This window comes from Sphingomonas sp. S1-29, from assembly GCF_026167545.1.
GTDB lineage: Bacteria > Pseudomonadota > Alphaproteobacteria > Sphingomonadales > Sphingomonadaceae > Sphingomonas.
This window is the reverse complement of sequence record NZ_CP110678.1, coordinates 932,704-990,374: the sequence shown is the minus strand read 5'-3', so window position 1 is coordinate 990,374 and position 57,671 is coordinate 932,704. Positions and strand designations below refer to the sequence as shown.

Annotated in this window: 44 protein-coding genes (1 of these 44 running past the window's edge); 38 read left to right on the top strand and 6 right to left on the bottom strand. The window is 65.4% G+C overall.

What is annotated here, in order from left to right; all coding sequences use genetic code 11:
- The 3 genes in view from OKW76_RS04575 to OKW76_RS04565 are tightly spaced (at most 44 nt apart) and all read left to right on the top strand, a layout consistent with a single transcriptional unit that may run on beyond the window.
- Window positions 1-2,142, top strand: the 3' portion of a protein-coding gene (locus OKW76_RS04575) for a TonB-dependent receptor plug domain-containing protein (RefSeq protein WP_265551539.1). The gene continues 999 nt to the left of window position 1, outside the view; 2,142 of the gene's 3,141 nt are visible here — the last part of the coding sequence; its start codon lies off the left edge, out of view; it ends in the stop codon at window positions 2,140-2,142.
- Window positions 2,143-2,168: 26 nt separating this feature from the next.
- Window positions 2,169-3,773 carry an amidohydrolase gene (locus OKW76_RS04570; protein WP_265552769.1) on the top strand — a complete coding sequence of 535 codons (1,605 nt, stop codon included), beginning with the start codon at window positions 2,169-2,171 and terminating at the stop codon, window positions 3,771-3,773.
- Window positions 3,774-3,817: 44 nt separating this feature from the next.
- A complete protein-coding gene (locus tag OKW76_RS04565; protein WP_265551537.1) occupies window positions 3,818-4,138 on the top strand; it encodes a hypothetical protein in 321 nt (106 codons plus the stop codon).
- Between the two features lie 135 nt (window positions 4,139-4,273).
- On the opposite strand, the gene OKW76_RS04560 is transcribed toward OKW76_RS04565, so the two are convergent.
- Window positions 4,274-4,516: a hypothetical protein gene (locus OKW76_RS04560; protein WP_265551535.1), complete on the bottom strand. Its 243-nt coding sequence runs from the start codon at window positions 4,514-4,516 to the stop codon at window positions 4,274-4,276.
- 329 nt (window positions 4,517-4,845) lie between these two features.
- Here OKW76_RS04560 and OKW76_RS04555 point away from each other — a divergent pair, with 329 nt between their 5' ends.
- From OKW76_RS04555 to OKW76_RS04435, 25 genes are all read left to right on the top strand, one after another.
- Complete coding sequence (locus OKW76_RS04555) at window positions 4,846-5,013, top strand: hypothetical protein (protein WP_265551534.1); 168 nt, start codon at window positions 4,846-4,848, stop codon at window positions 5,011-5,013.
- A 248-nt stretch (window positions 5,014-5,261) separates the two neighbouring features.
- On the top strand, window positions 5,262-5,855 hold the full coding sequence (locus tag OKW76_RS04550; RefSeq protein WP_265551532.1) for a DUF4255 domain-containing protein: 594 nt from the start codon (window positions 5,262-5,264) through the stop codon (window positions 5,853-5,855).
- Window positions 5,852-6,514, top strand: a complete 663-nt coding sequence (locus OKW76_RS04545; RefSeq protein ID WP_265551530.1) for a hypothetical protein — start codon at window positions 5,852-5,854, stop codon at window positions 6,512-6,514. Before OKW76_RS04550 ends, OKW76_RS04545 begins: the two co-directional genes overlap by 4 nt.
- 40 nt (window positions 6,515-6,554) lie before the next feature.
- Complete coding sequence (locus tag OKW76_RS04540; RefSeq protein ID WP_265551528.1) at window positions 6,555-8,186, top strand: phage tail sheath family protein; 1,632 nt, start codon at window positions 6,555-6,557, stop codon at window positions 8,184-8,186.
- 16 nt (window positions 8,187-8,202) lie between these two features.
- A complete protein-coding gene (locus OKW76_RS04535) occupies window positions 8,203-8,658 on the top strand; it encodes a phage tail protein (RefSeq protein WP_265551526.1) in 456 nt (151 codons plus the stop codon).
- 1 nt (window position 8,659) lies between these two features.
- Window positions 8,660-10,213 (top strand): phage tail sheath subtilisin-like domain-containing protein, encoded by a 1,554-nt coding sequence (locus OKW76_RS04530; protein ID WP_265551523.1) that lies wholly within the window; start codon window positions 8,660-8,662, stop codon window positions 10,211-10,213.
- A 43-nt stretch (window positions 10,214-10,256) separates the two neighbouring features.
- Window positions 10,257-11,099, top strand: a complete 843-nt coding sequence (locus tag OKW76_RS04525) for a hypothetical protein (RefSeq protein ID WP_265551521.1) — start codon at window positions 10,257-10,259, stop codon at window positions 11,097-11,099.
- Window positions 11,099-11,596 (top strand): phage tail protein, encoded by a 498-nt coding sequence (locus OKW76_RS04520; RefSeq protein WP_265551520.1) that lies wholly within the window; start codon window positions 11,099-11,101, stop codon window positions 11,594-11,596. The genes OKW76_RS04525 and OKW76_RS04520 overlap by 1 nt, the downstream gene beginning before the upstream one ends.
- Complete coding sequence (locus OKW76_RS04515; RefSeq protein WP_265551518.1) at window positions 11,596-11,784, top strand: hypothetical protein; 189 nt, start codon at window positions 11,596-11,598, stop codon at window positions 11,782-11,784. Before OKW76_RS04520 ends, OKW76_RS04515 begins: the two co-directional genes overlap by 1 nt.
- Entirely contained in the window at window positions 11,784-12,482 is a 699-nt protein-coding gene (locus OKW76_RS04510; RefSeq protein WP_265551516.1) for a LysM peptidoglycan-binding domain-containing protein, read from the top strand. The genes OKW76_RS04515 and OKW76_RS04510 overlap by 1 nt, the downstream gene beginning before the upstream one ends.
- Window positions 12,479-13,615: a phage late control D family protein gene (locus OKW76_RS04505; protein ID WP_265551514.1), complete on the top strand. Its 1,137-nt coding sequence runs from the start codon at window positions 12,479-12,481 to the stop codon at window positions 13,613-13,615. The genes OKW76_RS04510 and OKW76_RS04505 overlap by 4 nt, the downstream gene beginning before the upstream one ends.
- Entirely contained in the window at window positions 13,612-14,217 is a 606-nt protein-coding gene (locus tag OKW76_RS04500) for a phage baseplate assembly protein V (protein ID WP_265551512.1), read from the top strand. The genes OKW76_RS04505 and OKW76_RS04500 overlap by 4 nt, the downstream gene beginning before the upstream one ends.
- 46 nt (window positions 14,218-14,263) lie before the next feature.
- Window positions 14,264-14,608: a PAAR domain-containing protein gene (locus OKW76_RS04495; RefSeq protein WP_265551510.1), complete on the top strand. Its 345-nt coding sequence runs from the start codon at window positions 14,264-14,266 to the stop codon at window positions 14,606-14,608.
- A 4-nt stretch (window positions 14,609-14,612) separates the two neighbouring features.
- Window positions 14,613-15,023 (top strand): GPW/gp25 family protein, encoded by a 411-nt coding sequence (locus tag OKW76_RS04490; protein WP_265551508.1) that lies wholly within the window; start codon window positions 14,613-14,615, stop codon window positions 15,021-15,023.
- Window positions 15,020-16,966 (top strand): hypothetical protein, encoded by a 1,947-nt coding sequence (locus tag OKW76_RS04485; protein ID WP_265551506.1) that lies wholly within the window; start codon window positions 15,020-15,022, stop codon window positions 16,964-16,966. Before OKW76_RS04490 ends, OKW76_RS04485 begins: the two co-directional genes overlap by 4 nt.
- The gene (locus OKW76_RS04480) at window positions 16,963-18,978 is read left to right on the top strand and encodes a putative baseplate assembly protein (RefSeq protein WP_265551504.1); all 2,016 of its coding nucleotides are present in this window, start codon (window positions 16,963-16,965) and stop codon (window positions 18,976-18,978) included. Before OKW76_RS04485 ends, OKW76_RS04480 begins: the two co-directional genes overlap by 4 nt.
- A complete protein-coding gene (locus tag OKW76_RS04475) occupies window positions 18,975-21,005 on the top strand; it encodes a phage tail protein (RefSeq protein ID WP_265551502.1) in 2,031 nt (676 codons plus the stop codon). The genes OKW76_RS04480 and OKW76_RS04475 overlap by 4 nt, the downstream gene beginning before the upstream one ends.
- 68 nt (window positions 21,006-21,073) lie before the next feature.
- Window positions 21,074-22,438: a hypothetical protein gene (locus OKW76_RS04470; protein WP_265551501.1), complete on the top strand. Its 1,365-nt coding sequence runs from the start codon at window positions 21,074-21,076 to the stop codon at window positions 22,436-22,438.
- Window positions 22,439-22,447: 9 nt separating this feature from the next.
- Window positions 22,448-24,268, top strand: a complete 1,821-nt coding sequence (locus tag OKW76_RS04465) for a hypothetical protein (RefSeq protein ID WP_265551499.1) — start codon at window positions 22,448-22,450, stop codon at window positions 24,266-24,268.
- On the top strand, window positions 24,265-25,440 hold the full coding sequence (locus tag OKW76_RS04460) for a hypothetical protein (RefSeq protein ID WP_265551497.1): 1,176 nt from the start codon (window positions 24,265-24,267) through the stop codon (window positions 25,438-25,440). Before OKW76_RS04465 ends, OKW76_RS04460 begins: the two co-directional genes overlap by 4 nt.
- Window positions 25,437-25,988, top strand: a complete 552-nt coding sequence (locus OKW76_RS04455) for a hypothetical protein (RefSeq protein WP_265551495.1) — start codon at window positions 25,437-25,439, stop codon at window positions 25,986-25,988. Before OKW76_RS04460 ends, OKW76_RS04455 begins: the two co-directional genes overlap by 4 nt.
- The gene (locus tag OKW76_RS04450) at window positions 25,985-27,985 is read left to right on the top strand and encodes a hypothetical protein (RefSeq protein WP_265551493.1); all 2,001 of its coding nucleotides are present in this window, start codon (window positions 25,985-25,987) and stop codon (window positions 27,983-27,985) included. The genes OKW76_RS04455 and OKW76_RS04450 overlap by 4 nt, the downstream gene beginning before the upstream one ends.
- A complete protein-coding gene (locus OKW76_RS04445) occupies window positions 27,978-30,107 on the top strand; it encodes an ATP-binding protein (RefSeq protein WP_265551491.1) in 2,130 nt (709 codons plus the stop codon). The genes OKW76_RS04450 and OKW76_RS04445 overlap by 8 nt, the downstream gene beginning before the upstream one ends.
- Window positions 30,064-34,134: a DNA/RNA non-specific endonuclease gene (locus OKW76_RS04440; protein ID WP_265551489.1), complete on the top strand. Its 4,071-nt coding sequence runs from the start codon at window positions 30,064-30,066 to the stop codon at window positions 34,132-34,134. Before OKW76_RS04445 ends, OKW76_RS04440 begins: the two co-directional genes overlap by 44 nt.
- A gap of 11 nt (window positions 34,135-34,145) precedes the next feature.
- Window positions 34,146-34,538 carry a hypothetical protein gene (locus tag OKW76_RS04435; RefSeq protein WP_265551487.1) on the top strand — a complete coding sequence of 131 codons (393 nt, stop codon included), beginning with the start codon at window positions 34,146-34,148 and terminating at the stop codon, window positions 34,536-34,538.
- Between the two features lie 15 nt (window positions 34,539-34,553).
- Here OKW76_RS04435 and OKW76_RS04430 read toward each other — a convergent pair whose 3' ends face one another.
- A complete protein-coding gene (locus OKW76_RS04430; RefSeq protein ID WP_265551486.1) occupies window positions 34,554-35,597 on the bottom strand; it encodes a sigma 54-interacting transcriptional regulator in 1,044 nt (347 codons plus the stop codon).
- A gap of 1,401 nt (window positions 35,598-36,998) precedes the next feature.
- Between OKW76_RS04430 and OKW76_RS04425 the strand changes: the two genes are divergently transcribed.
- The 6 genes from OKW76_RS04425 (at window position 36,999) to fucP (ending at window position 42,750) form a co-directional block, all read left to right on the top strand.
- Window positions 36,999-37,907 (top strand): amidohydrolase family protein, encoded by a 909-nt coding sequence (locus OKW76_RS04425; RefSeq protein ID WP_265552767.1) that lies wholly within the window; start codon window positions 36,999-37,001, stop codon window positions 37,905-37,907.
- 342 nt (window positions 37,908-38,249) lie between these two features.
- On the top strand, window positions 38,250-38,651 hold the full coding sequence (locus OKW76_RS04420; RefSeq protein ID WP_265551484.1) for an L-rhamnose mutarotase: 402 nt from the start codon (window positions 38,250-38,252) through the stop codon (window positions 38,649-38,651).
- Window positions 38,642-39,385, top strand: coding sequence for an SDR family oxidoreductase (locus OKW76_RS04415; RefSeq protein ID WP_265551483.1), 744 nt, complete (start codon window positions 38,642-38,644; stop codon window positions 39,383-39,385). Before OKW76_RS04420 ends, OKW76_RS04415 begins: the two co-directional genes overlap by 10 nt.
- Entirely contained in the window at window positions 39,382-40,665 is a 1,284-nt protein-coding gene (locus tag OKW76_RS04410) for an L-fuconate dehydratase (RefSeq protein WP_265551481.1), read from the top strand. The genes OKW76_RS04415 and OKW76_RS04410 overlap by 4 nt, the downstream gene beginning before the upstream one ends.
- Window positions 40,662-41,438 carry an SDR family oxidoreductase gene (locus OKW76_RS04405; RefSeq protein ID WP_265551478.1) on the top strand — a complete coding sequence of 259 codons (777 nt, stop codon included), beginning with the start codon at window positions 40,662-40,664 and terminating at the stop codon, window positions 41,436-41,438. The genes OKW76_RS04410 and OKW76_RS04405 overlap by 4 nt, the downstream gene beginning before the upstream one ends.
- An 85-nt stretch (window positions 41,439-41,523) precedes the next feature.
- On the top strand, window positions 41,524-42,750 hold the full coding sequence (fucP, locus tag OKW76_RS04400) for an L-fucose:H+ symporter permease (protein WP_416221843.1): 1,227 nt from the start codon (window positions 41,524-41,526) through the stop codon (window positions 42,748-42,750).
- Window positions 42,751-42,776: 26 nt separating this feature from the next.
- Here fucP and OKW76_RS04395 read toward each other — a convergent pair whose 3' ends face one another.
- Together OKW76_RS04395 and OKW76_RS04390 are read right to left on the bottom strand one after the other, a co-directional pair.
- Entirely contained in the window at window positions 42,777-44,378 is a 1,602-nt protein-coding gene (locus OKW76_RS04395) for an alpha-L-fucosidase (RefSeq protein WP_265551476.1), read from the bottom strand.
- Complete coding sequence (locus tag OKW76_RS04390) at window positions 44,375-45,868, bottom strand: tryptophan halogenase family protein (RefSeq protein WP_265551475.1); 1,494 nt, start codon at window positions 45,866-45,868, stop codon at window positions 44,375-44,377. Before OKW76_RS04390 ends, OKW76_RS04395 begins: the two co-directional genes overlap by 4 nt.
- 169 nt (window positions 45,869-46,037) lie before the next feature.
- Between OKW76_RS04390 and OKW76_RS04385 the strand changes: the two genes are divergently transcribed.
- Window positions 46,038-48,974, top strand: a complete 2,937-nt coding sequence (locus OKW76_RS04385; protein WP_265551473.1) for a TonB-dependent receptor — start codon at window positions 46,038-46,040, stop codon at window positions 48,972-48,974.
- A gap of 103 nt (window positions 48,975-49,077) precedes the next feature.
- Window positions 49,078-49,887, top strand: coding sequence for an IclR family transcriptional regulator (locus tag OKW76_RS04380; protein WP_265551470.1), 810 nt, complete (start codon window positions 49,078-49,080; stop codon window positions 49,885-49,887).
- A gap of 5 nt (window positions 49,888-49,892) precedes the next feature.
- On the opposite strand, the gene OKW76_RS04375 is transcribed toward OKW76_RS04380, so the two are convergent.
- Complete coding sequence (locus OKW76_RS04375; RefSeq protein WP_265551469.1) at window positions 49,893-52,088, bottom strand: WD40/YVTN/BNR-like repeat-containing protein; 2,196 nt, start codon at window positions 52,086-52,088, stop codon at window positions 49,893-49,895.
- A gap of 127 nt (window positions 52,089-52,215) precedes the next feature.
- Between OKW76_RS04375 and OKW76_RS04370 the strand changes: the two genes are divergently transcribed.
- Together OKW76_RS04370 and OKW76_RS04365 are read left to right on the top strand one after the other, a co-directional pair.
- The gene (locus tag OKW76_RS04370; protein ID WP_265551467.1) at window positions 52,216-53,856 is read left to right on the top strand and encodes a DUF5597 domain-containing protein; all 1,641 of its coding nucleotides are present in this window, start codon (window positions 52,216-52,218) and stop codon (window positions 53,854-53,856) included.
- Window positions 53,853-56,747 carry a TIM-barrel domain-containing protein gene (locus OKW76_RS04365; protein WP_265551465.1) on the top strand — a complete coding sequence of 965 codons (2,895 nt, stop codon included), beginning with the start codon at window positions 53,853-53,855 and terminating at the stop codon, window positions 56,745-56,747. Before OKW76_RS04370 ends, OKW76_RS04365 begins: the two co-directional genes overlap by 4 nt.
- A 137-nt stretch (window positions 56,748-56,884) precedes the next feature.
- Here the strand turns inward: OKW76_RS04365 and OKW76_RS04360 are convergent, their stop codons facing one another.
- Window positions 56,885-57,619, bottom strand: coding sequence for a FadR/GntR family transcriptional regulator (locus tag OKW76_RS04360; protein ID WP_265551462.1), 735 nt, complete (start codon window positions 57,617-57,619; stop codon window positions 56,885-56,887).
- Between the last annotated feature and the right edge of the window lie 52 nt (window positions 57,620-57,671).

Below are 57,671 nucleotides of genomic sequence, written 5' to 3'. Positions count from 1 at the left end.
GGCATCGGCACGTCGCAGTTCACCCCGGGCGGGCTCATCAGCACCGGGCCGTTTCGCGGCACCTATTTCGGAACGATCGGCGCCGGTGGTGCAAGCCTGAACCAGCTGCAGTTCGGCCCGACCAACGGCCAGTGGATGGTCGGTGGCGATTACGAGATCACCCGCCAGGGGCATCTGGGAAGCAACACGCTGATCCCCGACGAGGACCGGTCGAGCATCTTCGGGCGCGTCGAATATGAGGTGATGCCCGAGGCGACTCTGTTCCTGACGGGCAGCTTCGCGCATTACGAGGGCACCAGCTTATATCAGCAGACGCCGACCACCGGGGTGACGCTGCAAGTGGCGCCGAGCGCGGCGAATGGCGGGTTGATCAACGCCTATCTGCCCACCGCCTTCGTCAACCAGGTGAATGCCTACAACGCGACCCCGGGCAATACGCGGGTCAACACCGTCGCGATCGGGACAAGCAATGCCGGCATCCCGGCGCAGGGCAGCAACAACACCCGCGACGTCTTCCGCGTCGTCGGCGGGGTCGAGGGCGAGTTCAACGCGATCGGGCGCGAATGGCGCTGGGACGCCTATGTCCAGCGCGGCGTCGCCAAGGTCGACGAGCAGCTGACCAACACCTGGAACGTGGCGAAACTGGCGCTGGCGACCGATGCGGTGCGCGCGCCGGCGGGCAATGCCGCGGGGATCGCAGCGGGGACGATCGTGTGCCGATCGACGCTGACCAATGCGGGCAATGGCTGCGTGCCGATCAACCGCGTCGGGGTGGGCGGCGTGACGCAGGGCGCGCTCGATTACATCTTCAACGACGGCAACCAGCCGCTGCGCGAACAGACGCTGACGCAGACGGTGTCGGCGCTCAACTTCTCGACCAAGCGGCTGTTCGACAATTGGCAGGGGCCGGTGTCGATCGCGTTCGGCGCCGAGGCGCGGCGCGAATCGGTGACGGGCACCGTCGATCCGCAGTTCAATTCGGGCTGGATCTACGGCAACTACCTCGTCACCGAGGGCCAATATTCGGTCTATGAGGGCTATCTCGAAACGGTGTTCCCGCTGTTCGAGGGTGCCGATTTGAACGGCGCCTACCGGCTGACCAACTATTCGACCTCGGGAAGCGTCAGCACCTGGAAGGTGGGGCTGAGCTGGCAGCCGATCGACGATTTCCGGCTGCGCGGCACCGTTTCGCGCGACATTCGGGCGCCCAACCTGGGCGAATTGTTCGCGCCGGGCACCGCGCGGACCAACACCGTCAACGTGCCGCTGGCGGGCGGCGGCTTCCGCGCCGACCAGTTTTTGGAGCAGACGGTGGGCAATGCCGATCTCGCCCCCGAAGTCGCCAAGACCTATGGCGCGGGGATCATCTTCACCCCGACCTTCCTGCCGGGGTTCGCCGCATCGGTCGATTACTATAATATCGACCTGAGCGGCGCGATCAGCAACTATACCGCGCAAACGACGGTGAACCTTTGCTACGAGCAGGCGACCGCGCAGGCGTGCGAGAACATCACCACCAGCGCGGGCGCAGGCGTGACGACGGCGGGGGCGGCGATCACCGGCATCCGGCTGATCCCGTTCAACTTCGTCGGCATCCAGTCCGAAGGGCTCGATTTCGAAGCGAGCTATCGCCGTCCGCTGGGCGATGGGCAGCTGACGCTGCGCGCGCTGGCGACGCATTATCTGAGCCTCTACACCGACAATGGCGTCGATTTTCCGACCCAGGCGGCGGGCCAGAATAGCGGCAATACCCCCGATTGGACCTATCGCCTGACCGCCGCCTACGACCAGGGCGGAGTCGGGCTGCAACTAACCGGCCGCGGGCTGTCGGGCGGGGTGTACGACAACAGCTTCATCGAGTGCCAGACGAGTTGCCCGCCCTCGACGGTGCAGAACCGCACGATCAACGACAACCAGATCGAAGGCGCCTTCTACCTCGATTTCGCCGCGAACTATGGCTTCGAGGTGCAGGGGGCCAAGCTGCAGGCGTTTCTGTCGGTGCGCAACCTGCTCGATACCGATCCGGTGCTGGTGGGCAACGGCCCGACGGGCAACAACACGCCGGCGTATCCGCAGACCAACCGCAATCTCTACGACTTTCTCGGCCGCGTATACCGGCTGGGAATCCGCTTCTCATATTGATGCCGAACCCTGGGAGAGCATGGATGATGTCACCGATTTCACGTCTGATCGCGGCTGCGCTGGTGCCCGCGCTGACCGTCACACCGATCGCCGCGCAGGCGCAGATCGCCGCAGCCCCTGCCAATGACGCGCTCAAGGCCGAGGCGGCGGCGGGGGTCGAGGCGCAGGCCAAGCTGGTGCAGGAGATGGTCGATTCGGTCTTCAGCTTCGCTGAGCCCGGCTTTCAGGAATTCCAGACGATGGAATATCTGACCGGCATTCTCGCCAAGAACGGCTTCACGATCACCAAGGGGGTGGCGGGGATCCCCACCGCCTGGACGGCGACCTGGGGCAGCGGCGGGCCGTTGATCGCGCTGGGGAGCGACGTCGACGGCTTGCTGGGGTTGAGCCAAATGCCGGGGTCGCCGACGCTGAAACCCATCGTCGCGGGCGCGCCGGGGCATGGCGAGGGGCATAATTCGGGGATGCCGCTGGTGATCGCCGCGGCGATCGCCGCCAAGCAGGTGATGCAGAAGCACAAGATCCCCGGCCGGCTGATGCTGTGGCCCGGCGTCGCCGAGGAATTGCTCGCGACCAAGGCCTATTATGTCCGCGACGGGCTGTTCAAGGATGTCGATGCCTGCATCTTCACCCATGTCAGCAGCGATTTCGGCACCGGCTGGGGCAATATGGGCAACAACGCGCTCGTCTCGGCCGAATATAGCTTCAAGGGCAAGACCGCGCATTCGGCGGGCCAGCCCTGGGAGGGGCGCAGCGCGCTCGACGCGGTCGAGCTGATGGACATCGCGTGGAACATGCGGCGCGAGCATCTGCCGGTGACGCAGCGTTCGCACTACGTCATCACCGAAGGCGGCGGCCAGCCCAACATCGTCCCCGACAAGGCGACGGTCTGGTATTATTTCCGCGACCAGGACTTTGCCAGCGTCCGCAAGCTCTACGAAACCGGGACCGAGATTTCGAAGGCGGCGGCGATGGGGACGGGCACGACGGTCGAGCACCGGTTGCTCGGCTATGCCGCGCCCAATTTCGGCAACAAGCCGCTCGCCGAGGCAGCCTGGGCGAACATCAAGGCGGTGGGGATGCCGAGCTGGTCGGCCGACGACCAGGCGTTCGCCAAGGCGGTGCAGACCACCAACGGCCGCACCCCCAAGCCGCTGTCGACCGAGGTGCTGCCGCTATCGACCCCCGACACGCGCGAACGATCGCTGGGTGGTGGCTCCGACGATATCGGCGACATCATGTGGACGGTGCCGACGATCACGGTGCGCTTTCCGTCGAACATCCCCAGCCTGATCGGGCACAACGTGCTGTCGGCGATCGCGATGGCGACGCCGATCGCGCATAAGGGCGCGGTGTCGGGCGCCAAGGCGGTGTCGATGACGGTGATCGACCTGATGACCTCGCCGCAGCTGGTGTCCGAGGCCAAGACCTTCTTCACCGACGTCCAGCTGAAGGACCAGAAATACGACCCCGTCGTGACCGCCGCCGACAAGCCCGCGATCCATCTGAACCAGGCGGTGATGGAGCGGATGCGCCCAGCGCTGAAGCCCTATTATTACGACCCCAAGAAGCACAAATCCTATCTCGACCAGCTGGGGGTCAGCTATCCGGGCGGGGCCGGGGGGCAATAGGGTCTATTTGCAAGCGCCACACGCTGGTCCGCACCAAGCTCAAGTTGGAAGCCGGTTCGCCGATCGCGCTGCATTGGGCGATCACATCGGTCAAAAAGGGCGGGATCGTGTCGGTGGCCGGGGTATATGGCCCTACGGGGAACACGGTGCCGATCGGCAATGTCGTCAACAAGGGGCTGACGATCCGCGCCAACCAGGCATCGGTCCGCCGCCTGCTGCCACGGCTGATCGAACATGTCCGCGCCGGCCGGATCAACCCCAAGGCTATGATCACCCACCGCGTGCCGCTCGCCGACGCCTATCACATTCTCGCCGCTACGCTCGACGGCTGCATCAAGCCCGTATTGGTGCCCAATGGCGGATAATCAGAAGCAGCGCAGGATGCTTGCGGCCAAGACCGAGAGCGCCGCGCTCGTCGACACCGCGAGCATCGTCGGCTGGGCGGTCGATGCCGATGATCGCAACGACCCGACCTACCCGATGCGCGACCAGTCGCAGGATCACGGCCTGAACGCCGCCGGGCGCCGCCGCCGGTCCAGCATCCCGACGTCGAGATCCTGCAGTCGACCGAACATATCCGCCAGCCCGCGGCAGTCGGCACCTCGACCCCGCCTGCCGGCGTCGGGGGCGCGATCCGCCGCGTCGCGTTCCGCTACAGCGAATCGAATTGGATGCACTGGCTGCTGCTGCTCGGCGCCGACCGGATCGATGTAATCAAAGGGATCGTTGAGGATATGGCGCATGCGCGCATCCCCAACATCCCCGCCGAAATCGGCATCCGCGCCGAATGGCAGCACAACAAGCCGGCCTTGCCAAGAAGGTGGCGGTGCTAACCGCGGTATCGGCCGCGGTGGTCTTTTGGATGAAGTCGGGAAAGACACGACGTTCGACAGTTCCAAACCAGGTGGATCTGATCGAAACCCCATAGACTGTACCGCTGGTGCTTCGCTGTCATAATCGGCAGAGCGGCGACCGCCACTTGGGGCCTTGATGAATATCCGGAATAGGCGACAGCAGGATTCCCGCAGCGGAAGGTAAGCACGCCGCGACCGAAGAGCTTGGCCATATCGAAATGCTCGCTACCGCGGCCGCGCTCGATCTGCACCGCAGCTATGGCGCACGCGGCGATAAGGTGCCGCTGCGTGCCTCGGCCAAGAAAGCGGTGCCGGTTATCCAGCAACATGTGGCCGCGGCGCAGAAGATGCAGCGCGGCGGGCACGCCGGCCATCGCGGCATGTAGAGGGCGGCTCGTCGGGGGCGGGCGCCTGGGCACCTGTACCTTCGAGCAACCTGATAACCCCCTCGTTGTCGACAATCATGGTGGTATCGGCCGGCCGAGCGCGAGGGAATTGTCCTATATGCCCGGATGAATTTGTCCCACTTTTGCCCCTCGCGGCGAGGGCTCTGAGGCCAATCCGCTGGAATCGCTGAGATCGGCGAAACGGCACGCGGCTTGCGTTGTTCCCCGGCGAAAGGGGGCAGCGGTCCATGGCCGATTTCGGGGTGATCAGCGACGTTTCGGCGACCCTTGTCGATGCCCTGATCGACGCGCTCAGCACCTTGCCCACTTCCCCAGTCGCCGAGCTCCATAACCTCCAGGGAACAATCACCACCGCGCCGCCTAAGCTTGCGATCTGCCTGTACGAAGTCAACGAAGACGCCACCTCGCGCAACCAGCCGATGCACCGCAGTCCGCTGCCCGCCGGGCTTCGGGTGGCCAAGCCGCCAATGGCGCTGACGCTGAAATATCTGCTGACCCCGTTCGCGAACACCCCCGAGGATGAACAACGCATCCTTGGCCGGGCGATGCAGGCATTGTACGAGGACGCGATCTTCTCGGGGCCCGATCTGCGCGGCAGTGCTGCGCCGACGGGGCTGGTCGGTTCTGCGGATATCCTCACCGTCACGCTCGATCCGCTGACGCTCGAGGAACGTTCGCGGATATTCCATTCGATCCAGCAGCCCTACCGGCTCTCGCTCAGCTACCAGGTCCGCGTCGCCAACATCCATCCGCGCGAGGATCGCCGCGTCGAGCTCGCGCGCAGCCGCAGCTTCGATCCTGCGATTCCGGCAGGCGCATGACCCAATGGCGGGTCATCGAAGCCGAACGCCGCACCGATCATTGCCCGATCGCGCTCGAGCTGCGCGACGAATTCACCGGCGGCGCGCTGATCGGCGACGCGCAGGTCGCGCTCGACATCGAACAGGCGCCGACCGTCTGGGCGCCGAGCGATCGAAAACCCGTCCGCACCTCGAGCGGGCTGTTCGTCTTTACCGGACTCGGCCGTTCCGTCGACCCCGTGGTGATGCCGAGCTTCCGCGTGCGCGTTCGCATCACCGCCACCTATTACCGGCCGCGATACCGGACGACCGCCGACGGGCTCGAATTCGATGTTTTGACCTACAACGACGCCATGCCCCCCGCATCGCTGCCGCTGATGCCCGAAATGGTGCTGATGCTGCCGACCTCCTCCTATCCGTTCGGCGGCTATGTCCGGGTGCTGCGCGGGCGCATCCTCGATCCGCTCGGCGATCCGGTCGCGGATGCGTTGATTGATGCAGACGGGGTCGAGCGGGTGATGAGCGATGCCAGGGGCGGCTTCTGCCTGCCGCTGCGGTGGCAGGCGCCGGGGGCATTCGTCGCGGTGACCGTCGATCATCCGCGCCGCGGCCTGAGCGCCGTCGCTGCCTTCAGCCTGCCCGCCGACCTGATTGGGAACCACGACATCACCGTCACTTGAACCCAGGATCGTGCCCCGCGCACATCGAGAGGAGCCAGACATGCCAGAATATCTTGCCCCCGGCGTCTATGTGGAAGAAATTCCAAGCGGCCCCGTTTCCATCCAGGGGGTGGGCACCAGCACCGCTGGCATGGTCGGCCTCACCGAACGGGGGCCGCTGCAGCCCCGGATGGTGACGGGCTGGGGGGACTACCAAGCGTGGTTCGGTGGCCTGATCGATCCCGGCGTGTCGTTCCTCCCCTGGTCGGCCAAGGGCTTTTTCGACAATGGCGGCCAGCGGCTGTTCGTCGCCCGTTCGGTGCGCAGCGATGCGGTCAGCGCAGCGCTCGACCACGCCACCGCGGCGGCACCGCAAACACTGCTCGTGCAGGCGATGGGCCCCGGCGCATGGGGCAACAACATCTTCCTGCGTATCCAACCAGGCGACAATTTCGACCCAATGAACCCGCCTGCGCGGCCGCCGATCACCGTGACGGTGCTCTATTACGAAACGCTGCCACCGCTGCCCTTGGTCGATCCGTTCGCCGCGAGCGAGATCGCCAATCCCGATCGGCGCGTGCCCGACGTGGTCGAGCAATATGAAAATGTCGGTTGGCATCCTGACAGCGCCGATTTCTTCGTCCCCTTCATCAACGCGCGATCGAAGCTGATCGATATCGACTGGGGCGATCCGACCCAGCCGCCGGCGCGACCCGACGACCTCGCCTTCGCGCAGCTCGCCGACGTGTCCGGTGAAGACGGCGTCGCGTCGCCCGCCGCCGCCGATCTGCTCGGCGACAGCTCGGTGCCGCCGGGTACCCGCACCGGGCTGGCGGGGCTGGGCGATATCGACGAGATCGCGATCCTGGCCGTTCCCGATCATGCCAACGGCACGCTGTTTCCCGACGTCGCCGATCGCGACACGCTACGCGACGAGCTGATAAGCCAGTGCGAATTGCTTAAGGATCGCTTCGCGGTGGTCAGCGTCGAGGCCGGGCAGGGCGATGTGGCGGCATTGCGGCCACCGCGCGACAGCTCCTATGCCGCGTTCTACGCGCCGTGGATCCGGGTATTCGATCCGCGCACCAGCGACACGATCCTGGTCCCGCCGGCGGGACATATCGCGGGCATTTATGCCCGTACCGATGTCGAGCGCGGGGTGCACAAGGCGCCTGCCAATGAAGTGGTGCGCGGGATGATCACCACCGACATCAACGCCAGTCGCAAGCCGCTGGAATTCACCTTCGGCAAGCGCGAGCAGGACATTGCCAACCCGCGCAGCGTCAACGTGATCAGAGACTTCCGTGCCGACCGGCGGGGCATTCGCGTCTATGGCGGCCGCACCATGTCGTCCGACGCGACCTGGCGCTACGTCAACGTCCGGCGGCTGCTGCTTTATATCGAGGAATCGATCGACGAGGGCACGCAATGGGTGGTGTTCGAGCCCAATGACGAGCCGCTCTGGTCGCGTGTGCGGCAGAGCGTGGGCAACTTCCTCGACCTGACTTGGCGCTCTGGCGCGCTGCAGGGCTCCAGGCGCGACGAAGCCTATTTCGTCCGATGCGACCGCACGACGATGACCCAGGCCGATATCGATGTGGGACGGCTCATCTGCAACATCGGGGTCGCGCCGGTGAAGCCTGCCGAGTTCGTCATCTTCCGCATCCAGCTGAACACCACCACAACATCCTGATGAAGGAGACCGGCTCATGCCTGCCGTCATTCGCCCAAACCCTTATCCTTCGTATAATTTCCTCGTCACCGTGAACGCCATCTCGAACAACGGCCTGGCCGCTGCCGGATCGTTCACCGAGGTGAGCGGGCTCGAGATCGAGGTGGCACCGATCGAGTATCGCACCGGCTCCGAAGGCACGACGACGCGCAAGTCGGCGGGGCTGAGGAAATACACGAACCTGACGCTGAAGCGCGGAATCACCGGCGACCTTGTCTTCTGGAACTGGATCCTCGCGGGAATCCAGGGGACGATCCAGCGCGCCGACGGCTCGATCGTCATGCTCGACGAGAATCGCACGGAGGTGATGCGCTACAATTTCGTGCGCGGATGGCCCTGCAAATATACCGGGCCGGGCCTCAACGCCGCGAACAACGAAATCGCGATGGAAACCCTCGAGATTTGCCACGAGGGTCTGGAAATCGACGTCTAGGATGGCGACACGTCCACTCCCTGACGGCGGCCTGCCGCGCGTGACGTTCGAGGCCGGACCCGCGCCCGTGCTCTCGCCGCTGCGCACCGATATCGCCATCTTCATCGGCCCGGCGCGCTGGGGCCCGGTGGGGGTGGCGACGCGGATCGACTGCTGGCGCGCCTATGAGGCGGTGTTCGGGGGGCTGTGGGCGGAGGCGGACACGCCGTACGCAATCCAGGGCTATTTCGATAATGGCGGGCTGATCGCCTATGTGCTGCGCGTCGCGCCGGGGGCGTTGCCCGCGACCGGGACATGGCTGGCGGTAGAAACCCCGGGTGCGTTCGCGCCCGAGGCTTTGGGCAGGACGCGGCTCACCATCGTCGCGGCAACGCCGGGCCGCTGGGCCAACGAGCTGAGCGTGCGGCCGACGTACCGGCGCGGCGATGATGACGCGCCGCTGTTCGATTTCGACATATTGCTCGCCGGCCGGATCCGCGAACGGCTGTTCGCGGTGCCCGCCGCGACCCTTGAGGCGGAAGTCGCCGCGCGGTCGGCGACGATCCGGATCGTGCCCGAAGTGGCGGCGCCGATCATCGGCGCGCAACTCGGCGTTGGACCGCTGAGCCGCCGCTGGGCGGAGGTGCCGCTGGCAGGCGGGACCGAGGGCGATGCGCCCACACGGACGCAGTATTGCACCGCGCTCGACGACGCGATGGCTGAGCAGGAGCCGGCGATGACCGTCCTGCCCGATCTTCATCGCCAGTTCGATGCCGAAGGCGCGGCGGCGGTCCTACTCGCAGCCTCGCGCCTGTCCGACGCGAAGCTTGACCGGCTGGTCATCGCCGACGCCCCAGAAACAATCGAGAACGCCGTCGACGCGACGCGGTGGATCGAGCGCTTCGCCGGCGATCCCGCGGTGCACCGGGCGCTGGCTACCTATCACCCCTGGATCCGGGTCAACGATCCGCTCGGCACCAGCAACGCGCCGTTGCGCACCATTCCCCCGTCGGGCCATGTCGCCGGCGTCGCGAGCAGCATCGATCGCGCCAAAGGCCCCTATGTCACCCCCGCAAACATGGCGTTGGAGGGGCCGGTCGATCTGTCGCGGCGGCCTGGCGATGTCGAGCAAGGCGCGATGAACCTGCTCGGGGTCAACGCGCTGCGCTGCCAATCGGGGCGTGGGATCGTGGTGTGGGGCGGGCGGATGCTGCGCACCGACGACGCGTCGCCGCGCTTCGTCGCGCATCGCCGCCTGATCGCGCGGCTGACGCGGGCGCTGCGCCGCGTCTGGGAACCGATGGTGTTCGAGCCCAATGACGACATGCTGCGCTACGCGATCGCGCGATCGGCGACGACCTTGCTCGCCGAGGCCTTCCACGCCGGTGTGCTCAAGGGAACGCGGCCCGACGAGGCATTTCGCGTCGACATCGGCGAGTCGCTGAACGACGCCGCGGCGCGCGAGGCGGGGCGTGTGATCTGCGAGATCTCGATCGCCCCCGCCGTACCGATGGAATTCATCCACTTCCGCGTCGGGATCAACGCCGAGGGCAATGTCGAGATGATCGAGCAATGAGCGCGCGTGCAACCCGCCCCCGAACCGCAAGAGGAGCATGGTGATGCCCGGGATCGAGACCGAAGACGAACTGAAGCAGAAGATCGCCGAAACGCAGGCGGAGCTGGACAAGGCGAAAGCCGATCTGGCCGCGCTTCAGGCTGCGACCAAGGCCGACGATGCGTTCGTAAAGCTGTGGAAGGCGTACGAGAAGGCGCAATTCGAGCTCGAAGCCACCGACGATGCGCTGCGCGAGAACCAGGCCGAGGAGCAGACGAGGCTTGCCGCCAAGCTGAAGGACAAGGCCGCCGAGGTCGATGCCGCCGTTGCCGCCGCCGAGAAGGAAGTCACCGATCGCCAGACGGCGCTGGATGAATCCAAGGTCGCGGTCGCGGCACAGCAAGCTGCGGTCGATACGGCGAAGAAGGCGCAGGACGCGACCAAGGCAGGTGTCACGCTGCTCAACGATGCGGTGAAGCTGATCCAGGCCAAGCACAAGACCGCCGATGCCTTGCGGCTTCAGGCCGTCGCGGCGCGCAAGGCAGGCAACGTCGCGCTCGCGTATTATCTGATCAAGACAAGGACCCCTGCGGTGCTCGACAATCCGCCTCTGGTCCTCGAATCGAACGACTATTTGCAGGCGATCAAGGATGCGGCGGCCGCCGATGCGGTCGCGGTCAAGAACATCGCCAGCGCCGAGGCCTTGCTGAAGCTTAAGAAGGAAGCGCAGATCGAGGCCGAGAAGAAACTGGGGGCGGCGGTGAGGGATCTTCCCGCCACGATCGAAGAGGTGCTCGCCGAGATCAAGGTTCCAGCGCCCACGCCGACCCCGGTACCCACGCCGGCGCCGACCCCCGCACCGGCACCCGGACCCGCACCCGCACTCGAAGTGGGGACCCCAGGATAATGGACGACGTCCAGAACGCCTTCCGTTTCCTCGTGCTGCTCGACCCGTTCGACGTGTTCATCCCGCGCGAGCTCGCCGCGCTGGCGCTTGAGCGCGCGCCCGGCGCCTTCCAGCGCTGCAGCGGGCTGGGAGCGACGCTGGATGTGACCAGCTACGCCGAGGGCGGGCGGAATGACTATCTCCACCAATTGCCCGTGCGGCACGAGTGGGGGCGGATATCGCTGTCGCGCGGAATCGCGCGCGATCCGGTGTTGTTCGCCTGGTACGAGGCGGGGCTGTTCGGGTCGCTGGGCGCGCGGCGCGACGGCGCGATCGTCATGCTGGCGCGCAACAGCATGGTCCCGACGATGGTGTGGACCTTCACCGCGGGGCTGGCGGCGAGCTGGTCGGGACCGGAATTCGATGCGGAGCAGGACGGGCTGGCGATCGAGCGGCTCGAAATCGCGCATGAGGGGCTGAAATGCGTGCCCGGTGCCGGGCTGGCGGGGGTCGTCTGATGATCCGCATCGACCAGCTCACGGTGAACGTCACCATCGAGGGTGAGGCCGAGGCCGCCGAGCGCGGATTCGCCCGGCTGTTCGACAAATATTCGGCGCTGCGGGCGGGCAAGATCGCGCGCGAGGCCGAACGTTCGGACATGATGGCGCGCGACCGCGAAGTCGCGCCGATGGCGGGACGGCGCTGATGGACCTCAACCCGCCCAATCTCCCGTTCCTCGCCGTCGGCGGCAAGTTCGAATCGGCGCTGCTGCGGATCGTGGTTCCCAATATCCCGAACCCCAAGGATCGCGACATTCCGCTGCGCTTCAATCCGACCAGCTATCAGCTGCAAAAGGCCAACGAATTTTCGCAGATCGCGATTCCGGGGCTCGAGACTCCGCCGATCCAATATATCCGTGGTGGCGCCGAAACGCTGAGCTTCGATGCGTTGCTCGACACCTCGGACACGCAGAAGAATGTGCGCGATGAATATGTCGATCGCATCGCCAATCTGATGCGGATCAATTCGGAGCTGCACGCGCCGCCGATCGTCCAGTTCATCTGGGAATCCGAGATTTTTCAGGGCGTGGTTGCCAATCTGAGCGTCAACTATGTGCTGTTCACGTCGCAGGGTATTCCCATTCGGGCCGAGGCGAGCCTGTCGCTCACTGCCTATCGCCCGGTCGAGGTGCAGATTGCTGAGCGACCGCGCAACTCGCCCGATGTCGAGAAGAGCCGCACCGTGCGACGCGGCGATCGGCTCGATCAGATCGCCGATGGCGTGTATCAAGACCCGGCACGCTGGCGCGACATCGCCAGGCGCAACGGCATCACCGATCCGCGCCGGCTCGATCCTGGCCAGGTGCTGCTGCTCCCGCGCATCGTCAGCGGGCGGCGGACATGAGCTTCTTCCCCGGCACGATCGAAGGCCTGCCGCCCACCGGCTATTATGCCCCGGACTTCCTTGTCGAGGTCGAAGGTCAGCCGCTCGATCCGGATACCAAGGGCGACGTGCTGTCGCTCAAGATCGTCATGGACCTCGAGAACATGACCAGTGCGGAGATCCAGCTTAACAACTGGGACGACAAGAAGATCTGGTTCAAATATTCGGATCAGTCGGGCCTTTATGTGGGGCGCCGGGTGCATGTTCAGCTCGGCTATGCCGGGCGGTTGATGTCGATGCTGCGCGGGCGGATCAACAGCCTTGCGCCCGAATTCGCCAGTTCGGGTTCCTCGACGCTGAGCATCGGCGTGCTCGACAACATGCAGTTGCTCAAGGACCGGCGGCCGAGGGAGGACGAAACGCGTCAATTCCTCCACATGACCGACGGCGACATCGCCCGCGAGATCGCCAGGCGCAACACGCTCGAGCCCGACATCGACGCAGGGGGCGTTACCCATGAGGAAGTTATTCAGGGCGAGCTGGACGATGCCCAGTTCCTGCTCCAGCGGGCCCGCCGGATCGACTATGACTGCTATATCTTCGTCGATGCTGCCAGCGGCCAGGCTACCTTGCGGTTCGGCGCACCGCGCGACGAACGCAACGCCGGGCGAATGCGCGAACATAGGTTCGCATGGGGTGAATCGCTCAAGAGCTTCACCCCTACGCTGACCATGTCGAACCAAGTCGCCAAGGTCACCGTACGCGGCTGGAACGAGGATACGATGGAGGTGGTGAGCTACACCGCCTCCGCCGGCGACCTCGAGGGCGCGTCGGGCGGGACCGGGCCGGGCAACGCACAGGAAGCGGTTGGCGGGCGCGAAGACGTCGTGATCGGCGCGGCGGTGCGCACGCAGGAAGAGGCCGAGATGCTGGCCAAGTCGCTGCTGCGCCGGCGCGCGTATGAATTCATCACCGGCAAGGGCTCGATCATCGGTCTTCCGGACCTGCGCCCCGGCGACAATATGACCATCTCCGAGCTCGGCGACCGGTTCAGCGGGACCTATTACGTCACCAAGGTCGAGCACTTGCTCGATTCGGGCGGCTATTCGACGAGCTTTGAGGTTCGCAAATCCTATGATGGAGGCGCGGGATGAATGCGCCAGCCAGCGATTGTCGGTTCGGCGAAGCGGTCGAATCCTATTTCGGCCTCTATACCGCCATCGTCGATAACGACCAGGACCCCGAGGGCCGTGGCCGGGTAACGCTGCGCCTGCCCTGGATCGGGAAAACCTTCACCACCCAATGGGTGAAGGTCGCGCAGATCTACGCGGGCAACGGCTATGGCGCATATTGGATCCCCGAGCCGAAGGACCAGGTCATCGTCGCCTTCCTGCGCGGCCAGCTGCGCCATCCCATCGTCATCGGGTCGCTCTACAGCAGCAACGTGATCCCGCATGCGGCGCGGAAGTCGGGCAAGGACCCCAAATATTTCCGCACCAAGGGCGGCCACATGCTGCTGATGGAAGACGGCACCGGCAAGAAGATTGAGCTCATCGACTCCACCGGCAAAAATTCGGTGCTGATCGACAGCACCGCCAACACCATCACTGTGAAGGCCCAGGCCGACGTCAAAGTCTCGGGAGGGGCGAATGTGTCGGTCGAGGCAACCGGCAACCTCACGCTCAAGGGCGCGGCGATCAAGATCGAGGCTACCGGCGCGGTGACCGTGTCAGGCGCGACCATCAATTTGAACTGAGGAGGGCAGCGTGGGGCAACCGGCGGCAAAGCAGGGCGATCAAGCGGTGGGTATTTGCACCCATGTCGTCATCGTCCCCGGGACGCCCCCCGTTCCGACGCCGCTGCCGCATGCATTCAGCGGGATATTGGACACCAGCCTATCGGCCGACGTCATGATCCAGGGGATGCCGGCGGCGATGCTCGGCAGCGTCGCGACCAACACCCCCGCGCACATACCGACCCCGCCGGGTACCTCTTTCGCGCCACCGCCTACCAACAAGGGCAGTGTCGCCGCGGCTAGCGCGACGGTGTTGATCAACAAAAAGGGTGCGGCGCGGGTCGGCGACACCGTGACGGCCTGTGGCGGCAGCGCGACCATCGTCGGCGCCTCTACGGTGCTGGTGGGGTAGCGCGATGGCGATCCTAGACGACATCATCGGCATTGGCTGGCGCTTCCCGATCGTTCCCGACGCGGTGGGGCGTCTCGGCTATGGCAGCGGCGGCGAGAATGTCGAACAGTCGCTGAAGATCCTGCTCCTCACGAATTTGCGCGAGCGGGTCATGCGCGCCGGCTTCGGCACCGATGCGCGCGAGCAGATATTCGCCCCCGGCAGCGAGACCGCGCTGCGCTTGCTCGAACGCAGCATCGGCAACGCCATCCGCGACCACGAGCCGCGCGTCACCGTGCTCAACCTGCGTGCCGAAGCCGATCCGCGCGATCCCACCCATGTGCTGGTCGAGATCGACTATGAAATACGCGCTACCTATGTGCGCGGCAATCTCGTGTTTCCGCTCTACCTCTCGGGCGGGGGGGGCGGGGCATGACGTTGCCCGCACTCAGCCTCGACGACCTGACCTATGAGGATTTGCGTGCGCTGGCGATGCGTAACATCCCCGCCGCATCGGGGGGGCGCTGGACCCACCATGCGCCGGTCGATGCCGGGGTTACCTTGCTCGAATTGTTCGCCTTCCTGCTCGAACAGCAATTGTTCGTGCTTGATCAAGTGCCAGACTCGATGGTCGGCGCGTTGCTCGCGCTGCTCGGGCAGAAACCGGAACCGACCAAGGCCGCGCATACGGTGTTGGTGCGCGATTTCGGCGGGGTGGGGGGCTTTGTCGCGCTGGAGGCGGGGGAAGCGTTCCGGCCGGTCAGCAACGCGCTTCTCGACTTGGTCTTCACGTTAAAGGAATCCGCGCTGCTGCCGCCTGTCACCGCATTGAAGGTGGCGATCGATGGCGTCGATGCGAGCGCCGCGCTGGCGCAGCGGCGGACCGTACCGTTGCTGGCGAACCTTGGCGGGGCGGGGTGGATCGACGTCGATATCCAGCTCAACGAGGCGTTCAGGACGGAGCATGTCGGCAAGACGCTCGCGCTTGCGCTCGTTCTGGATGGGACGGGCGTCGCGCCCGAATGGGCGGAAGCGGCGGTGGAGGTGCCGGCGCCTGGCCCCTTTACCCTGCGCTGGAAGGATGATGGGGCCGGCGGTACGTTGGCGATTGCGGATGGCACTGGTGGTGTTCGCCGCTCAGGGCTCATCCGCTTCGCCGTTCCCGCGGCCCTTGCCGGGCGCGATCGGCTTCGACTGACGCTGGGCGCCAACCGCGTCGGCCATGCCGAGCCGCCGCGGCTTGCCGGGGTGCACTTGGGTGCTGCGATTGCGCATCATCGCTGGCATCGCAGCGTCGCTACTGCGGACCCGCTTTGGCCGATGCTCAAGGCTGCGATCGACGCCTGGTTACCGATCTCGGGCCAGACGCTCGCCCTGCCGCCCGAATTGGCGCCGGTCTTCGAGGATTCGATCGCCTTGCGGCTAACCGACCGCGATGGCGTGTGGCAAGACTGGGCCCCGGTCGCCGACCTCACCGCGCTGTCGCCCGAGGACCGCAAGTTCACCTTCGATCGTACCGCCGGCCGTCTCGCCTTCGGTGATGGCTATGCCGGACGCGTCCCGGCGCCCGCTGGCGATATCGAACTGGCCGTTGATCTGGGCGGCGGTCCTATCGGCAATCACCCCTCGGGGATGGCATGGCGCGGACTGGCCGAAGATCGAGCCGATGTCCGGCTGCGCTCGGCGGTCGATGCGATCGATGGCGCCGATGCCGAGAGCCTCGTCGATGCGCAGGCCCGCGTCGCCTCCTCGCTTGCCGAGCGCCACCGCGCGGTGACCGCCGGGGATTATGTTGCCTTGGTCGAAAGCACCCCCGGCCTGGCTTCGCATCGCGCGCACGTGGTTGAGGGATGGGATCCTCATTTTCCATGCCGGTACGTTTCGGACAGCGTCACCGTCTTCGTGGTGCCGAGAACCGGGTCGGCAGTCCTGTCGCCCAAGGCCGATGATGGTGCGCTGGCGGTGATCCGCGCGCGGCTGAATGCGGCGCGGATGCTGACGACGCGGGTTTTCGTCGTGCGTCCGGCCTTTCGGCCGGTGGAGTTGACCATCTCGCTGAGCGCGACAGCCGGAGATACCGGGGGCTTCGAAGCACGGCTGAAGCCGATCTTCGCTGCGTATCTTCACCCGGCGCAGGGCGGTCCCGATCGCACCGGCTGGCCGTTTGGTCGTGCGCTGCGGCCCTCCGAGATGGTTCGCGTCGCGCAGGCGGCGGTGGAGGAGGAGGCGGTGATCGAGCAGGTCTCGATCCGCCTGGCCGACCGTTCGCCCGGCGGCGACGCCTGTATCGATGCCACGATAGACGCGCACGATCTGGTCTATCTGAGCAAGCTGCGCGTGAAGGCCACGGCGCCCAACAGCGCGGGGGCGACCCTGTGACCCGGCCCTGGTGGGACCAGCCGGGCGCCGAGGCGCAGATGGATCGGGGAACGCCGATCCTGTTGCCGGGTGGCGGTGGGACGATGCTCGAGCAAATGCGCGAACGGATTCGCGGGTTCACCCCCGAGTGGCGCGACCTGAGCGAAGAAGATGCCGGCGTCGCTTTGGTGCGGCTGTTCGGTACCCAGCTTACGCCGATCGTCGAGCGTGCCGGGCGGCTGCCGCAGAAGGCGCTGATCGAATATCTGCGCGTCGCCGGGATCGGGCTGGCGCCACCGCGGCCTGCGCGCGCCTTCGTCCAGTTCGAGCCCAGGCCGCAAAATGACGCGCCTGTCCTGATCCCTGACGGCTTTCGCCTCTCGAGCCCGCGGGCCGATGGCGGCAGCGGCGGGGTAAATTGGGAAACCGAAGATGTGCTGAGCGTGGGCAATATCGTTCTCAACGAAATCCTCGCCTTCGACGGGACGATCGGGCGCGCGGCGAAGGCGGGTGAGCGCTTGGCCCCGTTCGGCGAGCGGCCAGTGCTCGGCGCTGCGCTCTATCTCGGATTTGCGGTGACCGGCACGCCCGGCGGTTCGATCGCACTGCTGTTCGAGCCCGAAACGATGGGCGTACCCGCGCCGGTCAGCGAAGGCGGCGCGCCGCCGCCAACAATACCCCGACCGGTGTTGCGCTGGGAGGCGCTCACTGCGCGCGGCTTCGTCACCGCCGCCGAGACCCGCGACGACAGCGACCGGCTGACGCGGACCGGGCTGACGATCCTCAAGCTGCCCGCAGGATGGCAGGCGGGCCGGCCACCCGGCGGCGCCGATGGTCCGCCGCTCCATTGGCTTCGGTTGCGTTTCGCGAGCGGCGCCATGCGCAGCCCATCAAGGCTGGCGGGCATCTATCCGCACGTAGTGATGGCGGTGGCGCGCGAGACTCACCGCGAGGAATATCCGGTGCGCGAGGCCGATGGGCGCGCGGTGATCGCGCGGCTGAGCCGTACGCCGGTGCTTACCGGTTCGGTGGTGCTCGAAGTGGACGAGGGTGCGGTGGGCGCGAACCTGTTCGATATCGCCGCACCCTCCGCATCGGGTGGCTTCCGACGTTGGAGGGAAGTGCCGACGCTGGCCGGACAGCGGCCCGATGCTCGTGTCTTTACCTTGGATGGAGCGACGGGGACGATCCGCTTCGGCGACCAGCGCGAGGGAATGTCGCCGCCGCAGGGCAACCGCAACATCGCGGTGCGCGCCTATGCGACCAGCCTGGGCAGTGCCGGCAATGTCGGCGCGGGCGGGATTGGCACGATCGTCTCGCAGCTTGCCGGCATCCAAGGCGTTTCGAACCCGCTGCCCGCATCGGGTGGCGCGGATGCCGAGTTTGCCGACGCGGCGATCGCGCGCGGCCCGGCGATGGTCAAAGCGCGGGGCCGCGCGGTGACCGCCGGCGACGTCGCGTTGCTGGCAGCCGAGGCCGAAGGCGCCGACATCGTCCGCGCTTATGCCTTGCCCTGCGTCGATCCGGCCTTTCCCGGCGCGGTGCGACCCGGGACGATCGGGGTGTTCGTCATCGCGCGGCGGCATCGCAAGGATATTTCCTCGGGACCGCCAGCGGCGACGAGCGTAACGCTCGGCGCGGTCGCGGCGCATCTGGCAGGCACGGCCGGGCCGTTGGGCGCACGCGTGGTGGCGGCCAATCCGCGCTTCCATGAGGTGATTGTCGAGGCGATCGTTACCGTCGCGGCCGGGCGCGATGCGGCGGCTGCGGTCCATGCCGCGAGCGAAGCGCTCGACCGCTATCTCAATCCGGAGCGCGACGGCGAGTGGGCGATCGGCACGGTGCTGCGGCATAGCCGCATCGTCCATGTCGTGCTCGGTGCCAGCCCCGACATCGTCTCGGTTTCGTTCCTGTCGCTCACCGTCGATGGCGCGGGCAATCCTGCCTGCGCCGACGTCCCCCTGTCGCGCTTCGGGCTGCCGTGGCCCGGGCGCCACCGGTTGTTGGCCGAAGCCGAGGAGAGCGGGTCATGACCTGCATCCCCAGCGATCCCCGGTTCCGGCTGCTCGATCGCTTCGTCGGTTGGGACGCAAAGGGATGGGACGGGCTTGCGGGCGCGGACGAGTGCGAGGGGCTTCGGCTGGCGGGCGGCGGCGTCGGGCTGATCTCCGAGTTGCTCGACCCCTTCATCCCGCCGCCGCGCCTCGCATCGGGCTGTGGTCGCTGCGACTGGGTGCTGGCGACGCGCCCCGCGCCCGACAGCCGTATCCTCACCCTCGGTGGATGCGGCAATGTCTGGCGGCCTCTCTGGCCGCGCAACTGCATGCCGCTGACGCTCGGTCATGTGGATGCAGTCGCGGTGGACCGGCACCGGCTCGCCATCGCGGGCGAAGGCCGAATCTGGGTACTTCACCTCGAGGGTGGGCAAGTGATCGGCGAGGTCGAGGCAGGGCAGGTCTGCGATCTCGCCTTCGGGCCCGACGGGACATTGTTCGCGGCGACCGAAGGCGGCACCGCGATAGCGGCGTTTACGCAGAGTGGCTGGCCCCTCGGGCATTGGCCAAAGCCGTTGCCCGGGGGCGAGATCGAACGGATGGCGTTCGACCGTGCCGGATTGCTCTGGCTGGTGGTCCGGCATGATGACGAGCGCAAGCTGTTCGTCCAGGTCGCCCGGCGCGACGCCGCATTCGAGGAGGCGCCCGCCGCGCGGCTCGCGTCGGCATTCATCCGTACCGCGCTGATCCGCAGCGACGCGCACGGCTTCTGCCTCACGCGCGGCACCGCCGATTCCGACGCTGCCGAGCTCTGCTTCGACTGGTATGGCCGCGCGATCGAGGCGGCCTGCATTGCTGGCGGCGGCGCGGCGCACTTCGTCCTTCAGGGCCAGTATCTCACCGCCGCGCTTGACAGCGGCATCCCGCGCTGCGGTTGGCACCGCATCCGGGTCGACGCGATTGTCCCCGATAATTGCGCGCTCGCGATCGCCGTGGCGACGAGTGAAACGCCTGATCCGGCGGCGCAGGGCGTGAATCGTGGGGTCTGGGCTGCTCTCCCCGACGCTGGTTTGCCGCATCCCGACGACTGGCAGGAGCTGGAGGCGGGGGTCACCGACGCGCTGATCCAGCAGCCCGCCGGTCGCTACCTCTTCGTCCGGGTGCGGTTGCAGGGTGACGGCAGCGCGACGCCGCGCGTGCGCCGCATCCATCTCGACTTCCCGCGGGCGACCAGCGCCGATTTGTTGCCCGCCGTCTATCTGGACGATGCCGCGGGCGGGGAATTCACCCAGCGCTTCCTCGGCCTGTTCGACGCGAGCCTCGATACCGTCGCCGAGACGGTCCGCCGCTTTCCCGCGCTGCTGCACAGCGCGGCTGCGCCGCCGGAGGTGCTGCCGTGGATCGCGCGCTTCCTTTCGGTCTCGCTCGATGGAAGTTGGACCATCGAGGCGCGGCGGCGCGTGCTGGCGGGAGCGCCCGAGCTGTTCCGCAAGCGCGGCACCCTGCTGGGCCTCGAACGTGCGATCGAGCTCGCCTATGATGCCGCGCCGACGATCGTCGAGCATGGTTGGGAGCGCGCCTGGGGCGGTGTCGCATCTGCCAGCGGAACGCCAGCGCCCACCGCCGCCAGGCTCGGCGCGACCCGGTTGTTCGGCCGGTCGTCGGCCCGGTTCGCGCTCGACCGTTCGGCGCTGGGGAAGACCCCGTTGATGAGCTTCGGCGATCCGGGCGAGGATCCGCACCGTGCCGGGCAGTTCCGCTTCAGCGTCAGCGTGCCCCCGGCGAGCGGGCTTGATCGCATCTCGCTGCTACGCCTGATCGAAGGCCAGAAACCTGCCCACACCCTCGCCAATGTCCAGATCGGTGGCGAGCGCAACTTCGTGCTCGGCACGGGGGTGCGGCTCGGCATCGACACGATGCTGCGGATGCCCGCGCCGATGGCGCTTGGCGATCCCGCGCTGCGCTTGCGCCGAGGCGTCATCCTTGCGGGCCGACCCCGCCTGGGCGCGCTGCTTGGCCGAACTGCTTTGTCCTCATCCAATGCTGCCTGGAGTAACGTCCGATGAAGATGCGAGCCGAAAAGGGTTGCGCCGATCCGCATTGCGCCTGTGCGCGCCTGCCCGAGCTGGTGCGGATGAACTATTTCCAGGGCCAGTTGATCAGCGACCGCGATATGCGCACCGAGCAGGAGTATTTCCGCGCGAAGCTGCGGCACGCCAATCGCTGCCTCCACGGCCATGGCGTGCTGTGCGGGCTGGAGGTCCGGGCCGTGCCGCCGCCCCCGAACTGCCGTCCGGTCGACGAGGATCAGCGCGAGAAGTTACAGGCGAGAATCGCGGAATATGAACGGCGCGTCGCCGAGTTGAAGGCGCGGGCGACGGAAGTGGGCGCCGACGTCAAGGCGATCGAGGTCGAGATTGGCGACCTGCTGAATGAGCGCGAGCGGCTGCGGCGTGAGCTGGAGACTTTGGGCGGGTATCCGCTGCCCGCCGACGAACCTGGCGAGCGGCCCGGTCATGTGGTCGAACTCACCTGCGGCGCAGCGATCGACTGCGACGGCAACGACATCATCGTCCGGCACCCGGTAAAGGTCGATCTGGACGATTTGCTAAAGTGCGGCTCGCATCACGACGATGGGGAGGAAGACCTGGACGCCGACCGCTTCGTCTATCTCAGCATCTGCTACCGCGAATGCGGGCGCGAGCCGACCCGGCCGTTTGAGCTCGACGAATGCGCGACCAGCATCCGCTGCCACGACGCGCGCGTCGCCGAGAGCTGGCGGCTCGATGCTTCGTGGCGGCGGCCGCCCACGGACGATCGCTGCGATTTCTGCTGCACCAGCTGCGCCGAGGCTTGCCTGTTGCTCGCGCGGATTCGCGTCGAGCGCGACAAGCCGGTTGGTGCTGTGGATATCGATCACGCGGTCCGTCGCCGCTTCGGCTTGTACGAGCCGACGGTGATCGCGGGGATCAACTGGCGGCATGGCTTCGAATATAGCTACGACACCGCGCATGCCCTGCTGGGTAGCAAGGACAAAAATGCCGGGCTCGAAATCCGCTTCTCCCGCCCCGTCCGCCGGAGTTCGCTGACCCCGGGCGTCGTCGATCTGTGGCAGATTACCGGCGGGGGTGGTGCAGGGGGTAGCTTCGTCAACATGCAGGCGGAATATGTCGGCCTTCCCGAAGACCCCGATGCGACGGTCGATCGAGTGCGCATCCGCAATGGCGGGCAGGAGCGGGTGCAGGCTAAGGACCGGATCCTCGTCACGGTCCGCACCACGTTCATCCTCGATGCCTGCTGCCGGCCGGTGGAAGGCTCACACGTCGGCGGGCGGGTGCCCCGCATCACCGACGAGACCCCCTCGGGTAAGGCCGCGCTGAACGAAGAAGCCAAGGTCGAGCCACCGGCCGGCTGCGTGCAACCGGCGCATGGACCGCTGCCCTGGACCACCGGGGCCGACGGAAATTTCGAGAGCTGGTTCTACATCTCCGAAGCATAGGAGCGCAGAATGTCGACTTCGAGATCAGGCGGTTGCGGTTGCGCGGCCTGTGGCACCGGCTTCGGCACGTGCGCCGAAACATCCTTCAAGCGCCCCCGCTTCTTCGCCGGCCAATTGCTGACCGAGGACGATCTCCAGGCGATGATGGATTATGTGGTCGGCAAAAGCCGGCTGCATAACCGTTATCTGTACGGCGAGGGGGTCGTTTGCGGCCTCAGCGTCACTTGCCACCCATGCGGCGGGGGGCAGGTGGTGGTCGCGCCGGGCTTCGGGCTCGATTGCTGCGGCAATGATATTGTCCTCCCCTGCGCAGAAACGCTCGACACCGCGGCGCTGCTGCGCGACCTGCGCAAGCGCCAGCTCGATGGGCATGACTGCGGGGATCCGTGTGACAAGGGGGGCGATCGCCGCAAGTACGGTCTCTACCTTACTTATGAGGAGACGCCCGCGGATCCGGTCGCGCCCTATAGCAGCGGCGACCCGTGCGGGCAGCAGGGTTGCGAGCCGACCCGTATCCAGGAGGGCTATGGCTTCGAGCTGCGCTGCGACTGCACGCCCGAGCGGCAGGCCGGCCTCTATGCCCGCGTCTTTGCCTGCATTGGCGACGTGAGGTCCGCGACATTCGCGATCGTGCGGGCCGGGCAACTCTACGACAAGGCGATGGACATCAAGCGCGACGGCGCGAGCAACGGGGCCAGGCCAACGTCGGCTGAGGTCAGCGAACTGCGCGGCGTAGCTGCGGGGCTCAAGGTCTGGCTGCTGAACCGGCTCGAGCAATCGAATTCGCGCACCCGATGCGACCTGTACGAGCGGGTGAAGGGCGTCCGACTCGACCTCGCCGATGCGTTTGCGGAAGGCGGGGAGAAGGCACGCGAGGAAGCCGACGACTGGCTCGATCTCATCCGGGTGTTGCTCGAATATTTCATCGATTGCGCATGCCTCGCCCTGAATCCGCCGTGCAGCACGTGCGACGACACCGCCTTGCTGCTCGCCTGTATCGAGCTCGACGGCTGCGACGTGATCGACGTATGCAACATGAGCCGCACCTTCGTGCTCTCGCCCGCGGCGATGCGATATTGGCTTCCGGTGAATTTGCTCGGCGATGCGCTGAAGAAGCTGTGCTGCGATCTCGATCTGTCAGACCTGTTCACCGTCGAGCAAATGCCGCGCCCTTCTGAACCGTCGCCGCCGGTCGAGAAGGCAGTTGGGGTGGCAACCGATAGCTTCGCGATAAAGGTAGAGAAGGGGCCGGCGTCCGCGATCAACGAGAGTGCCAGCCTCGCGCTCGAAAAGATCGGAATCAGTGTTGCGCAGGCGATGGATGGGGTCGCCTTCTCGAAAAGCCTCGCGCGCCTCGCGATGCAGGTCGGCCAGATTGACACGAGCGCACTGCGCTACCGCGCCCGGGATGTCGGCGAAGAGCTCGCGACGCGCTTGCGCCCCACCCTCATGAACATGGCGCAAGTGCCCGAGATCCGTGCGGCGATGGGCTTGATCGTCAAGGAAGAGCTCGACGCCAGGCACGAGGTGGTCGTCGCCGAACTGCGTGATCATGTCGCGGTGGAAGCCAAGGATGCGGTGGGTTCGCTCAGCGAAAGCGTCTCGGCGGCGGTCGGCGCGAAGCTCACCGACGATCTGTCGAAGAAGGTGTCGAGCGACGTCGCGAGCAGCGTGACCACCGCGGTGGCCAAGGAAATGACCGCCACCAAGCTCAATGGCGCGATCGAGAACCTGGCGGTGGTGAAGGCGCTTCGAAAGGAGAATGCCGCGCTCGCGAGGAGGCTCGATAAGCTCCACGAAACGGTAGCGAAACTGGGAGGCGGTTCGTGACCGGTTACGCAACGCGTCCCGCCTTCGCCGAGGGGCAGATCCTGGCGGCGACCGATCTGGCACAGCTTTCGAGCTATCCCCGCGCGCGCGAGGAACGGCATAGCCGCTTTGTCCACCGCTGGGGGATCGTCACCGGCCTCGCCCTCGAAACCGAAGCTGCCGAGGATACGAGCGGCAACGCCTTTGTGCGGGTGTTCGTTACGCCGGGGCTAGCGGTGGATGGCGAGGGTCGCGAGCTGCTGGTAACCGAACGTGCGTTGGTCGACCCCGACCGGTTCAGAAAGTCGATCAGCAATATCGACAAGACCGCGGCCTATCCTGTCTTCCTGCGCAGCCAGTACCGGGCGAGCGGCCCCGATCCGACGCGAGTAGGGCCGTGCGGCTCGGCGACCGGCGGCGGCGCGGTCGAGGAAGCATATGAGATCAGCTTCGGCAGTCCCGGCGACGAGACCGGCGACCAGGTCGCATCCGCCATTTCGAACGCGCCGACCCCGGAAGAGGGGAGCACCAGCTGGCTGATCCTGCTCGGCTTCGTGAAATGGGACAGCGCGCCCAACAATTTCGTCGCGATCGACGCCGATGCGGCGGCGAGGCACCGGCCGTTCATCGGCATCAACGCCGCTGTCGTCGCAGGTGATGGCGGACAGGTGCAGCTCCAGGCGAGGCGGGAGGTCGCCGCAGGCGACGCGGTGTTCCAGCTGCTCCAGACCGACGATGGACCAGAACTTCGCTTCGGCGCCTTCAAGGCATCCGGACAGGATATCGATCCGCTGCTGACGGTCGACGCCAAGGGCGATTTGACCACCTTGGGTTCGCTGACCGGAAGGCGGACCGGCAATTCGGTCCAGGTCCAGTCGGGGGTGGCGAGCCACGGGGTGATCCTGCCGCTCCCGCCGGGGGTCACGCAGGCACAGGTCGATGCCGGCGAGGCGACCGTCCATGTCCATGTCGCGCCATTGATCGATCCCGCCGCTGCACCGGTTCCCGGTGCCGATTATGCGGCGCTGGTGCAGGAATGCCGCGTCGACGAGGACCGGCGCGTGCAGTGCCGGATCGCGTGGTGCTCGCTGCCCTTTGGTACACCGATGACGGTGCTCGGCGCGGCTATGGTCAGCGGGCCGGGGGCGGTCTCGTATCTCGTGGCCGTCGCCACGAGCGGAGGCGGAGCATGAGCCTGCAAATGTACGTCCTGGCGCTGAAGAAGACCGGCCATATCCTTGCTGCTGTCGCGCAGCCGGCGGGCGGGCAGCCCGATGTGAAGGCGCTCGCAGGCAGCGATCTGCCTGTCCTCGTGCCGCGCGCCAACGGCAGCACCGCGACCGCGGTGACGACCAAGGTCCCCGCCGAACTGCTCGAAGTAAAGGCGCTGGTCTACGATCCAGTAGTGATCGCCCACCCGCTTTCGTACGTCGTGGACGGTAGCCGCGTCGCGGCGTTGCCGTCGCTGGGCGCAGCCGCGGCGTCGGTGCTCACCGCCACCACGGTGACCGTCAACGCAGCGGTGGGGCAAATCCCCGTGGCGGTTGTCATCACGGGCAAGGACGATCCCGATCTCCGGCGCGCCGAGGAAGGCGATGTGCCGGCGACGGGAACCCAGGTCGCCCTCGTCCACACGATCCTCCCGAACAAACCGCCCGCAAATTTGCCAACCGGACAGGATTATTACCTGCTGATTGCCGAGGGCGGTCGCAGGGTTAGGCTCGAGAAGGCCTCGCTGTGACCGACATCCACATCCGCCACTGTCGCATCGAGGCACGCGCGTCGCCCGAGAGCGGGCTTGGCTGGGCGGGTGCGGAGGCTGGGCGTGCGTTTGCCGGTCGCGTGCAGACATTGGTGCTTTCGATGCTCGAGCAAATGCTCGCGCCATATCTTACCCGTGTGGAGCCCGCCGAGATCCCCAATGCGCTAGTGCTGGACCTGAAGCTCGCCGCCGCCGACCTTGCTGGAGCCGCGCCGCTTGCCCGAAGTCACCTTCGGGACCGGGTGCACGAAGCGATCGCCAAGGCGATCTCACATCGGTCGGAAATCGATTCGGGGGGGCGGGAAGGCGAAGGCGAGGGCGAAGGCGAAGGCGAGGGCGAAGCCGGGTGCGAGGTCAAAGCGGGCGTCAGCGCGGCTCAGCCGATGCCCGCGGTCGCGACACCCGCCAGCCTGCTTGAGCTGTTGCTCGGATGGCATCGCGACCGGCAACTCGAATATCGGTCGACGCTGCTCTCGGATGATGCGCTCCCGGTCTTGATCGAGTCGATTCTGGCCGAGCTTGCCGGGCAGCAAAGCACCGCGCCTGATGCGGCCGGTGACCATAGCGCTCGTCTGGAATCCCCCGATGCCTTGCCGCGAGCGCCGGGGGTGACCGACAAAGCCCTGCGACAGGTCCTGCATGCGCTCGTCGCTGCTGCCGCGGATGCTGCCGATCAGGTGGCAAATAGCGAAGCGGCCGTCCGGCTGCACCAAGCCATCGCCGCCGCCACCCAGGTGGTCCGCAGCAGCCAGCAAGGATTGGCGCACCGGGTTCGCGGGAGGCCTGAGTCATCCGTCCCCGACCGGAAACTCTCGGCTGCCAGCCCGATCGACGTGTCGATGGAGGACCCTCGCGAGACCGCTTCGAACCGCGTCGTTGGTCTCGCAAAACCGCGCCGCGCCGCGTCGCTGAAACGCGCCGCGGCAACCCCAAGGCCCCGCCGATCGCACGAATGGACCCCGCTTCCCGAGGGCCGTTACCAGCTCGAGAGCGCGCTGCCGTTCCTCGCGCTCCAGCCCCTGTCGCGGCACGGCATCTTGACCGCGATGGCCGCGTTGCAGGATCACCGCGGCGTTGCCGCGCTGGCCTTCGCGGTTGCACTTCGCACGCAGGGGTTGCCCGCCAGGATTGGCTGGAGCGCGGCCCAATTGGGTGACGCCGCCCGTCTTGCCGGTCTGTCCGAGCCGCTCGACGGCGCGGGTTTGCATTCGGCCGCGCGGGGTTGCGGCGTGATTTGCGAAATGGCGGCGGGCGTTGTCGCTGGAACGCTGATCGCCGGGCATCGGGCCGGACTGCCACTGCTGCTGCTGGGCGATGGCGGCAAGCTCGTCGTCTTCGAGAGCGAGGGATTCTATCCGCTTTGCCGGCTGGACGGCTCCCGGATTGGCGACGTGTTTGGTGACGTCGACGAGGTCTTCTACGTCGCCGAGCTTGGTAGCATGATGCTGGCTGCGCTCGAGACTGCGGGGCTCGCAGCCGCCGCGTCTGGCGCACCGATCCGGGGGGAGCACTGGCGGGCCGCGGCGGCGCCAAATTGGCGGGGGATGACCAACATGGCGCCCCAGCGCTTCTCGACCATTGCGCCGCGCCTGGCCGGCACCGACCGAGCGGCGCGACGCGCGATAGAGGTTTGGCACGGTCTGACCGCTGAACGGCCGGTGCTCGCTGAGACAGCGCAAACGGCGGATGCGCAGGACTTCGACCGCACCGCGTCGCTGCTGGCGGGCTTTGCACTCGCGGATATCGCCTGGATCCTGTTCGGGCGAAATCCTGCCGCCTGGGTCGATCCCGATCCCTTGCTCGCGGTTGAGCGATTCGGAGATCTCTCCGCCACGCTCGATGTCACCTCCAGAGAGGTCACGGTCTCGCTACCGCTAGGCAGCCGCTTCACAAATCTTCGCGACGCCGGGCTGCTTGACACGATCCATGATGTGCCCTGGTGGCCTGGGCGCATCGTCAGCTTCAGCTGTGGCTGACGCCGTGGCGACGCCCGCGACCAGCCGTTCGCAAATCGCCACCACGCATTTTCACTTGTGGTTGCGTGCGCTCAACCGAACGATTGCAGCAGCGGTGCGGGTGCGGCACGAGCGGGCGCGGCGACTGCGCGGTGACCTGACCAGCACGAACGGGATATCCCCGCATCACGCCGACCTGCTGGTTGCCGAGGTCGAGGCGCTGGTCGCGACCGGTCATGCCCGCTTGCCGCCAATCGCGTTGGATGCACGAGAGGCCTCCGTCGAGGAACGCTTACTGGCCGACGCCTCCGCCACCCAACCGCTCGCACGCCTGCGGTGCGAAGCCGATCTCGACCCGTTCGATGTCGCCGCGTTGCTGATCGCCGCGGCGCCCCAGATCGATACCGCCTATGAGCGGCTTTACGGCTATTTGCTCGACGACCTCACTCGGCTCGCGCCGTCGGTCGAACTGGTTCTCCACCTGACTCGCGATGGCGGCCTTTCGGAAGGCGCGCGGCGGCTGCGGCTGGGCGCGGGGGGACTGTTGCGGCGGCTTGGGCTGCTAGCCACCGCGGACCCGCTCGCATGCGAAATGCGCACTGTCTTGCAACCTGCTCCAGGGTTGGTGGAGTGGTTGTTGGGCGGAACCGCATGCCCGCCGGTACCGCTTGCCGACCCGCAGCTTTTGATGTCCGCGGCGCCAATCGCCGGGGACGCGTGTCCCCCGCCTCAGGCGCGGCGCCTGCTCGATGCATTCGATGCTGTAATCGGTATTTGGGGCAGCGATCCTGGTCGCCACGACGATGCGGTAATCGTGCTCGCCGCGCAGGCGGGCTTCGGCGTCTATCGGTCGCTGGCGGCGGGTCGCGAAGCCAATTGGGAGGTGAAGCTGCGGCGAGAGGCCCTGGCTGCGGCTGCGTGCAATGCAGTGCTCTGGATCGACACCCGGCGGCTGATCAGCGCGGGTTTGAATGGCGAAACGCTGATCGGCGTGCTCGCGGCTCTGCAACAACGCATCGTCCTTACCGGCCGAACGCCGTGGCGCCCTGTCGCGCTGATCGGTGCGCGGCCCTATGCCGATATGTGGCTGACCCCCGAAGACAGCGGTGATTGCTGGCGGGAAACGCTCGGGTCCCTCGCCCCCGAACGCGCAGGTCCGCTGTCGGAGCGCTTCCGGTTCGGCTGGAGCGAGCGCAAGGCGGCGTTGCGGATCGCGACCGCCGATGTGCGCAGCCGCACCAACGGAACCGTTCCGGATTTCGGCGAGGCGCTCGAACAGGCTTGCCGGCTGGTGGCGACGCCGCGCGTCGGCGCATCGATCAGCGTCCATGCGCCGCGCCGCACCTTGCGCGATCTGATCCTGCCCGCCGGGCTGCACGACCAGGTCAGCGAGATCGCGACGCTCGTGGCCCATGCCGGAAGGGTCGATAGTGCCTGGGGGTTCGGGCGGCTGCTGGGAAGTGAGGGCTCGATCAAGGCGCTGTTCACCGGCGATCCGGGTACCGGCAAGACACTGGCGGCGGAAGCGATTGCCGAGAGCGCGGGGCTGCAATTGCTCAAGGTCGATCTATCGCAGGTCGTCTCGAAATGGGTGGGAGAAACCGAGAAGAATCTCGAAGAGGTGTTTGATCATGCCGAGCAGAGCCACGCGGCGCTCTTCTTCGATGAGGCCGATGCGCTGTTCGGCAAGCGTGGCGAGGTGCGCAGCGGCACCGATCGCTATGCGAACCTCGAAGTCAGCTATCTGCTCCAGCGGCTGGAGGGCTTTTCCGGTCGGCTCGTCATCCTGGCATCGAACCTCCGTGACGAGATGGATCAGGCGTTCACCCGCCGCTTCCAGGTTTCGCTCCACTTCCCTCGTCCGGCGCGCGCCGAGCGGGAGCGGCTGTGGCAGCTCGCTTTCGCGGCGGCGCCGGTCGAGCCGGGGTTCGATTTCGCGCGGTTTGCCGAGCTGGATCTGACCGGCGGCGCAATCGCCATCGCCGCGCGGATGGCGGCCTTGCTCGCCGCCGCCGAGGGCAGCCCGCACATCCGCGCCGACCATATCGCCGATGCGATCGAGCGACAGTTCCGCAAGGAGGCGAGGCTGATGGCAGGCGGTGCCCGATACGATGGGCTCAGCGTCGCCCGGGCACGCTGCTGATATGGGCGGGGGCTCGCAAACGGCGGTAAAGACCTCCGATCCGCTGGGCCTTCTCGACATCACTTATACCTGCACACCCGACTCGGAGATTTCCAGCGATACGGCAACGCAGCAACAAGGGCTCGGCAACGCCGCAATCGTGGCACGGAGCGCGGGTGAGGAAGCGAGCCTCACATCGACGAACGAGCCCCCCGCGAACGACACGGACAATGCAGGCGATGCGATCTCGATCCTCGGCGTCAGCTATCCGACCGATGAGGCGCTGGTTCCCGAGGTGCCGGCGAACGATTCCGTAGGCGATAAAGCCGCAAGCGGCGCAGATACCGCCGGCGCCAAGGACTCCGGGTCGGGGCAGGGGGATGCCGCCGACACTGCCTTGGCTACATTCGAACCGGCCGACGCGGGCGGCGGCGAGCGCGGAGCGGGCGCGCAGGGCGACGCCCTGTCCTCGACTACCACCGGCGGCTTCGACATAGCGGGCCTGTTGCCGCTGCCGGTGCTGCCCAAGAGTGGCAGCCCGTTACCCGTCTATGCCGACAATGCCGCGGCCCTTACGCAGATCGTTCAGAGCAACGCGCAGTCGCTGCGCAAGGGGATCGCAGACTCGGCGCAGCAAGCGGTGCTCGATGCGATTGGCCGCGGCGCGAAGATCGCCGCCGCGATCGACGCCAGCGCGCTGACCGCCATTGCCCAGGTCCGCGCCGACGCCGATTCGACAATGGCGGCGATCAATACGGAGACCACCGATCGCCTCGGCCAGATGGGCGAACAGCATGATAGTTGCGCGGCCATATTCGACGCGATGATCGACGATGCGCTGCTCGTGTTCGAGGCTGCTTATGTGCTCGAAGCGGACAATGTCGCGGCAGCGATCGAGGCGAAGGCGAATGACATCCTCGCTTATGGCGCGGCGCGGGCGGCGGCGGTTCGTGCCTCGGTTCAGGCGCGGATCGACAAGGCGCGCGAGCTTCGCGACGAGGCCTATGCGCCGTATCGGACCCACGAAGACGGCGACGATGTCTGGGAGGCCGTTTCGGGCGCCTGCGCCGAAGCCGTGACGCGTTTTGAGACTGGCGCAGAGGAAACCGCGAAGGCGATCGAGGCATTCGCGCGCGATGCCGCCGCTACCTGGCGCAGCGAGGTTCCGCCCAATAATGTTCAGCTGACCGCGGTCTGGGAGCGCTCGACGACCGCGCTCGAGGCCGAACGCGACAAGCTGAAAGCCGATCTGGCGGACAAGACCGCGCTGCTCGCCAGTGATCTCGCGCAAGCCGTGACGGATGCCGGAACCGAGATTGAGGCAGCCGTGACCAGCTTCAATATCTCGGTCGAGGAAGCGCGGCTCATCGCCCAGCAGGACCTCACGGCGGCGCTAGATTCGCATACGATAGCGATCGGGACCGCCGCCGACGACACCACCAACGAACTCGGCATGATCGAGCAGGCGATGCTCGATGAAATCGGTGCGCTCAAGACGGAAAGCGGCGGTATCTTCGACCCCGAAGACGCGCGGCCCGCGCTCGAGCGCATCTTTGGATCGATCACGGCCGCATGGACGAGCCGCGCGACAGGGGCACAAGCCGACTTCACCTCGGCCAGCGACGGCGCGGCGGCCGATTTCGAGAGCCGCGTGGCGACATCGGCAACGACCGCGTCGAGTAGCTTCACCGTGGAGGTCGAGGCATTCGCCACCACCGCCGAAACCTTCATGGCGAATGTCACATTGGTACAGGCCGATGCTGTGGCGCTGGCGCAGGGGCAGGTTGATACTGTCTCAGCACAGGTCGGGATCGATCTGTGCGACACGGCGCTCACCATCACCAACGCGCTCGATGCCGCCTACATGACTGCTGTCGAGAATATCGACCAGACCGAATTCAAGATGACCGCTACCCACAATGGCGCAGTCTACAGATTGAGGCAAGTTTATCAGGACGCGATCACCGAGGCGCTCAAGTCCTGGTACGAAAAGCTGTGGGACTGGCTGGTCGACGTCATCGGCACGATCCTCGGCGCCATCGGGGACTTCATCGTCTGGATCGGCAAGACGATCGTCAACATCCTGTGGGGATTCATCTGGGGCGAGGCGGTCTTCCCCGAGGCATGGGGCGCCGGCGCCATTGTCTTCATCGCCGATATCGTCGCCGGCGTGCTGGTCTATGGTGACGTTCGCGACATCTTCAAATGGGGATTCTGGAAGCCCGTCGTCATGGGCGAGGGCTATGGCTGGCTGAACGCGCTGATGATCGGCCTGGCGCTGCTCGGCATCATTCCCCTGGTGGGCGATATCGCCAAGGCCTTCGGCAAGGGTGCCAAGGCGCTGATGAAGGAACTGGGTGAGAAGATTACCCGCGAACTGCTCCAGGAATTCGCGGAACGCGGCGGGATGGAAGTCGTCGAACGGTTGGTCAAGGATTTGGGCGCGGAGGCGGTCAAGGAGCTGACCGAGAAACTGGGCGCCAAGGGCTTCCGCGAGCTGGTCGAGGGTCTGGGCGAGAAGGGTCTCAAGGAGCTTGTTTCCGAAATCGGCGCCGAGGCCACCGCCAGGCTGGCGAAGGAATTCGGCGCGGCCGGGCTCAAGGCGGCGGTCGATACTTTTACCGCGAGGGTACTGCGCGACCTTGCCGCCGAGCTCGGCGAAAAGACGCTGAAGGAAGCGATCGACGCGCTCACGGCCGCCACCGTCAAGGAACTGGTCGGGGTCGTCGGCGCGACTGGGCTGAAGGACCTGGTAGGGCAATTCACCCTGCCGGGGTTGAAGACCTTGCTCGACGTCGCCACGGGCATCACGGCGAAACTGGCCGGGGAGCTAACCCAGGAATTCGGGGCCAAGGCGTTCAAGGAATTGGTCGATGCGGTCGGCGTTCCCGCGCTCCGCGAACTGACCGGCGTGCTCACCACCAAAGCGCTGAAGGAGATGACGACCGAATTTACGCCCGCCGGAATGCGCATCCTGCTCGATGCCGCGACGGGCGTCACCGGGCGAATGGCCGGCGAGTTGACGAAGGAATTCGGGCCACCGGCGTTCAAGCAGTTGGTGGACGCGGTCGGCGTCCCCGCGCTCCGCGAACTGACCGGGGTGCTCGATGCGGCTGCGGTCAAGGCCATGACCGACGAGTTCACCGTCGCCGGGATGCGTACGCTGCTCGATGCGGCGACGGGCCTTAGCGGGCGCGCGGCCGGCGAGCTGGTCCGCGACCTGGGCGCCAAGACGCTGAAGGAGCTGGCCGACGAGCTGACGATGCCGGTACTTCGCGAGCTGTCCAGCGCGACGACGGGTATCGGCACGCACAATCTGGCCGAATTGGCGCGCGGGCTCAGCAGGCGCGATATCGGCAAGCTGTTGCGCAAGGTGAAGGTCGGCGCGGTGGTGCAGATGGTCGCTGACATGGGCGCCGACCGTCTCGTCAGGACGATCAATGTCGCGGGCTATGTTGCCTTTGCCCGCGGGGTTGGGCTGGTGCGCGATCCGCTGGCGATCGCGGCGACGGCTGCCTCCTATTCGGCGAAAGCGCTCAACGAAACGCTCGATATCACGCGCAGGTTCGGCGCCAATACCGCCACCTTCCATATCGGCACGAGCGGCGCAGTGGAAAGTGCCGAGGCGACGCTGAGCCATGTAGGGACATTGTTGAAGAGGAGTCCGGCGGAAGATGCGGCGCAGTCGGCCGTTGCGCCGTTGGCCGGAGACCAAGGCGGGCATATCATCGCCCATCGCTTCTTGAGCGACCAGAACCGCCTGAACATGTTCCCGCAAGCCGAGAAGCTGAACCATCCGGTTTTCAGCGTGCTGGAGAACGAGATCGCAGCGTGGATCGGCGCCGGTGCGACGGTCCGCATGACGGTGAATCTAGTCGGCGCTGCCGCCGGGCGCCCGAGCGCGATCCAGGTGACCTATCGGACCTTCACCGCCGCGGGTACGCCGATATTCAATCAAACCGTTACATTCCTCAATCAGGCGGGCCAGACGTTTACAAGGCTGACGACGAGCGACATTGCTGCCCGTGTGGCGGCCACCACGCCCTGAGAGGAACGGTAATGACTGCTGAATTCACGTTCGAAGCTACTGCTCAGCTGATCGCCGAGATCGGCACGGGACTGCTCTCCGCGGGCGAGTTCGCCGACGACGGCTGGTCAGGAATCTCGCTGGTACTGAAGATCGAAGGCGCGCTGGTGACCCATGGGTTCAAATATTATCCGGACGGCTCCGTTCTGCCGGCATCGCTAGTTCCAGTCGAAACGCTATTGAAGTTCGTCAGCCTCGCCGATCAGATGGAGGGCCTGAACGCCAAGCGCTGGAAGGCGTGCCTCGTCCAGATCGCGAAGCCGGACATGAAGATCCGGCTGCAGTATGAATATGACGACCCCGCCCGCTGGAACGTGACACCGGCGAACATCGAGACGATGCGCGAGAGCCTACGCCCCGCATAGCGCCCGCACTCACGCTCAGCCCCGGTAATCGTCCGCCTGCACACCGTAGCGGCGCATCAGCTCGAAAAAGGCGCGGCGGTGCTTGCCGCTGCGCCGGGCCGCTTCGGCGACATTGCCGCTTGCCGCTTGGAGCGCGCTGTCGAGATAGATGCGCTCGAAACCCTCGACGATCTTCGACTTTGCTTCCTTGAGCGGCAGCCCGTTGAATTCGGCCTCGACCCGTCCCCATGGCGTATCGAGCTCCTCGGTCAGCCACGCGGTGCGGCCATTGGCCGCGGGCGCGACCTCCGGGCCGTCGGTGGGGGAGAAGCGCAGCAGCGGCAGATCGCCCACCAGCGCCGGCCGTTCGAGCCGGAGGCAGGTGAGACAGCGGACGCAGTTTTCAAGCTCGCGGACATTTCCCGGCCACGGATAGCGATGAAGATGATGCTCGGCTTCGGGTGAAAGCTCGATCGGTGGTACGTTATAGTCGCGTGCATATTTCGCGACGAAATGGGCGAGCAGGACCGGGATGTCCTCGGGACGGTCGACGAGCGGCAGGACGTCGACCGGTACGACGCGAAGCCGGAAATAGAGATCCTCGCGGAACAGCCCCGCACGGACGCGCGCGAGCAGATCGACGTTACTTGCGGCGATCAGGCGGACGTCGCTACGCCGAACGAAGGTCTCACCGAGGCGTCGATATTCGCGCAGCTGGGCAAAACGCAGGATCTTGGCCTGGCAGGGTAGAGGCAACGCGTCGATCTCATCGAGGAACAGGGTCCCGCCATCGGCGGCGGCAGCGATGCCGTGGGCGCTCGATTGGGCACCGGTGAACGCGCCCCGCGCGTGGCCGAAAATCTCGTTCTCGAGCATGTCTTCGGAGAGATTGGCGCAATTGACCGCGACGAACGGCTGGTCACGGCGATGGCTGGCGGCGTGGACATAAGCGGCAAAAAGCTCCTTGCCCACACCCGACGGTCCCGAGATCAATATCTCCGCGTCGGTGGGTGCGACTCGGTCGAGGCGCTTCAAAAGCGCGCGCTGCGAATCGCTCGCGTGCACGATCTCCGGCTTCATCGACGAGCCGTGTCATGCCGATATTGATATTCAGTAACAGGCATTTGGGGTGTCCCGGATAGTCAAGATAAAACATCGACTGAGCGAGAAAGTGCTGTGATATGACCACGGTACTAATAATGCATTTCGCCGGCAAACTGTAGCTTTACTTGAGGCTATCGCTTGCAGCGTGACAGCCACTGGAGGATTTGTTTGCTACGGATGAAATATGTGCTGATAAGGGTCTCGAGGAGGATCGGAGTGGCCTATCGGGTGGTGTAAAGGCCTTTGTAGCGAGAACGGCTGAACGACCTGCCCCCGTCAAAGCTCGCTCAAAGCATAGCCCGTGAGATGCCAACCAACGTGGACGACGATCCCCGTGATTGCCGAGCACCCCAATCGCGCGATGTCTAATCCCTGTCCGACGCGCAGCCCTTGTTTGAACCGGCGCGCGCCGTCGCGCTATAGAGAAAGTCGTTCGCCGATGCCGCCGGGGTTATCGCCGGCTATGAACCATGGCTGGACGATGTCGTCGGACCAATCCGCCAACGTACGCCATCCAAGACTGGGTCGGCATCTCGCGCGGTCGCGGGATCGGGCGGTAGAACTCGAAATATGGATGAATCAGCAGCTCGGGCGTCGATATCAGCCTTGCTGGCCATGCCTTTGGCAAGGTGCGCGCCGAGATATTGAGCAGGGCAAGTAACATCGCCATCAACTGTCCCTGATGCTCGACAGGGGACATACGGTAAGGGAAGCACTGGCAACGTTAGCGGTATCCGGTGCATAACGATTTCGCGCGGCTAGGGTCGGGACTGTCCTGTCAAACTAACCAGCATATGGTTCGTGTCGACACCGGTCCTGAATTGGACGCATATTCTACGGGCCGTAAAAATGGTACAGGCAAGGACCAAAAAAAGAACATCAAGTCATAACGAGCGCCCGGATGGTGCCTTGAGCCGACGGGGATAGGTACGGTGCGTTAGCTCTGACCATATTCTTGAAGCGAGGCCACATCGTCGCGATGTGTTCCGTGAGCATTTGCGCATTATGGCTTGCATAGCTGTGCATGAGATGTTCGATAAAATGAAGGCGCATGTCGTCATCGGTTTTCGGCCGTTGCTCGACGTCGTTCTGAGTGGGAAGCGAAGCCTGCGGAATGAAGTCATATTGCCGCGAAGACCGGGGAAAAGCGATCGAGAACCTAGACCCGCGTCATGATCACTCACGCGTACGCTACGTGGCAGAGGCGCACGCGCGCGACCGTGTCGCCGCTATGAAGAGCCAGCGGCTATGGGTTGCCGCATGGCATGGGCTGAATGCGGTTTTGCCATCACATCGACTATCGACACGTCGGTCATACGGACCACCTACCCGCTGCGCGGCCCCATGCATGGCTCGCTGTTCAGCAGGCGCGTAGCAATGCGTGACCTGCCCCTCGTCGATGCACACGCGCATTTATTGGAGCTGGGGCGGCTGCACTATGGCTGGCTGCAGCCGCCATTTTCGGACTCGGGCCCGAACGGCAATGTGGCTGCGATTGCGCGAGATCACGTGCTTGCTGCCTACCGTGCCGAAGCAGCGAACTGGAACGTCGTTGGTATGGTCCACGTCGAGGCAGGTGCCGACCAAGCGCAAAAGCTCGACGAGACCGCCTGGGTCGAGCAGACCGCAGCCGCCGAAGGGATGCCCAATGCAATAGTTGCCTATGCCGCACTCGATGATCCTGACATCGAGCGGGTGCTAGCGGCGCAGGCCGCTTTTCCGCGCGTTCGCGGCATCCGCCACATCGTCAACTGGCATCGCGACGCCGCGCGAACCTACACTCCCAGGGATATCACGCAGGACGATGCTTGGGTACGCGGTTTTGGTCTGCTCGCGCGCCATGGCTTGTCGTTCGATCTCCATGCCTATCCGCATCAATTTGCCGGCCTTTCCCGTTTGATCGAACGCCATCCCGAGGTTTCGGTCATTGTAAACCACGCTGGCATGGGGGTAGGCGCTGACAAGCTGGGCAAGGCGAACTGGCGTGCCGGGATGCGTGCGCTAGCAGCCCTGCCCAATGTCGCGGTTAAGGTGTCCGGCATAGGGTTCGTGCAACGCCCGTGGAACCTCGAAATGGTACGCGACCGCGCGCGCGAGACGATCGATCTGTTTGGTAGCAACCGCGCTATGATTGCGAGCAACTTCCCAACCGACCGGCTCGTCGCCCCGTTCGATGACACAATGGGCGCGCTAGCCGACGTTGTTGCCGAATTCACTGATTGCGAACGCCGCGCGCTTTTCGCGCGCAATGCCAATCGAATATATCGGCTCGGATTGAACGTCTAAGGGACCACCCCCGCTACGAGGCTGTGCTTCCGCCCGCTTGTATATCTCTCATCGTGGCGTGCGCGGGGTCGAGGAAGATATATCGGTTATCTGGAAACTGACCAGACTGTGGTGATCGCGGTCTCCAAAGTAAATGCCTCTCAGTGGCCGGCATACCGCTCACCTCGAACAGAATGTGGCCGCTCGTCAAAGGTAGGTGGGTTGGCCCTACTGGCTTTTGTTGCATTCGGCGCCGAGCAAAACGGGCCACTCATGATTCACTAGTAAAAACATCTTGCACCCGCGCAGCTCGTGGGCAATTGAGTAAAGGAAGCGCGCGCAAGCTGCGTAGGAGAGTGATCGATGGGCGACCAATATGCCGGCACTTCGCGCCGACCCGGCGCGCGCCGGGTGCTGCTGCTGGACCTGAAGGACGACGGCGCAGCGATTGCGCAGTACGACGCGGCGCATCTCCCCGGGCATGTACCCGCAGCGGTACTCGCGAGCATTCGGGACGCGGGTATTCGAGACATGACGATCCACCGGCTGGGCACCCGGCTGGTTATGACGATTGAGACCGATATGTCGTTCGATCCCGCGGCCAAGGCAGTCACCGATGCCGCGAACCCCGAGGTGGAAGCCTGGGAAGCGCGGATGGACGTCTTTCAGCAGCGCCTAGCGTTCGCCGACCAGGGTGCGAAATGGGTCGAGGCTGCGTGCATCTTCGATCTTGCCGAGCAGCCCGGGGCCATTCCATGCGGTTGAACGGCAAGCGCGCGCTCGTCACGGCGGCGGGGCAGGGCATCGGTCGCGCGGTTGCCGAGGCATTTGTGCGCGAGGGTGCCGAAGTGATCGCCGCCGATATCGACGTCGCTCCGCTCGCCACCATCACCGGCATGACGCCGTTGCGGCTTGACGTGACCGACCGCGCGGCCATCGCGCTGTTGCCGCAGCAAATCGGCCCGATCGACATATTGTTCAATGGCGCCGGCGTCGTCCATGCGGGGACCATCCTGGAATGCAGCGATGCCGAATGGGACCAGGCGTTCACGCTCAATGTCACGTCGATGTTCCAGCTGATCCGCGCGTTGCTGCCTGGCATGGTCGAGCGCGGATCGGGATCGATCGTCAATACCGCGTCGGTGGCATCGTCGCTGATCGCGGTCCGCGGCCGGTTCGCTTATGGTGCCTCGAAGGCAGCGGTGGTGGGGCTTACCAAATCGGTCGCGGCGGACCATGTCGCCAGCGGTATCCGGTGCAACGCGATCTGCCCCGGCACGATCGAAACGCCCTCGCTGCTCGCCCGCATCCGCGCGCAAGCCGAAAGGACCGGGATCGGCTATGCCGAAACCTACCGTGCCTTCGCCGATCGCCAGCCGATCGGTCGCCTGGGACGCGTTGAAGAGGTCGCGGCGCTCGCAGTCTATCTCGCGTCGGACGAGAGCAGCTTCACCACCGGCACCGTATCGGTGATCGACGGCGGATGGACGGTCGAATGAGCCGCGTGACAGGGCTGCGCACGATCGACGTCCGGTTCCCGACCAGCGCGACGCTCGACGGTTCGGATGCGATGAACCCCGACCCCGATTATTCGGCGGCTTATGTCATCCTGGAAACCGATACGGGGATCGAGGGTCACGGGCTGACCTTCACGATCGGGCGCGGCAACGAGATCTGTGTCGCGGCGATCGAGGCGATGCGGCATCTGGTGGTCGGTATCGAGCTCGACTGGCTGCGGGCAGACCCGGCGCGGTGCTGGCGGCATTTGACGAGCGACAGCCAGCTTCGCTGGATCGGCCCCGAAAAGGGAGTCATCCACCTCGCGACCGGCGCGATCGTCAACGCATTGTGGGACTGGTGGGCGAAAATCGAGGGCAAGCCGGTATGGCAGCTGGTGGGCGAGATGACCCCCGCGCAGATCGTCGCTGCGATCGACTTTCGCTACATCACCGATTGCGTGACGCCAGGCGAGGCGCTGGCGCTGCTGACCGAGCGCGCCCAGGGCAAGGCCGGGCGGGTCGCGGCGCTGCGCGAAACCGGTTATCCCTGCTACACCACGTCGGCTGGCTGGCTGGGTTATCCCGACGACAAGCTGGCGAGGCTTGCGCGCGAGGCGGTCGACGCCGGGTTCCGGCACGTCAAGCTGAAGGTAGGGCGCGATCGCGACGACGATATCCGGCGGCTGCGCGTGGCGCGCGCGGTCGTCGGCCCCGACGTTTCGCTGATGATCGACGCCAACCAGATGTGGGAGGTCGACGAAGCGATCGATTGGGTCAACGCCCTCGCGTTCGCCGACCCCTGGTTCATCGAGGAGCCAACCAGCCCCGACGATGTCGAGGGGCACCGTAAGATCCGCCGTGGTATCGGGCGGGTGAAGGTGGCGACGGGCGAGATGTGCCAGAACCGCGTGCTGTTCAAACAGTTCATGATGCGCGAAGCAATCGACGTGGTCCAGATCGACGCCTGCCGGCTGGGCGGGCTGAACGAGGTGCTCGCGGTGCTGTTGATGGCGGCCAAATACGACCTGCCCGTCTGCCCACATGCCGGCGGGGTAGGATTGTGCGAATATGTCCAGCACATCGCGATGATCGACTATCTCTGCTTCGCCGGCACGCAGGAGGGCCGCGTGGTGGAATATGTCGATCATCTGCACGAGCATTTCGTCGATCCCTGTATCGTTCGCGGGGCGGCCTATATCGCGCCCGAGCGGCCGGGCTTTTCGATCGAGATGAAGCCGCAATCGCTAGCTGCATACCGTCACCCCGGCGGTGCGACGTGAACCTTGAGCTTGCGGGCAAGGTCGTGATCGTCACCGGCGGGGGCTCGGGGATCGGCGCGGCGACCACGCGCGTGCTGGCCGAGGAAGGTGCCGTGCCGGTGGTCGTCGCGCGCTCGCCGCTCGATGCCCGGTTCGCAGCAGATATCCGCCGGCTGTGCCCCCAGTTGATCTTCATCGCGACCGAACTTGCCGACATCGACCAATGCCGCGCAGCGGTCGCCGCGACGGTCGCGCGGTTCGGTCGGATCGATGCGCTGGTCAACAACGCCGGCGCGAACGATGGCGTTTCGCTCGAGGCTGGACCCGAGGCGTTCGAGGCATCGCTTCGCGCCAACCTGGTCCATTATTACACGATGGCGCACCTGTGCCTTCCCCATCTGCGCGCAGCGCGAGGTGCGATAGTCAATGTGTCCTCCAAGGTCGCGCTGACAGGGCAGGGCGGGACCAGCGGCTACGCCGCCGCCAAGGGGGCGCAGCTGGCGCTGACCCGCGAATGGGCGGCGGCGCTGGCGAGCGACGGCATCCGCGTCAACGCGGTCGTGCCGGCGGAGGTGATGACCCCACTATATCGGCAATGGGTCGACGCGCAGGTTTCGCCCGACGCGAAGCTTGCGGCGATCGAGCGCAGCATTCCGCTGGGACACCGCCTTACCACCGCGCGCGAGGTCGCTGATACCATCACCTTCTTGCTTTCGCCGCGCGCGGGGCACGTCACGGGACAGTGGATCGTCGTCGACGGTGGCTATACCCATCTGGATCGCGCGCTCGGGTGAGTCGCTGCCGTCGAGGTCCGGCAAAGGCGTCCGCGGAAACAGGAGAGTAGCCATCGCCCGCGCGCGTATCGTCCTGCCGGTCATATTGATCACCAGCCTCTTCTTCCTGTGGGGGATGGCGAACAATTTGAACGACATCCTGATCACCCAGTTCAAGAAGGCGTTCGTCCTGACCGACCTCGAAACGGGGCTGGTACAATCGGCCTTTTATCTGGGGTATTTCGTGTTCGCGCTGCCGGCGGGGCTGCTGATGCGCGCCTATGGCTACAAGGCTGCGGTCATCTTCGGGCTGGGGCTCTACGGGGTCGGGGCGCTGTTGTTCTATCCCGCAGCGCAGGCGGCGCAATATGGCTATTTCCTCGCCGCGTTGTTCGTGATCGCGGCAGGGCTGGCTTTCCTCGAAACCGCCGCCAATCCGCTCATCACGGTATTGGGTCCCCCCGAAACCGCCGCGCGTCGCTTGAATTTCGCGCAGGCGTTCAACCCAGCCGGATCGGTCACTGGGCTGCTGATCGGCAAATACGCGATCCTCTCGGGGATCGAGCATAGCGGCGCTGCGCTCGGCGCGATGCCCGAGGCGCAGCGGCAGGCGTTCCTGCTCGCTGAAACCCGCGCGGTGCAGGGTCCATATATCGCGATCGGCATCTTCGTGCTCGCCTGGGCGGCACTGGTGGCGGTGACGCGCTTTCCGCCGGTGGCGACGCGCCCTGTGCAGGATGACAGCGCGTCGATCGGCTGGCGCCAATCGATCAGCGGCCTGTTCGCGCGGCCGCGTTTCCTGTTCGGCGTGGCGGCGCAGTTCTTCTACATCGGCGCGCAGGTTGGGATTTGGAGCTTCACGATCCGCTATGCACAGGCGGTCACCGGCATCGGCGAACGCTCGGCGGCAAACTGGATCATCGCCGCGACGGTGTTGTTCCTGGTAGGGCGGTTCGTCGGCGTGGCTTTGATGCGGCGGGTCTCGCCCGTCCGGTTGATGGCAGCCTATGCCGGGTGCAGCGTCGTGCTGGCGCTTGGCGCGGTGCTGCTGCCCGGTGTGGCGGGACTGGTCGCTTTGACCGCGATCAGCTTCTTCATGTCGGTGATGTTCCCGACGATCTTCGCGCTCTCGGTCGAGGGGCTCGGGCCCTATGCCTATACCGGGTCGTCGCTGGTCGTCATGGCGATCGTCGGTGGCGCGGTGCTGACGCCGGTGATGGGCGCGGTCTCGACGATCGCGGGGATCCGCGCTGCCATGCTGGTCCCGGCATTCTGCTTCGCGATCGTCGGCACCTATGCCGTCAGCAACCTGCGCGCCGCGCGCTCGATATGATTTGCGGGGGGCCTCCGGCCGGAAAGTCAGGCCAGACCGCTCCCCTCGAGACGGACGACGGGTAGCGATCCTCCGGCGGGGCGTGGGGGCAGCGTCAGCATCAGGCCGCTCGCCGACCGGCGCATCGCGACCTCGCCGCCGCCCAGTAAGGTGGCGCGTTCGATACGGCCAGCGGCGCGGGTGCCCAGCGCCGCGATCGTTACCGGCCCATCGGGCCAGCCGAGCAGGATGACGTTGAGCGCGCCGCCTGCGGTAGTGAAGCGAACGTCGTGCGCGCCAAGCTTCGCCGCCTGGTCCTCGTTGTGCATGCCCCCCGACAGGTCGGTTGGCCCTTCGCCATAGATACGCCAGGGCCGGGTGTCATAGATCGCCGAACCGTTGACTCGCAGCCACGCACCGATCTGATCGACGATCCGCTCCTCCTCGCTATCGATCGTTCCGTCACCGCGCAGCGGTATCGACAACAGAAGATTGCCGTTCTTCGACACGACATCGGCCAGCCGCTGGAGCACCTGGATCGCCGGGACATAGGATTTCTCGAGGTATCGCGCCCGATTATAGTGCCAGTCGCCGATACAGGTGCAGGTCTGCCAGGGTTCGTCGCGCAGCCGGTCGGAAAAGCCGCGTTCGATATCCTCGACCATCGCCTGCCGTTGGAACGCCGAGAGCACCTTTGCCGTCAACACGACATCGGTGCGACCGGTGCGGCGCACACTGTGGTTGTAATAATGTGCAAGCGCTTCGAGCCCTACCGAGCCGAAGGGCAGCCCGTAATCGTCGAAATAGACGAGGTCGGGATTGTAGCGTTCGATCAATGTCTTTTGCCGCGCGAGCCAGCTCGTGACGAACCCCGGATTGGCGGCAGGCGCGAATTCCATCCAGCGCCCGCTCGTGGCGGCGGTCCAAGCCTCCATCTGCGCGATCGAGCTGAAACCGTCGGGCGGCGCCATTACCGCGCCGGTGTAGAGCGCCTGCGGATCGAGGCCGTCCCACCACGTGCCGCGGCCGCCCGCCTTGGTCAGCCGGGCGGCGTCGTAGCGCTGGCCGGCGCGCGGTCCTTCGGGATCATACCCATAGGCGGTCTGCCACCAATGCCACGCATGGCTGGCATGGTTGCTGACTCCGAAGCGAAGCCCCTCGCCGCGGATCGCCTTTTCCCAGCCGCCGACGATGTCGCGCCTGGGGCCGACGCGGGTGCTATTCCACGGGTGCGGGCTGTCGAACAGGTCGAGATTGTCGTGGTGGCACGCCATGCCGACGATGTAGCGCGCGCCCGCCGCCTTGTAGCGGCGGACCAGCGCGCCCGGATCCCAGGCTTCTCCCGTCCACGCGCCGATGATGTCGAGGAAGCCGGTATCGGCGGGGTGGCCATAGGTGCTGCGATGATGGTCGTAGAAGCGGTTCCCCTGCTGGTACATCTGGCGGCCATACCAGTCGCCCGCCTCGGGCTGGCATTGCGGCCCCCAATGCCCCCAGATGCCGAACTTGGCATCGCGGAACCATTCGGGCACCGAATAGGCCTCGGCGAGCGAAGACCAGTTGGCCTGGATTCCCGGCGCGGTCTGCGCGCCTGCGGCGGTCGCTGCCGACAAGGCTGCCGATCCGGCTAGGAAGGCGCGGCGCTTCATGCTGCGGCCCTGCGTGATCGCTGGGCGAGAAACTCGCTGTGCGTCGGCATCGCGGCAACTCCGCGCCCGATCAGTGCGCGCATGCGGGTCAACGTCTCGGCGATCTGCGGCGCGGCTTGCGCCGCGACCGGGTCGGGCTTGCGCGGCCAGAGGCCTTGGCCCAGCATCACTGCAGTCCAGCTGGGTTCGCGGAACAGTTCGCCGGGATCAAGCATCAGCCGTCCGTGTACCGCGAACAACGCGATCCGATCGGCGAGCGTCTCGGGGATCGCCATCGTGCGGACATGGTTCCACAACGGTGCGTCGTCGCGCCGCGTCAGATGATAGTGCAAGATGATGAAGTCGCGCACCGCTTCGAATTCGCGCGTCATCAGCCGGTTATATTCGGCGGTGGTAGCTGGATCGAAATCGCCGTCGGGAAACAGCGACATCAGCGTCACGATCCCGCGCTGGACCAGATGGATGCTGGTCGATTCAAGCGGCTCGAGGAACCCTGCGGCGAGCCCGAGCGCAACGACATTCCCGTTCCAGAAGCGGCGGCGCATGCCCGTCGTGAACCGCAATAGCCGCGGTTCGGCGGTCGGCTCGCCATCGATCGCCGAAAGCAGGTCGGCGGTCGCCTCGTCGTCGGACAGATAGCGGCTGCTATAGACATGGCCATTGCCGACCCGGTGCTGCAGCGGAATCCGCCATTGCCATCCGGCGGGGCGCGCGGTCGAACGGGTAAAGGGCAGGGTAACCGCATCGGCAACGCTCGGCACCGCGACCGCGCGGTCCATCGGCAGCCAGTGCGACCAATCGGCATAGCCGGTTTGCAAGCTCTGCTCGATCAACAGCCCGCGAAAACCCGAGCAGTCGATGAAGAGATCGCCTTCGATTCGCTGGCCGTCGGCGGTGACCACGGCGGCGACATACCCGCGCGCGTCGCGCTCGACATCGACGATGCGGCCTTCGATGCGGGTGACTCCGCTCGCGATCGCTCGGGCGCTGAGGAAACGGGCGTAGCGCACGGCGTCGAAGTGCAGTGCATAGGCCATCCGCGAATGGACATGTGCCGGGTCGTCGACCGGCCGGATGAACCGGCCTGCATAGGCGGCTTGCGTCACCAGCGAATAATCCGCCAGCGCACCCTCGCGCGCGGAAAGCCAGTGCTGGTGGAAGGGAATGCCGTTCAGGTCTGCACGGAAATGCCCGAACGGATGGAAGTAGCGTTCGCCGATCGCCCCCCAGTCGCGAAACTCGATGCCAAGCTTGTAAGTGGCGCCCGTCGCCTGGACCAGTTCGTCCTCGTCTATGCCGAGCAGGCGGTTGAACTGAAGGATCGGCGGGATCGTCGCCTCGCCGACCCCGACGGTGCCGATATCGACCGATTCGATGAGCGTCGTGGCGCAAGCCGCCGCTTCGAATTGATGCGCGAGCACCGCAGCCGCCATCCACCCCGCGGTTCCGCCGCCAACGATCACCACGCGCCGTACCGGTCCTGCAGCCATCGATATCCTCCCCGGCGTCTTCTATCTATGTTCACCGATAGCGAGAGTTTCGCAAATATGAAAGTCGCGCTTGCGTTGGGCATATTTGAAAGTTAGATGCGTAGGTGATAAACAATTCGCCGAACCGAAGCGGAAGAACCGCTCTTGTGTCGGCATTAGGGGGGACCTGATGCGCATCACCGTGACCATGTCGACTGCAGCGCTGCGCAGCAGCGCGTCGGCGATCGCTATGGCATTGTTCGGCGTTGCCATGCCGCAAGGCGCGTTGGCGCAAGAGGCGCCTCCAGCAGCCGGCGTTGCCGACCCTGCCGAGCGGCAGGATGAAGCCGCAGCGACCGACGAGATCGTAGTCACCGGGCTGCGTCAATCGCTGGCAAGTGCGCAGGCAATCAAGCGCGAGGCGGACCAATTCGTTGATTCGATCACCGCACAGGACATTGGCCGGCTGCCCGACGTCAACGTTGCCGAGGCGTTGCAGCGCGTATCGGGCGTGCAGATCACGCGCAACCGCGGCGAGGGCAGCGGCATCGCGGTCCGTGGTTTGACGCAGGTGCGCACCGAACTGAACGGTCGCGACATCTTCTCGGCCAGCGGCGGGCGGGGACTTTCATTTGAAGAAGTCGGCTCCGAACTCCTCGCCGGGGTCGATGTTTACAAGAACCCGGCGGCCGATCTGGTCGAGGGCGGCCTGTCAGGCACGGTGAATCTCCGCACGCGATTGCCGTTCGACCAGACAGGCCAGCTAATCGCGGTGACCGGGGGCGTTACCTATTACGACTTGATCGAAAAAAGCGGTCAGCAGCTCTCGGGGCTATATAGCAACCGTTGGGATACCGGGATCGGCGAAATCGGTTTCCTCGCCAATGTCGGGTATCAGACCACCTCGTTCCGCGAAGACCTGGTCGTCACCGAGCCATTTTACCAGCATGGCCCCGCCGCGCCGGGAGTGCAGACGCCGATCAACGGGTTCGAGAACCAGACCGTGTTGTTGCCGCACGGCGGCGGGTTCAGCACTGCTTATGGCGATCGCGAGCGGCTGAGCGGTGCGGTGGCGCTGCAATGGCGTCCGACGGCGGGGCTGGAATTCTACGCGCAATATTTCCGGGCGGATTACAAGTTCAACGAAGCGGGCAATTCATTCTTTGCCTATGGCGCGGATGCGCCGCCGTCCCCCGATCGTCCGTTTACCGTCGACGACAACGGTATCGTCCGCACCGGCTATCTTTCCAACCCGGGCACCGATTCGGTCAATTTCGGGACGGTGCGCGACACCAGCACGACCGACATTTCGGGCGGAGTCCGCTGGGATGTCACCAGCAATCTGCTTCTGACGGTGGATTACCAGCATATCGATTCGACCGTCGAGCAGACGACGATGAACCTGACCGCAAGCGCGTTGAACCCGCGCACCAGCGTGCCGGGTTCAGGCCAAAGCTATGACCTGTTTGTCGACATCAGCGGCGACGTGCCGGTGTTCCAGTCGACCACGCCGGGATATTTCGGCAACCTTGCCAATTACGGTATGACCGCGATCCTGCCCTATGGCGAAAAGAACGACGCGGCGGCGGATGCGCTGCGCGCCGATCTGACCTGGGACTTCGGTGATGACGGGTTCATCCGCGACGTCCGCGTCGGCGGTCGCTACACCGAAAAAAGCGCGATCAACCGCAACACCACCTATGGCACCTGGTCGGCGATCGGGCAGAGCTGCGCCAACTGGTCGGGCGATTGCACGCGGCTTTCGGAATTCCCGCAATTCGCGCAGCCCGGCCCGTTCCAGGCCGATCTGCTGCGCGGCAGTGCCCGCAATACCGTGTTCGGCCCGGTGTGGCAGTTTGCCGACAATCTGGTGACGAATCCGCAGGCCGCGTTCGATGCGGTGCGCCAGGCCACCGGCCAGGAAATCGGGTTCCGCGACTATGAGTCGCCCGACGCCTTTTTGGGCACGATCAACGAAAAAACCTATGCCGCCTATGTCCGCGTGGGATTTGGCGGTGAGTTGGGGACGGTGCGCTTCGATGGTAATGTCGGGGTGCGCGCGGTGCGGACCGAGACGCTGGCATCGGGCCGCCGCCTGCTGACGTATCGCGATCCCGCAGCAACCGGGGGCGTCGGCACCAACGTTCCCAACATCATCATCGACGAGGATTTCAGCGGCGGGCGCAATTTCGACCGGTATCTGCCAAGCGCCAACATCAAGGTGAATCTGACCGAGGAGCTGATCCTTCGCGGCGCGTTTTCGCAAAACTTCGCGCGCCCCAGCTTCGCGCAGTTGAACCCGCAGTTCAATCTGCAGCCAAGCTACACCGATGCCGGCGAGGTGCGCGCGCTGGTGCCCAACGTCGCGACGCCGGGTACGCCCTATGACCCGGTGACCAACCCGTATGTCGGCACCGGCACCGCGCTTGGCGATCCGAACCTGAAGCCCGAGGAAGCGACCAGCTATGACCTGGCGCTGGAATGGTATTTCGACAATGTCGGGTTCGTGTACGTCACGGGTTTCTACAAGAATTTGAAGAACCTGCTGGTCGAACGGGCGGCGGCGCCGGTGTTCGAGCAACTGCCAGGGGTGGGCAATGTCCGCTTCAACGTTCGCCGCTGGGTGAACGAATCCGAAGGCTATGTTCGCGGGTTCGAAGTCGGCGGGCAGAAATTCTTCGACTTCCTACCGGCACCGTTCGACGGGCTGGGGGTGCAAGCCAACTACACCTTTGCCGACAGTGACGCCGGCGTCACCGCGGCCGGCGACATCAACAGCACCACCGAAATCAGCGTTCCGCTCGTCAACCTGTCGAAGCACAGCTACAATCTGGTCGCGCTGTACGACAAGAACGGGCTGAACATGCGTGCCGCCTATAATTGGCGCAGCAGTTTCCTGGAGGGGACGGCGAATACCGGCACGCAGAACCTGCCGATCTTCGGCGAGGCCTATGGCACGCTCGATGCGTCGATCACTTATGACGTGACGTCGCAGTTCGCGATCACCGTCGATGCGCAGAACCTGCTCGATACCGCATTCAAATCTTACCAGATATTCGATGATCGCCCGCGCGATTATGGCATCAACGATCGCCGCTTTTCGGTCCGCGCCCGCGTTAAATTCTGAGACACGCGATTTCTGCTCCCTCACTGGCCGGACGAACCTTGGTTTGCCCGGCCAAATTTTTTGCGCGTTGCCGCTCGACGCACCGCCTGCTTTAGTGATCCCGATGACCGACCTTGCGATCCCCACGGACCAGACCGAGCCACCGTCCGACGACGACCGCCGTTACAAGGCGCCCGCGCTCGAAAAGGGGCTCGACATCCTCGAGCTGTTGGCGGCCGAGAAGGAGCCGCTGACGCTGACCGGAATCGTCAACCGGTTGGGGCGCTCGCATGGCGAATTGTTCCGCATGGTCCAGGTGCTCGAATATCGCGGTTATCTCGAACAGGACCCGGTAAGCGACGGCTATCGGTTGACCGACCGGCTTTTTTCGCTGGGGATACAACAACCGCGCACGCGCAATTTGATCGAGTTGGCATTGCCGATCATGCGCCAAGTCTCGCTCGAATGCGGACAGGCGTGCCATCTGGCGCTCCATTCGCAGGGTGAAATGGTGGTGGTGGCGCGAATGGAATCAAGCGAGCAGCTCGGCTTTTCGGTGCGCGTTGGCTATCGCAAGCCGCTGATGCAGGCGGCATCGGGGCTGGTGCTGTACGCCTTCCAACCCGATGACATTCGCGCACGCTGGGAAGCGCTGTTGACGCCCAAGCCCAAAGCTGCCGAGCTCGCGGCCTTTCGCGCGTCGGCCCAAGAGGTGCGCGAAAAGAAGCTCGGCATGACCCCCAGCAAGTTCGTCGCCGGCGTATTCGATATATCCGCACCGGTGCTACGCGGTGGCGCAGCAGCGGCTGCGCTGACGATGCCTTATCTCGAAACATTGCAGCCACGAGTGTCTAAGGAACATGCTGCGCAGGTGATCCGCACCGCTGCCGAAAGCATCGCCGAACAACTGGTCGAAGGCGATAACCGGGTGTGATCGCGTCAGTCGACGGGGTCGCCATAGACGATTCCCCGCCCATCGGTGCCGACATACAGCCGACCGAAGCGCTTGGGGTCGCCGACGATGACGCGGATACGGTTTCCCCAGCGGTGGGCATCGTCGTTGATCCGGGTCCAGCTTTGGCCGCCATCGGTCGATCGATACAGCCCGCGTATCGCGTCGATCGATCCCCAGGCGAAGACTGCCGGATCGGCAGCACCAGGCGCAGCCTTGCCGAGGGTAACGATGTCGATCTTCATCTTCTGCGCTGCCCGAACGAAACGATCGCCGCCGTCAGTGGAGCGCCAAAGTCCGTCCCCCACGCGAAGCCATAGGTGGCCCGCACGTCCCGGCTCGGCCAGTAGCGCGAGCGGCGATTCACGGTTGCGCGGGGCGGATGCCGACAGATTGTCGGGCAGGCCGCTATTCTCGACCTCGACGAAGCTGCGCCCGCCGTCGTTGCTGCGCAGGAATCGACCGCCGGCATAATCAGCCGCGTAAAAGACCCGCGCGTCGACCTTGTCGGCGACGACGCGGGTGTTGCCCGGCAAGCCTTGCACCGCCTGCCAGCGCGCGCCGCGGTCGGCCGATACCAGCGGGGTGGGGGTTGATACGAGGAACGCCTTGCCGTCAGCCGCGACCACGATCGGGCTGTTGCCGTCTAGGTCCTCACGCGCCTTGCCGGGCAGTTGCGCCACCACCGGCTTCCATCGGTGTCCACCGTCGTCGGACCAGGCGAGCGTCGCGCTCACCGGTTGGCCGGCATGGCGATTCCCCGACCGGACCAGCACATGGGTCGCCTTCCCCGCCCAATCGAGGTTGTTGGTGTTGGTGAGGTGCGGGTTGAGGTGCATGACCGGCGGCGATTTTTCGAGATCGTCATGGACGAAGCCCGCAATGTCGCCGAACCCCGATACCAGCGGGGCACCAGCGCCGGGCGATGCCAGCGTGATGATCGCGGTCTGCTCGATGCCGCGCACCCAGGGCTTCCAGCCGACATTCGCCGCATCCCCGTCCGCGGTGGCATAGACGGTTGCCCCGGTCGTGTAAGCGATGCGGCGCGGGTCGAACGAATCGATCGCGACGCCCGCGATCCAGTGGCCGAATTCGGCGCGGGCTTGCCCTTGCCGAAGGAAAGGACTGGTGCGAACATCGCGGGCCGAGCGCGCGCCGATATCGACCCAGCTATCGCCGCCGTCGGTCGATCGCCAAAGTGTGTCACCAGGTTGCCAGCGGTTCATCGTCGACACCGCGACCGTGTTGCCAGCGACCGATAGCCCCATATAGCCGCCTTCGGGCCGGTTGGCGCGTTGGTCGGGCGTGATATCGCTCCACCGCTCGGCGTCGATCGCGTAGCGCCAGACCGCGCCGTCGGTTACGCCGTTGGGGCCAATACCGTTAGCGTATGCGACGAACAGCCGTCCGCGTCGATCGACCACCGCCTTGACCGGCAGCAGCGTGGCCTCGCCTCCGGCAACCTTCGCCCAATGCGTGCCCCCGTCGTTCGAGCGATACATCCCCCGATGGCTTTTATCGGCAACCCCCGCGAACACCGTGCGACGGCCGGGGCGTGGGTCGAACACGATGAAGGCAATGCCGGCATGGGTGCGCCGCCCCTCTGGCGCGCCTAGCCCTGCATAGGGAAAGCCCCGCAGCTTGCGCCAGGTAGCGCCGCGATCGTCGCTGCGCTGCAGGCCATCGTGGCGTGATCCGAACAGCAGCGTCGCCGGTGCGTGCGGGTCGATCGCCAGCCGCTCGCCCAAACCGCGGCCGTCTTCATTGCCCCCCATCGCGAAACCGACGGGGGTGATCGTCCAATCGGCGCCGCGATTGTCCGAGCGCAGGATCGCCGCCGCCCCCCCGCGATACATGCCTGCGGCTAGATAGACGCGGTCGCGATCGACAGGATCGGCAGCGATACTTTCGACCCCCATATAACTGCCTTCGGCCAGCCCGTCCTGAAGGGGTATCCAGCGATCGGCGGACCCATCCCAGCGATAGGCGCCGCCCATGTCGGTCCGCAGATATGCCAGCCGCGGTTCGATCGGGCTGAACACTAGGTTTGGCGCAAACCCGCCAGCCCCAACGGTTACGTTGCGCCATCGATAGGCAGATCCTTGCTCGGGGTCGGCGGCGGTTGCCGGTGCGATCGCCAGGGCGAGCAACGGTGCGAATAGCAGGCGGAGCGTATGGAGCATTCCGGCCTTATGACGCACGGATGTATTTGTTCACAGGGAAAAACGGCTTGCACACTTGGGAGGCTTCCGGCACCAACGCGCGGCGCCGATAGAAGCAACAAACCGCCGTACCGGGAGAATGATCGCGATGAAGATGCCGAAAACGCTGGCGGGCATCGTGATCGCGGCATCGACACTTGCTGCGGCACAAGCGAGGCAGGTGCGCGAACCGGCGATGCCGCGGATCGCCACCGAAAATGGCCGCCACGCGCTGATGGTCGACGATGCGCCGTTCCTGATGCTGGGGGTGCAGGCGAATAATTCGAGCAATTATCCGGCGGTGCTGCCGCAGGTGTGGCCGATGGTCGAGCGGGTGCATGCCAACACGCTGGAGATTCCGGTCGCATGGGAACAGATCGAACCGGTCGAAGGGCAGTTCGATTTCAGCTATCTCGACGCGCTGTTGCCACAGGCGCGCGAGCGCGGCGTTCGGCTGGTGCTGTTGTGGTTCGGGACGTGGAAGAACACTTCGCCGGGCTATGTGCCGACATGGGTGAAGACCGATAACCAGCGCTTTCCCAGGATGCGGACCAAGGAGGGCAAGGCGCATTATGCCCTTTCGCCGCACCATCGCAGCACGCTGGAGGCCGACAAAAAGGCGTTCGTCGCGCTGATGCGCTATCTGAAGGAGCGCGATCCGCAGCATAGTGTCATCATGGTCCAGCCCGAGAATGAAGTCGGCGTCTATGGCCAGAACCGCGACCATTCGCCCGAGGCGAACCGGCTGTTCGCCGCGCCGATCCCGCAGGCGCTAGGCCAGGCGACCGACAAGCGCGGCACCTGGACTCAGGCGTTTGGCGATGGGGCCGAACAGGCGTTCAACAGCTGGTACACCGCGCGCTACATCGACGAGATCGCGGCGGCTGGGCAGGCGGTGAAGGATCTGCCGATGTTCACCAATGCGGCGGTGGGCGACCCCTTTGCGCCGCCGGGCAAATCGGGCGGCGCGAGCGGCGGCCCCGACTGGCAGGTGATCGATGTCTGGAAGGCCGCCGCGCCCCATATCGATGCGGTGGGGCCGGATCTGTACGGGCGCGATGCCAAGAATTACCTCAAGTTCCTCGACCATTATGACCGGCCCGACAATGCGCTGATCGTTCCCGAAACGGGCAACGCCGCCGAGTTCGCGCGCTTTTTGTGGCCGGCATTGGGGTATAACATGATCGGGTGGGCACCGTTCGGTATGGACCTGACCGGCTATTCGAACCATCCGCTGGGTGCCGCCGAACTCGATCCCGCGACGCTCGATGCGTTCGCGTCGAAATATGCGCTGCTGGCACCGATGGCGCGCGGCTGGGCGCGGCTGGCCTATCGCCACCTCACTTGGGGTACGGCCAAGGGTGCGCCCGAGGAGCAGCAGACCCGGCAGTTCGGCGCGTGGCGGGTGTCGGCTAAATATGGCGAATGGCAGTTCGGCAGCATGGATTCACCCTGGCTGAAAGCGTCGCCGCCACCGACCGCCGATCAGCCGGTGGGCGGTGCCGCGGTCATCCACATCGCGCCCGACCAGTTTCTGGTGGCGGGCAGCGACGTCCGCATCAGCTTCGCCAAGGCCGAAGAGAGCGCGTCGGCGACCGGGCTGATGCTCAAGGTGGAGGAGGGGACGCTGGCCGATGACGGCAGCTTCCGTTTCCGCCGGATGTGGAACGGCGACCAGACCGATTATGGATTGAACTTCACGCGACAGCCGGTGTTGCTGCGCGTCACGATGGGAACCTACCAACCATGACCATGTTCCGCACGTTGCGCCTGACGGCCTTGCCGCTGCTGGCTTCGGTGGCGCTGCCCGCGCTGGCAGTTCCCGCATTTGCCGCCGATGTCGACAAGATCAAGGGCGGCGTGGTCGTCACCCCCGATACCGGCCCGGCCAAGCGGGTGCGGGTGCTGGTCTATGGCCCCGATCGGTTCCGGGTGACGGCGGTGCCCGACACCGACCTGAAGCTGCCGGCCAGCCTGATGGTGACCGCGCAGCCCAGCGGCGATTTTACGGTGACGCAGGCAGACGGGCTGGTCACGGTGAAGGCGGCGAGCGCATCGGCGGAGATTCGGCTGGCCGATGGCCATGTCCGCTTCCGCGACTCCGCTGGCCGGGTCACGCTGGATGAATCGCCGCGCGGCGGGTTCGCGCCGCTGCGGATCGAGGGCGAGGACTTTGTCGCGGTGAGCCAGCAGTTCAATCGCGGCACCGATGAAGGCTTTTACGGGCTGGGCCAGCACCAGAACCGGCAGATGAATTACAATGGCGAGGACGTTGAACTCGCGCAGCATAACATGGACATCGGCATCCCCTTCGTCGTGTCGACCAAGAATTACGGGGTGCTGTGGGACAATAACGGCATCACCCGCTTCGGCAATCCGGTGCCCTATACGCCGGTGGGCGAGGGGATGCAGGTGACCTCGGGCGGCGCGCCGGGATGGAAGGCGCAATATTATCTGGGCGATCGGCTGGCGGTGACCCGCACCGAGCCGGTGATCGATTATCAATATATCGAGGATCAGGCGAAATGGCCCGAGGCGGCCAAGGCGCAGACGGTGGCGGCGACCACCGGCCAGAACACCGCCGGCAACGCGATGCAGACTCAGCGCGTGGTGTGGACCGGCACCGTCCGGCCCGATCAGACCGGCATGCACAAGTTCCGGCTATATTCGTCGAGCTATGTGAAGGTCTTTGTCGACGGCAAGGAAGTGCTGAACCGCTGGCGGCAGAACTGGAACCCCTGGTACCATAATTTCGAACTGCCGATGACCGCGGGCAAGCCTGCCGATGTGCGGATCGAATGGGAGCCCAATGCCGGCTATATCGCGCTGGAGCATAGCGATCCGCTGGCGCAGCCCGACCGCCATTCGCTTTGGATGTCGTCCGAAGTCGCGCATGGCCTGGATTATTATTATGTCGGCGGTGCCGATATGGATTCGGTGATAGGCGGCTATCGCGCGCTGACCGGCAAGGCGACGCTGATGCCGCGCTGGGCCTATGGTTTCTGGCAAAGCCGCCAGCGCTATGAAACGCAGGAGCAGTTGCTGGGCGTGGTGCGCGAATATCGCAAGCGCCGGCTGCCGATCGACAATATCGTGCAGGACTGGTTCTATTGGCCCGAGGATCAATGGGGCTGCCATTGCTTCGACCCGCAACGCTTTCCCAAGCCGCAGCAGATGGTCGATGAAGTCCATGCACTCGATGCGCGGATCATGATTTCGGTCTGGCCCAAATTTTATCCCGAGACCAAGAACGCCAAGGAGCTGAACGCCAAGGGTTATCTGTACCAGGGCAATCTGGCGGCGAATGAAAAGGATTGGGTGGGGCCGGGATACCGCAACACCGATTATGATCCCTATGCCCCCGAAGCGCGCGAAATCTATTTCCGGCAGATGAAGGAAGGGCTGGTCGACAAGGGGTTCGACGCCTGGTGGATGGACGCCACCGAGCCCGACATTCATTCCAACCTGTCGATCGAACAGCGCAAGGACCGGATGGGGCCGACCGCGATGGGACCGGCGGCCGAGTTCTTCAACAGCTTTCCGTTGATCCATGCCGAGGGCGTGGCCAACGGCCTGGTGCGCGACGAGCCGAACAAGCGGCCCTTCATCCTGACCCGTTCGGGCTATGGCGGCATTCAGCGGACCAGTTCGGCCTTGTGGTCGGGCGACGTGGCGTCACGCTGGGACGATCTGCGCGACCAGATTTCGGCCGGCGTCAACGTGTCGATGTCGGGCGTGCCCAATTGGACGCATGACATTGGCGGCTTTGCGGTCGAAGATCGCTATAGCAAGAAAGACCCGGCGCATCTGGCCGAATGGAAAGAGCTGAACGTCCGCTGGTTCCAGTTCGGCGCCTTCTCGCCGCTGTTCCGCAGCCATGGCGAGACGCCGTTCCGCGAAATCTATGAGCTGGGGGAGGGCGATCCGGCGACCTATCGCGCGCTCGAAAGCTATGACAAGCTGCGTTACCGGTTGCTGCCCTATATCCTGTCGACCGCGGCGGCGACCTATCACCGCGACGGCACGATCATGCGCGGGCTGGTGATGGACTTCGCCGCCGATCGCAAGGCATGGGACATCGACGATCAATATATGTTCGGCCCCGCATTCCTGGCCGCGCCGGTAACCGAGTATAAGGCGCGCAGCCGGCAGGTATATTTGCCCGCGGGCACCGGCTGGTACGACTTCGCAAGCGGCGCCTATGCCAAGGGCGGGCGGACGATCACGGCGGCGGCACCGCGCGACCGGATGCCGCTCTATGTGCGGGCGGGATCGATCGTGCCGACCGGGGCGGACGTGCAATCGACCGCCGAACAGCCCGACGGGCCGATCGTGCTGCACGTCTTCACCGGAGCCGATGGGACGTTCACGATGTTCGAGGATGACGGCCTGACCCGGCAATATCTGAACGGCCAGTTCGCCGAGATTCCGGTCAGCTGGAACGAAGCCGCAAAGACGCTGACGATCGGCGCGCGCAGGGGTAGTTTCACCGGGATGACGAAGCAGCGGGCAATGTCGGTGCGCTTCCATACCCCGCGCCTGGCGGCGGCACCCGATTTCACCGACAACGCGGCTACCGGGTTCGTCTATGACGGGCGGGCGGTGAGAATAGCATTGGGTGGCCGGCCTCGAATCGACTGACCTGGCGAGGGCAGGGTATGCAGGCGATCGCAGAAAGGAAGCGCGGCTAGCCCAACCGGGCATCTTCAGTGGTTCTCAAGTGGCAATACGGCTCGGCTCGGGCCGTTTCCGCTTGCCTGCAATTGCGTCTGCCGCTGCTACAATCCGTCCAGCGTCTCGCGGGTGTCGGCAAGCGCGAAGTCGACAAGATCTTTCATCGCCTGAAACGCCGCGGTCGGGTCGCGGTCAGCAATCGCGTTATAGACCGCTATGTGGTCGGGCATAGGATCGCGTGGCGTAGCTTTGCCACGGCTGACCAGATCGGACGTCCAGCCTACCGCTGCGGTTATCCCCGCGCTGAGCGTTATCAGCGCGTCATTCCGCGACGCTGTAAGTATGGCGGCGTGAAAGTCTCTATCCGCTGCCCGGCCCTCCTCGTTAAAGACGCTAAGCCGCCCCATGCTGTCGAGGGCGTGGCGAAGTCGTTCGATGTCCGCCGCATCATGTCGTTCAGCCGCAAAGGCGGCTGCCGCCGGTTCGATCACGGCTCGGATCTCGAAGAGGCTGCGGAGTAGATGCAAATCGGGGTTGTTAGCCAAGCCCCACGCAAGGACGTCGGGATCAAGCATGTTCCAGCGGTTACGAGGAAGGACGCGCGTTCCAAGCTTTCTCCGGCTCTCCACCAGGCCCTTGCCCGTCAGGACCTGTACCGCTTCCCTGTATACCCCCCGCGATACCCCCAGCTTCTCGGCAAAAACAACCTCGCCAAGCAAAAACTCTCCCGGACGATAGGCACCGGCCAGAATGGAACGGCCAAGTTCGTGGGCGACTGCGCCGCGCACGCGCCGTGCCTGTGGTTGGGAACCAACAGTTTCCTCAGCCTCGCCGGTCATACTTATAGAGTTCCTCGCCCTTCTGGTCTTGGTCGTGCGTCAATCGTACGAG

Coding starts and splice junctions, on each gene's coding strand:
- OKW76_RS04570 (WP_265552769.1), top strand. CDS start 2,169: ATGTCACCGATTTCACGTCTGATCGCGGCTGCGCTGGTGCCCGCGCTG.
- OKW76_RS04560 (WP_265551535.1), bottom strand. CDS start 4,516: ATGCGCCATATCCTCAACGATCCCTTTGATTACATCGATCCGGTCGGC.
- OKW76_RS04555 (WP_265551534.1), top strand. CDS start 4,846: ATGCTCGCTACCGCGGCCGCGCTCGATCTGCACCGCAGCTATGGCGCA.
- OKW76_RS04550 (WP_265551532.1), top strand. CDS start 5,262: ATGGCCGATTTCGGGGTGATCAGCGACGTTTCGGCGACCCTTGTCGAT.
- OKW76_RS04545 (WP_265551530.1), top strand. CDS start 5,852: ATGACCCAATGGCGGGTCATCGAAGCCGAACGCCGCACCGATCATTGC.
- OKW76_RS04540 (WP_265551528.1), top strand. CDS start 6,555: ATGCCAGAATATCTTGCCCCCGGCGTCTATGTGGAAGAAATTCCAAGC.
- OKW76_RS04535 (WP_265551526.1), top strand. CDS start 8,203: ATGCCTGCCGTCATTCGCCCAAACCCTTATCCTTCGTATAATTTCCTC.
- OKW76_RS04530 (WP_265551523.1), top strand. CDS start 8,660: ATGGCGACACGTCCACTCCCTGACGGCGGCCTGCCGCGCGTGACGTTC.
- OKW76_RS04525 (WP_265551521.1), top strand. CDS start 10,257: ATGCCCGGGATCGAGACCGAAGACGAACTGAAGCAGAAGATCGCCGAA.
- OKW76_RS04520 (WP_265551520.1), top strand. CDS start 11,099: ATGGACGACGTCCAGAACGCCTTCCGTTTCCTCGTGCTGCTCGACCCG.
- OKW76_RS04515 (WP_265551518.1), top strand. CDS start 11,596: ATGATCCGCATCGACCAGCTCACGGTGAACGTCACCATCGAGGGTGAG.
- OKW76_RS04510 (WP_265551516.1), top strand. CDS start 11,784: ATGGACCTCAACCCGCCCAATCTCCCGTTCCTCGCCGTCGGCGGCAAG.
- OKW76_RS04505 (WP_265551514.1), top strand. CDS start 12,479: ATGAGCTTCTTCCCCGGCACGATCGAAGGCCTGCCGCCCACCGGCTAT.
- OKW76_RS04500 (WP_265551512.1), top strand. CDS start 13,612: ATGAATGCGCCAGCCAGCGATTGTCGGTTCGGCGAAGCGGTCGAATCC.
- OKW76_RS04490 (WP_265551508.1), top strand. CDS start 14,613: ATGGCGATCCTAGACGACATCATCGGCATTGGCTGGCGCTTCCCGATC.
- OKW76_RS04485 (WP_265551506.1), top strand. CDS start 15,020: ATGACGTTGCCCGCACTCAGCCTCGACGACCTGACCTATGAGGATTTG.
- OKW76_RS04475 (WP_265551502.1), top strand. CDS start 18,975: ATGACCTGCATCCCCAGCGATCCCCGGTTCCGGCTGCTCGATCGCTTC.
- OKW76_RS04470 (WP_265551501.1), top strand. CDS start 21,074: ATGAACTATTTCCAGGGCCAGTTGATCAGCGACCGCGATATGCGCACC.
- OKW76_RS04465 (WP_265551499.1), top strand. CDS start 22,448: ATGTCGACTTCGAGATCAGGCGGTTGCGGTTGCGCGGCCTGTGGCACC.
- OKW76_RS04455 (WP_265551495.1), top strand. CDS start 25,437: ATGAGCCTGCAAATGTACGTCCTGGCGCTGAAGAAGACCGGCCATATC.
- OKW76_RS04435 (WP_265551487.1), top strand. CDS start 34,146: ATGACTGCTGAATTCACGTTCGAAGCTACTGCTCAGCTGATCGCCGAG.
- OKW76_RS04430 (WP_265551486.1), bottom strand. CDS start 35,597: ATGAAGCCGGAGATCGTGCACGCGAGCGATTCGCAGCGCGCGCTTTTG.
- OKW76_RS04425 (WP_265552767.1), top strand. CDS start 36,999: ATGCGTGACCTGCCCCTCGTCGATGCACACGCGCATTTATTGGAGCTG.
- OKW76_RS04420 (WP_265551484.1), top strand. CDS start 38,250: ATGGGCGACCAATATGCCGGCACTTCGCGCCGACCCGGCGCGCGCCGG.
- OKW76_RS04415 (WP_265551483.1), top strand. CDS start 38,642: ATGCGGTTGAACGGCAAGCGCGCGCTCGTCACGGCGGCGGGGCAGGGC.
- OKW76_RS04410 (WP_265551481.1), top strand. CDS start 39,382: ATGAGCCGCGTGACAGGGCTGCGCACGATCGACGTCCGGTTCCCGACC.
- OKW76_RS04395 (WP_265551476.1), bottom strand. CDS start 44,378: ATGAAGCGCCGCGCCTTCCTAGCCGGATCGGCAGCCTTGTCGGCAGCG.
- OKW76_RS04390 (WP_265551475.1), bottom strand. CDS start 45,868: ATGGCTGCAGGACCGGTACGGCGCGTGGTGATCGTTGGCGGCGGAACC.
- OKW76_RS04385 (WP_265551473.1), top strand. CDS start 46,038: ATGCGCATCACCGTGACCATGTCGACTGCAGCGCTGCGCAGCAGCGCG.
- OKW76_RS04380 (WP_265551470.1), top strand. CDS start 49,078: ATGACCGACCTTGCGATCCCCACGGACCAGACCGAGCCACCGTCCGAC.
- OKW76_RS04375 (WP_265551469.1), bottom strand. CDS start 52,088: ATGCTCCATACGCTCCGCCTGCTATTCGCACCGTTGCTCGCCCTGGCG.
- OKW76_RS04370 (WP_265551467.1), top strand. CDS start 52,216: ATGAAGATGCCGAAAACGCTGGCGGGCATCGTGATCGCGGCATCGACA.
- OKW76_RS04365 (WP_265551465.1), top strand. CDS start 53,853: ATGACCATGTTCCGCACGTTGCGCCTGACGGCCTTGCCGCTGCTGGCT.
- OKW76_RS04360 (WP_265551462.1), bottom strand. CDS start 57,619: ATGACCGGCGAGGCTGAGGAAACTGTTGGTTCCCAACCACAGGCACGG.